The sequence below is a fragment of the Pseudothauera nasutitermitis genome, from assembly GCF_004801295.1.
GTDB lineage: Bacteria > Pseudomonadota > Gammaproteobacteria > Burkholderiales > Rhodocyclaceae > Pseudothauera > Pseudothauera nasutitermitis.
Genome location: NZ_SSOC01000010.1, coordinates 56,532 through 110,179, shown reverse-complemented (window position 1 = coordinate 110,179; position 53,648 = coordinate 56,532). Strand labels below are relative to the sequence as shown.

Genomic DNA, 53,648 nt, shown 5'->3' with positions numbered 1-53,648 from the left:
CGCATCGCTGATCTCGAAGCTCACCCCGACGGTCGGCAGCAGGTCGTAGCCCGCGGTGTCCGTATCCGTCGCGGTGTTGCTCGCGTTGTCCGTGGCCGTGGCCGTCGCCGTGTAGGTGACTTCCTCGGGGAAGGTGATGCCGGAGAGGTCCACACTCCAGGTGCCATCCGGGTTCAGTGTCGCCGGGAACGGACCGTAGCTGCTGCCGTCGCTGCCGCTGATGCTCACCGACACGCTGGTCGCGTGCTCACTGGTACCGGTCAGGGTGCCCACGCCCGCATCACTGATGTCGAAGCTCACCCCGACGGTCGGCAGCAGGTCGTAGCTGGACGAGTCGGTCGCCACGTCGGTCCTGCCCGCCGCATCCCTGGCGGTGGCGGTGGCGGTATACGTGACTTCTTCGTCGAAGTGCTGGCCGCTGAGATCGACGCTCCAGGTGCCATCCGGATTCAGCGTGGCCGGGAACGGACCGTAGTTGCTGCCGTCACTGCCGCTGATGGTCACGGTGACGCTGGTCGCGTTCTGGACCGTACCGACGATGGTGCCGATCCCCGCGTCACTGATGTCGAAGCTCAGCGTGACGTCGGGCGTAGTCTGGGGGCCGGACGAGGACGACCCCGTACCGTCGCCTTCCTCCGCGAAACCATTCTGAAACTCTTCGACATTGACAATGGTTGCCGGATTGAACTCGAACGCCAGCGGGTCCACTCCTTCGCTGATGCGCAGCAGACGCACGAAGTTGCTGCCGTCGCCGCCGGCACCGCCGGACAGGCCGGCCGCCGGGGCTTCGAGGAGGTCGTCGAGGCTGGCGCCGCTGTCGAGCGCCTGGAGGATCTGTTCGACCGTGCCGTCGGCCAGCGCGGCATCCGCAGCCTGAGGACGGGTTTCTTCGGAAAGATCGGCGGTGACCGCGATGGATTGATGCTCGCCGAAGGCCAGCAACTCGCCTTCCAGGGTAGCCAGTTCGACCCGTCCGCCGGACGAGGTGATGACGACCTCGCCTTCATGCAGGACATCGCCCGCCTTGAGGGCGCGCAGATTTCCTTCCGCGTCGCGGGCAAAGGCCTGCCCGGTGACGGTGACGACGGTGGCGATGGCTTGGCTGGTGGCCATGGTGATCTCCTGTGCGGTCTTGGCACCCGGAGCACTGCGTCCGGGCGACGGAATACATGATGGTCGCTAGCCTAGCGACACCGTCCGCGCAGACACATTGGACCAGTGGACAAGCTGTGGGAAATTTAACAATCCGTGCCTCCCGGACACACGGGCCCAGCGCCTGCCCGTGATCCTTTCATGGAGTCCACAGCCGCTTGCAGAACATTCCACCGAAGGCGCGGCGGCGCAGGCAAGGACAGGGGCGTTCAGGCGCCGACGCGCAGGGCGAGCTGCAGGCGGTCGCGCACGCCGAGCTTTTCGAACACGGCGCCCAGATGGGCCTTCACCGTGCGCTCGGTGATGCCGAGCAGGCGGGCGACTTCCTTGTTGCTGTGCCCGGCGGAGACGGCTTCCGCGACTTCGCGCTCGCGCGGCGACAACAGATCGAGCACGCCGGCGGCCTGGCGCTGCGCCGGTGCCTGGCGCAGTGCGCCGATGACCCGCGCCATCAGTTCCGGACCGATCCACAGCCCGCCATGCCCGACCACGACCGCCACTTCGCGCAGCAGGGTCGCGGTCGACAGCACATGGCAATAGCCCAGCGCACCGCCGTCGAGGGCGAGCAGTGCCTCTTGCTGTGCGGGCTGCGCCGACAGCACGACGATGCGCGCGCCGCCGCCGTCAAGGCTCAGGTCGTGCAGGCGCGCGCTCCAGTCAGCCAGGGCACTGCTCAGCCAGACGACATCCGCCGGCCCCAGTGCGGGCAGCCGGGCGGGATCGGCAAGCAGGACGGCTTCCGGGAAGGCCTCGGTCCAGCGCGGGGAAACGACGCCGGCCGGCGCGATGAAGAAGTGTCGGCTCATCGTTCGGTCATCGCATTGGCCTTGGCCCGCAGCACGGGCTTCAGCAGATAGGAGAGGATGGTCTTCTTGCCGGTGAGGATGTCCACCTGGGCGACCATGCCCGGAATGATCGGCAAGCCTTCGCCCAGACTGGATTCGCGCGTGCGCACGCGCACCACGTAGAAGGCGTTGCCCTTGTCGTCGGTCACCGTGTCCGCGCCGATGTGTTCGACGGTGGCGGTGAGCCCGCCGTAGATGGCGAAATCGTAGGCGGTGAACTTGACCATGGCCTCCTGGCCGGGGCGCAGGAAGGCGATGTCCTTGGGCAGTACCTTGGCTTCGAGGATCAGCGCGTCGTCCAGCGGCACGATCTCCACCACTTCCTTGCCCGGCTGCACCACCGCACCCACGGTGTTGACCAGCAGGCGCGACACCGTGCCGCGCACCGGGGCGCGCACCTCGGCGTGGCGCACGCGGTCTTCCAGCGCACGGCTGCCTTGCGAGAGGCTGGAAAGCTTGCCCATGGTGTCGGAAAGCTCGCTGCGCAGCTGGTTGCGCATGCTCAGTTCGACTTCCTGGATCTTGCCGGTGGCCTCGGCGATGGCCGCCTGCACGCGGGAAATCTGCGCGCCGGCCTGGTCGCGCTCGCCACGCAGGCGGGCCACTTCGCGCTCCAGGCGCAGCAGCTCGACCTCGGAGACCGCGCCGGACTGGATCAGCGGGCGGGTCACCGCCAGTTCCTGGGTGACCAGTTCGAAGGCCTGCCCGGATTGCTCGCGGCGCGAGCGCGCTTCGTTGAGTTCCTGGCGGCGCTGGTTGAGCTGGTCGCGCGCGATGGACAGCTGCGCCGCCAGACCCTCGCGGCTGGACAGATACAGGCGGCGCTCGTGCTCGCCGATCTCCGGCGCGTCGCGCAGCACTTCCTCAGGCACGACGAATTCGGTGTCCTGGGTCAGCGCGTCCAGGCGCGCGCGCTTGGCCAGCAGGGCGAGGTACTGGGCGCGGTTCTCCAGCAGGGAGGACACGAAGCGGGTCGGATCGATGCGCAGCAGCAGTTCGCCGGCGGCCACCTGCTGGCCCTCGCGCACCAGCATTTCCTCCACCACGCCGCCATCCACCGACTGCACCACCTGCAGCTGCGAGGACGGAATCACCCGCCCGTCGCCGCGGGTCACCTCGTCCACCTGTGCCAGCGCGGCCCACACCACCAGCAGCGCGATCACCACCAGGGCCACGCGCAGCAGCGCGCGGGCGCGCAGCGGTTCCTGTTGCAGGCGCGCCCAGTCGGCATCGCCGGCCCAGTCCAGGCTGTCGCCGCGCGGCGGCAGGATGCGGCCGAAGATGCGTTCGATGAGCGGCCGGGCGGTACCCGACAGGCGTTCGCTGCCGTGCCCGATGCTTTCGAACAGACGCTGCTGGGACGATTCGCGCGTGGCGTTGCTCATGCGCCGGCCCTCCCGATGCGGCCCTGGCGCAGCGCCTCGACCACCTGCGCCTTGGGCCCGTCGGCCACCACGCGCCCGCCGTCGATGACCACGATGCGGTCGACCAGATCGAGCAGCGAGGTGCGGTGGGTCACCACGATCAGCGTGCGCCCGCGCGCGTACTCGCCCAGGCGGCGCTTGATGTCTTCCTCGGAAGAGTGGTCCATGGACGAGGTCGGCTCGTCGAGCACCAGCATCGGCGGATCGTTGATCAGCGCGCGGGCGATCGCCACGCCCTGGCGCTGGCCGCCGGAGAGCGATTCGCCGCGCTCGCCCACCAGCATGTCGAAGCCCTGCGGGTGGTTGTTCACGAAGTCGAGGATGCCTGCCGTTTCCGCCGCGCGCAGCACCGCCGCGTCGTCGGCCAGCGGCGCCGCCATGGCGATGTTCTCGCGCAGCGTGCCGTAGAACAGCGTCACGTCCTGCGCCACGTAGCCGATGCTGCGGCGCAGTTCGGCGGGGTCCAGCTGGCGCGCGTCGGCGCCGTCGATCAGCACCGAGCCGCCGGTGGGCTGGTACAGGCCCAGGATCAGCTTTTCCAGTGTGGTCTTGCCGGAACCCACGCGCCCCAGGATGGCCAGCCGCTCGCCCGGCTGGATGCGCAGCGAGACATTGCGCAGCGCCTGGGTTTCCTGCCCGGGGTAGGAGAAGCTCACGTCACGGAACTCGATGGCACCGCGGAAGCTGGGCCGGCTGATGAAGGTGCCGCCGTCGGGGCGCTCCACCGGCTGCTTCATCAGTTCGTCCAGCGAACTCAGCGCGGTCGCTGCGCCGTGGTACTGCACCAGCAGGCCGGCCACCTGGCCGATGGGCGCCATCGCGCGCGAGGACAGCATGTAGCAGGCGATCAGCCCGCCCATCGACAGTTCCCCCTCGCCGATCAGATACACGCCGATGACGATCACCACCACGCTCACCGTCTGCTGCACCCACATCGCCCCGTTGGTGGCGGATGCCGACAGCAGGCGCAACTGGGCGCCGACGCGGGCAAGCAGCGCGGCGCTGCGCTCCCACTTGCGCTGGATGGGCGCCTCGGCGCCGAGCGCCTTCACCGTTTCCATGCCCACCAGCCCCTCGATCAGCGTGGCGTTGCGCTGCGCGCCGGCGCGGTAGGTGGTTTCCGAGAGTTCGTGCATCTTGCCCTGCACCGCCATGGCATACAGCAGCAGGGCCGCCACGCCGACCAGGAAGGGCAGCACCAGCGGCCAGGCGATCCACGCGATGACCACCAGGAACAGCGCGGCGAAGGGCACGTCGATGAAGGCCACCACGGTGGCCGAACTGATGAAGTCGCGCACCGACTCGAAGGCACGCAGGTTGGCAGCGAACGAGCCGGCCGAGGCCGGACGCGCTTCCATGCGCAGGCCGAGCACGCGCGACATGATGTGCGCGGAGAGCTTCACATCCACCCGGCTGCCGGCCAGATCGACGAAATGCCCGCGCATCGTGCGCAGCACCAGATCGCCGGCCAGCAGCAGCAACACCCCGGCGGCCAGCACCCACAGCGTGTCGGTGGCGTTGTTGGGCACCACGCGGTCATACACGTTCATGACGAACAGCGGCATGGCCAGCGCGAACAGGTTGATCAGCAGCGCGGCGGTCAGCACGTCGCGGTAGAGCGCGCGGTTTTCCGCGATCACCCCCCAGAACCAGTGCTCGCCGCGCGGCGGGCGCACCAGCGGGCTGCGCGCATCGAAGCGGAAGCGCGGGCGCAGATAGATGGCGCGGCCGGTATAGCGCCCGGCCAGTTCGGCCTGCGGCAGTTCGACCTCGGCCTCGCCGAGTTCGGGGAACACCACGCGCAGCACGCCGCGTTCCGCGTCGCGGCCGGCGAGCACGCAGGCGCGTTCGCCCTGCAGCAGCAGGATGGCGGGGAACAAGGCATCGTTGAGCGCATCCAGCGGCTGCACCACCACCTGGCTGGTCATGCCGGCGCGCTGTGCGGCGCGGCCGAACAGCGAAGGTGTCAACCCGGCGGCATCCACCGGCAGGCCGGCCAGCGCGCTTTCCCGGGTCAGCACGCCGCCGTGCGCGCGCGTCACCAGAATCAGGCAGTCGAGCAGATCCTGCCGATGCGGCACGGAACCGCCTGGCGCGGCCTGACGGGCGGCAGGAGAGGGGCCAGCCGGGTTATTCGCTTCGGCCACGTTGTTTCAAATTGTCATCATGCGCATGGTTGGCCATTCTGCGCACGCGCTGGACATACGCCAAGAGAAACCCGACTCAGTTTGCGGATTTTTGCACGTGCATGGCTGCCTCCGGTGCTTGCGGTGGCCGCCCCGGGAGACCAGAATTCTTTTTTACCCCAACCACGGTCGCTGCCGCATTCACCGGTGGCGCGGCCAATCCAGCGGAGCCCCCCATGAACACGCCGGAACAGCGCCGCTTCTCCCGCATCCGTTTCCACAGCGGCGCCACGCTGTCGATCGGCAACCGCGAGACGGCCTGCGAGGTGCTCGACCTCTCCCTCAAGGGCGCCCTGCTGCGTCCGCTCGATGCCTTCGACGCCGCGCTGGGCGAGCGTTGCCTGCTCGAACTGCGCCTGGACGGCGAAGAGGCCGTGGTGCGCATGGAAGGCGAGGTGGCGCACCGGGAGGCCGGGCGCATCGGCCTGACCTCCCGCGAGATCGACCTGGACAGCATCACCCACCTGCGCCGCCTGCTCGAACTCAACCTCGGCGACGCCGCGTTGCTGCAACGCGAGTTTTCCGCGCTGATCTCGGACTGAACGCGCGCCCTTCACCCGCTCAGTGGCGGGCGAACACCGTGCTCTTGCCGGCGCGGTCGAAACTCACCACCTCGTAATTCTCGGCCGGGTACGGCCCTTCCATGCCCGGTGAGCCGAGCGGCATGCCGGGCGCGGAAATACCCACCATGCCAGCCGGCTTCTCGGCCAGCAGACGGCGCACGTCGGCAGCCGGCACGTGCCCTTCGACGATGTAGCCGCCCACCTTGGCGGTGTGGCAGGAACCCAGCGTACGCGGCACGCCGGCCTTCTGCTTCACCTCGGCCATCTCGCGGGTGGCGATTTCCTTCACGCTGAAGCCATGCTCGCGCATGTGCTCTGCCCAGGCGCCGCAACAGCCGCAGTTGGGGTCCTTGTACATCACCACGTCCTCCCCGGCGGCCAGCGCCGGAGCGGCCACGCACAGGGCCAGGGCCGCGCCGGCCAGCGTGGCGCGCAGGGTCGAAAAAGTGGATTTCATTGTGGATTGCCTCCTGTCGGGGATTCTTCGGAAGACCCGCCGCTGGCGGGCAGATGCAGGGTGAATGCGGTCTCGCCGGCGGCCGAGCGCACGCTGACGCGGCCGCCATGCGCCTCGGCGATGGAACGGGTGATCGCCAGCCCCAGGCCGGTGCCATCGCTCACGCCACGGCTGCGCGCCGGATCGGCGCGGTGGAAACGCTCGAAGATGCGTTCGAGTTGCTCCGGAGGAATCGGTTCTCCGGGATTGGTCACGGAAAGCGCCACTTCGCCAGGCGCGCCAGCGCGCACGGCGATGCGCAGCACGCCGCCGACGGGGGTGTGGCGCAGCGCGTTGGACAGCAGATTGGACAGCGCGCGGCGCAGCATCAGGCGGTCGCCGCGTACCGCCGCACGCCCGGCGCATTCGATACGCACGCCGCGCTCCTCGGCGAGTGCTTCGTAGAACTCGGCCAGCGCGGCGGCCTCGTCGGCCAGTTCCACGGTTTCCGCCGGACGCGGCAGCAGACCGTTGTCGGCCTGGGCAAGGAACAGCATGTCGCCCACCATGCGCGCCAGGCGGTCGAACTCTTCCAGGTTGGAGGCCAGCACCTCGCGGTAGGCCGCCGCGTCGCGCTCGCGCGCCAGCGCCACCTGGGTCTCGGTCATCAGGTTGGACACCGGCGTGCGCAGCTCGTGGGCCAGGTCGGCGGAGAACTCGGAAAGCCTGCGGAAGGAGGATTCCAGCCGGTCCAGCATACCGTTGAAGGCTTCGGCCAGTTCGCGCACCTCGGCCGGCGCATCCTGCGCCGCGATGCGTTCGCCCAGGCGCTCGGCGGACAGCCGACGCGCGGTGGCGGTCACCCGCGCCAGCGGCGCCAAACCCTGGCGCGCCGCCAGCCAGCCGAGCAGCGCTGCCAGCGCGGCGGCCAGCGAAATGCCCACCCACAGCCGCGCGCGCACCTCGGCGAGGAAATGCGCATGGTGGGTGATGTCCAGCGCCACCCGCGCGCTGAGCGGAAGCGGCTCGGCCAGCGGCGCCAGCAGGGTACGCTCGCGGCCGATGTAGTGCTGCCCGTCCGCCGTCCACAGCACGTCCCCCGCCAAGGGCGTGGCGGGCAGCGCGTCGAACACTTCGGCGCGCCCGGCGAACACCACTTCGCCATCGGCATCGCGCAACAGCACGGCGACGTTGTCGTGGCCGGTCAGCGCGTCGCGCAGGCGCCGCGGCAGAACGGCCAGCGCGCCTTCATTGCCGGTGCCGGCCACCAGGTTGCCGATCATCGCCAGCTTGGCGGACAGATCGTGGCGGTCCAGTTCGTCGAAGTGCGCCTCCACCGCGCGCCCCAGCACCACGCCGACGATCAGCAGCAGGCCGGCGGCCACCAGCGCGAACAGCCAGGCCAGGCGCGCGGTGAGCGACAGCGGCGCGCGCGTGCTCATCCCGCCTCCGGGGCATCGAGCACGTAGCCCATGCCGCGCAGCGTGCGGATCAGCTTGGGCTCGAAATCGTCGTCGATCTTCGCGCGCAGGCGGCGCACCGCCACTTCCACCACGTTGGTGTCGCTGTCGAAGTTCATGTCCCACACCTGCGAGGCGATCAGCGAACGCGGCAACACCTCGCCGGGGCGGCGCATGAACAGTTCCAGCAGGGCGAATTCCTTGGCGGTCAGGTCAATGCGCCGCCCGCCGCGCACGGCCCGGCGGCGCAGCGGGTCGAGTTCCAGATCCGCCACGCGCAGCAACCCCGGCTCCTTGGCGCGCCCGCGGCGCAGCAGCGTGCGCACACGCGCCAGCAGCTCGGCGAAGGCGAAGGGCTTCACCAGATAGTCGTCGGCGCCCAGTTCCAGCCCGCGCACGCGGTCTTCCACCTGGTCGCGTGCGGTCAGGAACAACACCGGCGTGTCGCGCCCGGCGGCGCGTAGCGCGCGCAGGATGTCCCAGCCATTGGTACCGGGCAGCATCACGTCGAGCACCAGCAGATCGTAGGACTCGGCGAGTGCCGCATGCAGGCCGTCGGTGCCGTCGCGCGCGAGATCGGTGACGAAGCCCGCCTCGCTGAGGCCCTGGTGCAGGTAATCGCCGGTCTTCGGTTCGTCTTCGACGATGAGGATCTTCATGGTTGGCGATTCTGCGCCAAAGCCGCCGCCGCGCGCCTGCCCGCCGTCAAGGATTACAGATTTGTAATCCACGCGTCAGGCTGCGGTCGGCGGGCAGGGACGAGGATGTGCGTCATTCCCGCTCATTCTCCAGGAGTCCGCCATGCAGCGTTTCGCCCCCGCCCTGCTCAGTCTCGCCCTGCTCGTCCCGCTCGCCGCCCACGCCCAGCACCACGGCCACGGCGGCCATGGCACCCCGGCGGCGGAACAGGCCGACAGCCTGGCCGAAGGCACGGTGCGCCGCGTCGATGCCGCCGCCGGCGCGGTGAGCATTGCCCACGGGCCGATCCCGCAGCTGGGCATGGGGCCGATGACCATGCGCTTCCAGGCCGCGCCCGGTGTGGACGTGTCCACGCTCAAGGCCGGCGACAAGATCCGCTTCGAGGCCGGAGCGCAAGGCGAGCAGTTGATCCTGCAGGGTTTCGAGCTGGCGAACTGAGCGCACCGCCATGACGCCCCGTGTTTTCGTGCCGTGGTGTGCGGCCCTCCTGTTCGCTGCCGGCTGGCCCGCGCTGGCGCGGGAAAGCGCGCCCGGCACCGACCTGGCCGGCGTGCTCGCCCACGCCCGCGCACACCACCCCGGCTTCGCCGCCGAACGGCTCGAAGCCGCCGCCGCGCAGGCCGGCGCGCAGGCGGCAGGCGCCCTGCCCGACCCGCGCTTCACCCTCGAACTGATGGACGTTAACAACGCCATGAACGGCCGCGAGCGTTTCTCCGCGCTGCCCGGCGAGGTTGGCGAAACGCGCTACCGCATCGAGCAGATGCTGCCCTGGCCCGGCAAGCGCGCGCTGGAAGCGCAAAGCGCCACGGCCCGCGCCGACGCGCGCGGCGCCACGGTGGAAGCCGAATGGCGCGAACTGGCCGGCACGCTGAAGAACGCCTGGCTGCGCTACTGGGCCGCGCACCGCGAACAGGCCCTGTACCGCGAGCAGCTCGACCTCGCCGAAGCGCTGGAAGACGCCGCGCTGGCGCGCTACCGCAGCGGCGCGGGCGACCAGCAGGCGGTGCTGCGCGCCCAGGGCGAACGTACCGAGCTGCGCATCGCCCTGACGCTGGCGGAGCAAAAGCTGGCCGGCGCCTCCGCCGCGCTCAACGGCCTGCTCGACCGCCCCGCCGACGCCGCACTCGCCGCCCCCGGCGAAGCACCGCCGCTGCCCGCGCGGGTGGACCACGCTGCGCTGTTCGAGCGCCTGAGCGCCACGCATCCCGCCCTGGCCGCGCAGGCCCGCCAGATCGACGCGGCCACCGCCGAGCGCGAACGCGCCCGGCTGGAACGCTATCCCGACTTCGGCGTGGGGCTGACCTACAACCGTCCGCGCGGCGGCACGGAAAGCTGGGATCTGATGCTGGAAGTGAACATCCCCCTGCAACGCGCGCCGCGCCAGGCGCGCGAACGCGAGGCCGCGTACCTGCGTGAAGCCGCCGAAGCCCGCCTGGGCGCCGAACAGGCCCGCCTGCGCGGCGCGCTGGGCGCCGCCGTGGCCACGCTGCGCGGCGCCGCCGAGCGCGAGACGCTCACCACGCGCACCCTGCTGCCGCAGCGCGACGCCGCCTTCGAGGCCACGCGCGCCGCCTACGCTGCCGGACGCGCCGATTTCGACGCCGTGCTGGAAGCCTGGCGGCGCGCGCGCGAAGGCCGCCTGGCCGCGCTGGAAGCCGGCGTGGAAGCGCGCATGGCCCTGTTCGAACTGCAAACCCTGGCTGGAGAAGAATTGTGACCCCGGGCCTCAAGTTTTCCCTGTTCGCCATCGCGCTGGCCCTGGCCGCCGCCGGCGGCTACCTGGCCGGCGGCCTGCGCGGCGACGGCCACGCCGGACACACCGCCGTTCCGGCCAGTACGGCGGACGCCACCCCAGGCGAACGCAAGATCCTCTATTACCGCAACCCCATGGGCCTGCCCGACACCTCGCCGGTGCCCAAGAAGGACTCCATGGGCATGGACTACCTCCCGGTATACGAAGGCGAGGACCAGGATGACGGCGCGGTGGCGGTCAACCCGGCGCGCATGCAGGCGCTCGGCGTGCGCGTGGCGCGCGCCGAACGGCGGGTGCTCGAACAGCCAGTGCGCGCTGTCGGCCGCGTGGAGGTGGATGAGCGCCGCATCCATGACGTGGCGCCGCGCTTCGAAGGCTGGATCGAGCAGTTGCACGTGTCTGCCGTGGGCGACCCGGTGCGCGCCGGGCAGCCGCTGTTCACCGTGTATGCGCCGGAACTGGCCTCGGCCGCCGAGGAACAGCGCATCGCCGATACCCTGGCCGGCCGTCTCGCCGGCGGCGACGACGAGGCGCGCGCGGCCGCCGAGCGCCTGGCCGGCGCCACCCGCGAGCGCCTGGCGAACTGGCAGATGCACGGCGGCGGCACGGCACGGCGCAGCTTCGCGGCGCCGGTCAGCGGCGTGGTGCTGGAGCGCGAGGCGGTGGCCGGCATGCGCTTCGAGGCCGGCCGCACGCTGCTGCGCATCGCCGACCTGAGTTCGGTGTGGGTGCTGGCCGAGGTGTATGAGCACGATCTGGCCCGCGTGCGCCCCGGCCAGCCGGCCACGGTGCGCCTGGACGCCTGGCCCGGCGAGGACTTCGCCGCCACCGTGGATTACCTCTACCCCACCGTCGATCCGGCCACGCGCAGCGCCCGCGTGCGCCTGCGCCTGCCCAATGCGGACGGCCGCCTGCGCCCCGGCCAATTTGCCCGGGTGCATCTGGCCACCGGCGAGGCCGCGCCGGTGCTGGCGGTGCCGGACTCCGCCGTGCTCGACGGCGGCGAACGCCAGAGCGTGCTGGTGGAAGAAGGCGAAGGCCGCTTCCGCCCGCAGGCGGTGCGCATCGGCCGGCGCGACCCGGAGTGGGTGGAAATCCTTGATGGTCTGGAAGACGGTGCGCGCGTGGTGGTGGCGGCCAACTTCCTGATCGACGCGGAAAGCAATCTGCGCGCGGCGCTGGCCGGGTTCACCGCGGGCGAACAGCGTGCGCCGGCCTACCGCGCCACCGGCACGCTGGACGAGCTCTACGACGACGGTTCGGTATCGCTGAGCCACGCGCCGATTGCCGAACTGGACTGGCCGGCGATGACCATGGAGTTCACCCTGGCCGCGCCGGGGCTGGCCGACGGCATCGCGCCGGGCAGCGCGGTGCGCTTCGAATTCGAGGCGCGCGGGCCGGGCGAGTACGTGGTGACGCACATCGAAGCCGGCCACGGCGCGGAGCACTGAGACCATGCTAGACCGCATCATCACCTGGTCCGCCCGCAACGCCTTCCTGGTCCTGCTGCTGACCGCCTTCACCGTGGCCGCTGGCGTATGGGCGGTGCTGCGCACGCCGCTGGACGCCCTGCCGGACCTCTCGGACGTGCAGGTCATCGTCTATGCCGACTACCCTGGCCAGGCCCCGCAGGTGGTCGAGGACCAGGTCACCTATCCGCTCTCCTCGGCGCTGCTGGCCGTGCCCAAGGCCAAGGTGGTGCGCGGCATCTCGATGTTCGGCGCATCCTACGTGTATGTGATCTTCGAGGACGGCACCGACATCTACTGGGCGCGCTCGCGCGTGCTGGAATACCTGTCGGCCGCCGCCGGGCGTATGCCGGCGGAGGTGAGCCCGCGCATCGGCCCGGACGCCACCGGCGTGGGCTGGGTGTACCAGTACACGCTGGACGGCCCCGGCCAGTCGCTGGCCGAGTTGCGCAGCCTGCAGGACTGGTACGTGCGCTATCCGCTCACCCAGGTGGCGGGCGTGGCCGAGGTGGCCAGCGTGGGCGGCTTCGTGCGCGAATACCAGATCACCGTGGACCCGTACCGGCTGGCGTCCTACGGCCTCGACCTGGAGGCGGTGAACCGCGCGGTGCGCGATTCCAACCGCGACGTGGGCGGGCGCGTGGTGGAGATGGCCGAGACCGAATACATGGTGCGCGGGCGCGGCTACCTGAACAGCGCGGCGGACATCGGCGACATCGTGCTGCGCGCCAGCGGCGGCACCCCGGTGCGCGTGCGCGACGTGGCCCGCGTGGAACTGGTGCCCGCCGAGCGGCGCGGTATCGCCGAACTCAACGGCACGGGGGAAGTGGCCTCGGGCATCGTCATGGCGCGCTTCGGCGAGAACGCGCTGGAGGTCATCCGCGGGATCAAGGACAAGATCGCTGAACTCGCCCCCGGCCTGCCCGCAGGCGTGGAGATCATTCCGGTGTACGACCGCTCCGCGCTCATCGAGCGCGCCATCGACACGCTGAAGACCACGCTGATCGAGGAAAGCCTGATCGTCGCCGCTGTATGCGTGGTGTTCCTGCTGCACGTGCGCAGCGCGCTGGTGGCCATCGTCTCGCTGCCGGTGGGCATGCTGATCGCCTTCCTGGCCATGCAGTGGCTGGGCATCGGCTCCAACATCATGAGCCTGGGCGGCATCGCCATCGCCATCGGCACCATGGTGGACGGCGCCATCGTGATGATCGAGAACGCCCACAAGCACCTGGAACGCCTCGGCGACAAGGCCGCCGACACCCGCGCGCGCGCCGCCGCGATGATAGACGCCTGCCGCGAGGTGGGCCCGGCGATCTTCTTCTCGCTGCTGATCATCACCGTCTCCTTCCTGCCGGTGTTCGCGCTGGAAGGGCAGGAGGGCCGGCTGTTCTCCCCGCTGGCGTTCACCAAGACCTTCGCCATGGCCGGCGCCGCGCTGCTGTCGGTGACGCTGATCCCGGTGCTGATGATGATCTTCATCCGCGGCAAGATCCTGCCGGAGGAAAAGAACCCGGTGAACCGCGTGCTGATCCGCCTGTACCGCCCGCTGATCGCCTGGGTGATGCGCCACAAGCTCGCCACCCTCGCCGTGGCGCTGGTGGTCAGCGCGGCCAGCCTGTGGCCGGCCGGGCGCATCGGCAGCGAGTTCATGCCCACGCTCAACGAAGGCGCCCTGTTCTACATGCCGGCGGCGCTGCCCGGCATGTCGGTGACCAAGGCGGGCGAACTGCTCGCCACCACCAACCGCATCATCAAGCGCTTCCCCGAAGTGGAATCGGTGTACGGCAAGGCCGGGCGCGCCAGCACCGCCACCGATCCGGCGCCGCTGGAGATGTTCGAGACGGTGATCAACCTCAAGCCGGAAGCCGAGTGGCGCCCCGGCATGACGGTGGACAAGCTGATCGCCGAAATGGACGCCGCGCTGCGCTTCCCCGGCGTGGCCAACTCGTGGACCATGCCCATCAAGGCGCGCATCGACATGCTGTCCACCGGCATCCGCACGCCGGTGGGGGTGAAGGTGTTCGGCCCCGACCTGGCGACCATCGAACAGGTCGCCCGCCAGGTGGAAACCGTGGTGCGCAACATCCCCGGCGCCGCCAGCGTGTACGCCGAGCGCGTCACCGGCGGCTACTACCTGGACATCGTGCCCGACCAGCACCAGCTCGCCCGCCTCGGCCTCACCGTGGGCATGCTGCAGGACACCGTGGCCACCGCGCTGGGCGGCGAGCCGCTGACCGCCACGGTGGAAGGCCCGGCGCGCTACAACGTCACCGTGCGCTACCCGCGCGCGCTGCGCGCCGACCCCGAGCGCATCGCCCGCGAGGTATTCATCGCCCTGCCCGAGGGCGGCATGGTGCCGCTCGGCCAGGTCGCCCAGGTACGCGTGGTGCGCGACGCCCCGGTGGTGCGCACCGAAAACGCCCTGCCGGTGGCCTACGTGTATGTGGACCTGCGCGAACGCGACATCGGCTCCTTCGTCGCCGAGGCCCGCCAGGTGGTGGCCGAGCAGGTCGCTTTCCCGCCCGGCGCCTATGCCACCTGGAGCGGCCAGTTCGAGTACATGGAACGCGCCCGGGCACGCCTGACCGTGGTCGTGCCGGTGACCCTGGCGCTCATCGTGCTGCTGCTCTACCTCAACTTCCGCCGCCTCACGGAAACCTTCATCGTGCTGCTCTCGGTGCCCTTCGCGCTGATCGGCGGGGTCTGGCTGATGTGGTGGCTGGGCTACGAGATGAGCGTGGCGGTGGCGGTGGGCTTCATCGCGCTGGCCGGCATCGCCGCCGAAACCGGCGTGGTCATGCTGATCTACCTGGACCACGCGTGGACCCGCCTGCTCGAACGCTGCCGCGCGCTGGGACGCGCGCCGGACGCGGCGGAATTCTACGGCGCGATCATGGAAGGCGCGGTGGAGCGCGTGCGCCCGAAGATGATGACCGCCATCTCGGTCATCCTCGGCCTCGCGCCCATCATGTGGAGCACCGGTACCGGCTCCGAGGTCATGCGCCGCATCGCCGCGCCGGTGCTGGGCGGCATGGTGTCTTCCACCGTGCTCACGCTGATCGTCATCCCCGCGCTGTACGCGCTGGTCAAGGAATGGCAACTGCGCCGCGACGGCGCGCGGGCGGACCTGGCCGCTGGCGAACCAGCCGCCTGACCGTACTTCGATCCAATTGACATGGTTTTTCCCGCCCACCTACAGTCGGAGGCTGCCCACCACCCCTGACCGCCCCATTCTCGAAGGAATCCGCGCGATGCACGACGCCACGGCCATCCATCCCGACGACCTCGACGAGTTCATCCGCGAAACCCTGGCCGACGACGGGCTGTACGTCATGGGCGACGAACACGGCGCGGCGGGCGTATGCCCCTACATCAGCTTCTACCTGCGCCACCCGCCGGAACGGCAGCGCGAGGTCGCCAGCCAGTTGCTCGCCGTGGCGCGGGAATTCGCTGGCCTGGCGGACGAACCCTTCCGCCTGCTGCGCGTGGGCGAGGACGGCGCATGGCACGCCTGCCGGGGCGGCCGCCTGCCCGCCAACCTGGGCACCACCCTGCGCCGCGCCTGTGCATCCAGCCTGCCCTTCATCGTCGAGGCCACCGACCGGCGCCAGCCGGCCGACAGCGCGCGCTGGGCGCTGGCCCTGCGCGCCGATACCGAACCGGACCACTACAGCTACCTCAAGCTCACCTTCCGCAAGCGCTGGTACGCTGCGCATGTGCAGCACTGGCACGCCTTCGCCCTGCGCGCAGTCAGCCTCCTGCGTCCGGAGCACTGCTACAGCGGACTGGAAATCGGCAACGGCGGCTTCGCCCTGCCGGCCACACCCTGGCGGCGCCTGCTCGAACAAGCCTGCGCCACCCGCCTGCCGGGGCTGGAACACGACGACCCCGCGCTACACACCCTGCACAGCACGCGCGCGGGGCGGCGCTGGCAGCCCACCGGGCTGGGCCGCGGACCGCGCACGCCGGGCTGGAGCTTCCTGCTCGCCCCGCGCTGGCTGCGCGCACTGGAAGACGGCGGCAGCGCCCTACGCGCGGCGCTCGCCCAACCCGGCACCGAAGTGCAGGCCATCGATTACCCTACCGACGGCATCGAGCCCGGCGGCGAGGCCCTGTGGATACGGCGCGGCACGCTCGACTCTGCGGCGCACAGCTATCCGCCGCTGCCCGGTCTGCCGGGCTAAGGGCCTGTCTACGATCCGTTCCCAGGGCAGCGATCAGCCGACCGCATCGTATTCCGGCATCGTCCAGCTTTCCGCCTGCGCGGCCGCTTCCCATTCGCGCATCGCCGGCAGGGCGTACACCGCCTCTGCCCAGCGCGCGAACGCGGGCGATACCGCCAGGCCGTAGCCGCGCACCCGCCACATCACCGGCGCGTACATCGCATCCACGTTGGAAAACGCCCCGCAAAGAAAATCCCCGGTGGGCTTGTCGGCAGCCTCGAAGCGCGCCCAGAGCTCCGCCAGCCGGCGCAGGTCCGCCTCCACGGCGGCGCTGGGCGTCATCTGCTTGCTGGCCCGGCAGTTCATCGGACAATTCGTGCGCAGGGCGGTGAAACCGCTGTGCATCTCCGCCGCCGCGCAGCGCGCCAGCGCGCGCAGCCCCGCATCGGCCGGCCACAGGCCGCGCTCCGGATAGCGCTCGGCCAGGTACTCCAGGATCGCCAGGCTTTCCCACAGCACCCGCCCGTCCACCTCCAGCATCGGCACCTTGGCCGGCACGCCCAGCCGCGCACCCAGTTTCGCCAGTTCGTCACCATGGGCGAAGGGCAGCAGGTTTTCCTCGAATTCGATGCCGGCCACCTTCATGGCGATCCACGGGCGCAGCGACCAGGACGAGTAGTTCTTGTAAGCGATATGCAGCCGCACGATGGCACTCCTTGAAAGAGGAATCACCCGCACACGATAAGCGCTCCGCGGGCGGCGCAAAAGCGGATTCCGCCGCCGCCCGCCAGCCGTTTCACGCCGCGCCCTCCCGCGCGCCCAGCAGCGCGCGCAAGCCGCGCAGGGCCAGCGATTCCTGCCCTTCATGCCACAGCAGGTGCGTGCGGTTGCGCGCCAGGTGCGCGGGCAGCGCGTGGGCACGCACGGCCTCGGCGGCACGCAGGCCGGCGAGCACCGAACGCGGCACGATCGCCACCCCGGTGCAGGCCGCCACGCAGGCGACGATGGCCGGGTAGGAGGCGAACTCCAGCACGCCCTCGGCGCTCCCGCCCTGTTCGCCCAGCCATTCCTCCAGCCGGCGGCGGTAGGAGCAGCCGCTGGCAAAGGCGATCAGCGTGACGCGCCCGGACTCGAGCACTTGACGCGGCGTGCGCACGTGCGCGGCGCTGATCAGCACCAGTTCCTCCTCGAACACCGGCTGGGCGGCCAGGCCGGGCGCGTGGAAAGGCTCGGAGACGAAGGCCGCCTCGATGTCGTGGCGGATCAGCCGGCCGACCAAGGCGCCGGTGGTACCGGTGACCAGTTCGATGCGCACCGCCGGGTGCGCCCGGTTGTAGCGCGCCAGCACCTCCGGCAGGCGGCTGCCCGAGGTGCTTTCCAGCGCGCCCAGGCGGAAGGTACCGAGCAGCCGTCCGGCGCGCAGCGCGGATTCGGCCTCGTCGGCCAGGCGCAGCAGGCGCTCGGCGTAGCCGGCCAGCAGGCGCCCTTCCTCGGTGGGCACCAGGCCGCGCCCGCGGCGGGCGAACAGCGCCACGCCCAGACGCGCCTCCAGCTGCTTGATGCGCGTGGTGACGTTGGACGGCACACGGTGCAGCGCCTGCGCGGCGCGCGCGACGCCGCCATAGGCCACCACCGCCTGGAGGATTTCGAGATCGTCGAGATCGATGTTTCTCATATAGAGAACAAATGTTCTTTTCTTTTCACTGGATCGGAAAATAGTAACCCACTACAGTGCCGCATGGCCTCGCAATCCACCTCCGCTCCCGCAGCGCTCGGCATCGCCCTGCGCGGACTCGTCGCGCTGGCCGTGGCGATGGGTATCGGCCGCTTCGCCTTCACCCCGCAACTGCCGCTGATGCAGGCCGACCTGGGGCTGACGCTGGCCGCCGGCGGCTGGCTGGCCGGCGCCAACTACCTGGGCTACCTGGTCGGCGCCGTGCTGGCCGGACGGCACGGGGCATCGGCCACTGGCCTGATGCGCATCGGCCTGTGCGCGGTGATTGCCAGCACCGCCGCCATGGCCCTGCCCGGCCCGCTCGCCTGGTGGCTGCTGGTGCGCTTCATCGCCGGTGTGGCCAGCGCCTGGGCGCTGGTGGGCACCGCCACGCTGACCCTAGCCCGCCTCGCCCAGCTTGGCCGCCCGCGACTGGACGTGGTGGTGTTCGCCGGCGTCGGCACCGGCATCGCGCTGGCCGGGCTGCTCTGTCATGCGGGCGCGCTGGCCGGCCTGGGCGCGGCCACCTTGTGGCTGGCCCTGGCCGGACTCGCGCTGGCCGGCACGTTCTGCGCGCTCGCCGGGGAACGCCGGACACCGGCGCAGGCCACGGAGGCCGCGGACGCCCGCCGGCTGGTGCTGTGCTACGGGCTGTTCGGCTTCGGCTACATCCTGCCCGCCACCTATCTGCCCGCGCAGGCCCGCCTGCTGCTCGACGACCCGGCGCTGTTCGGCTGGGTGTGGCCGCTGTTCGGTCTGGCGGCGGTGCTCTCGGTGCTGGGCACCAACCTGCTCACACGCTGGCCGCGTCGCCACGCCTGGGCCGCCGCGCAACTGGTGATGGCGCTGGGCCTCGTCCTGCCGACCCGCGCGCCCGGACTGGCCTCGCTGGCCGTGGCCGCGCTGTGCGTGGGCGGCACCTTCATGGTCATCACCCTGCTTGGTCTGCAGGAAGCACGCACCCAGGCTGGCGCCGACGCGCGGCGCTGGATGGCGGTGATGACCGCCGTGTTCGCCATCGGCCAGCTCGCCGGACCGCTCGCCGCGAATCTCCTGCAAACTATCGGCCTGACACTGGATGCCGCGCTGTGGCTGGGCGCCGCCGCCCTGCTGCTGAGCAGCCTCCTGCTGATCGTTCCCTTCCGCCCCGCTCCGGAGACGCCATGACCGCCACGATTCCCCAGGGCTTCGGCCCCACCACCGAGGAACGCCTGCCCCTGCCGGCCGCCGAACAGATGAGCGAAGCCCAGCGCGCCGCCGCCGAGGCGCTGATCGCCGGGCCGCGCAAGGGGGTGAAGGGCCCGTTCATCCCGCTGATGCACAGCCCGGTACTGCTCGAACGCCTGGCCGGCGTGGGCGAATACCTGCGCTTCGAATCCGTGCTGCCGACGCGCATCAACGAATTCGCCACGCTCATCGTCGCCCGCCACCTCGGCAGCCAGTTCGAATGGGCGGTGCATCGCCCCCTGGCGCTCAACGCCGGCGTCGCCGAGGCCACCCTGGCCGATCTGGCGCAGGGCGCCCGCCCCCGCACCATGGCCGAGGACGAAGCCGACGCCTGGGCCTTCGCCACCGAACTGCTGCACCACCACAGCGTCAGCGATCCCACCTACGCGGCCGCGCTGCGCCGCTGGGACGAACGCGGCGTGATCGAGCTGAGCGGCCTGATCGGCTATTTCACCTGCGTGTCCTGGATCATGAACATCGCGCGCACGCCGGCACCGGGCAGCGATGCGCCGCTGGGCGCCTTTCCGGCATGAAGCGCCGATAGGGGACGGGGTAGCCACGCAGCGGCCGTCTCCACCCACGTGGAAAGCGGGGAGACCTCCCGCATGGAGGTCGCCAACGCGCGTACTTGGGCGTACATTCCCGCTACACCGGCCCGGGCATTTCCACGGGCCGCTGCCTTTTTCCGCGCTCCACGGCATTCCACGCTCGAGGATCACCATGCAATCCGCCGCCCGACGGACCTCCCGCCCCCTTCTCGTCCAGACCCTGGCCGCCGCCCTCGTGCTCGCCGGCGGCCTGTCCGCTCCACTGGTCAGCAGCGCGCAGGGCACGCTGCCGGACAACCTGTCCGGCGAGCTCACCACGCGCAGCGGACTGAACGTCAAGGACGGCTCCCGCTACCAGACCTTCGAACTGGAACTGCGCGGCGGCGAGATGGTGCGCGCGGGCCTCGAAGGCGTGCTGTCCGGCGCGGTGCTCACCCTGTTCGATGAACGGCAGCGCGTGGTCAGCGGCCCGTTCGACAACACCGCCTACCTGCTGGCGCCGCGCGACGGACGCTACACCCTGGCGGTCAGCGGCGAGAACGACCGGGCCTACGGCCCGTTCACGCTCGTATTGGAAACGGTCGAGGTGAACAACGGCGGCCCCCTGACGCTCGGCGAGGAAGTGTTCGGCGTGCTGCCGGGGCGCACCGCAGGCAACGTCTACACCCTGGCGGTGGCCGAGGCCGGCCTGTACCGGCTGTCGCTGGATTCCGAAGAGTTCGACACCCTCCTGCGCCTGCAGGGCGAAGGCCTGGAGATGGAGGACGACGACGGGGCCGGCAACGGCGGAACCAACTCGCGCCTCATCGCCCATCTGCCCCAGGGCGCCTTCCAGATCACCGCCAGCGCCTTGAGCGACGACGACAACGGCGCCTACACCCTGCGCGCCGAGCGCCACGAACCGCCCGCCGGCCAGACGCTGCGCGACAGCGGAGAAATCGAGCTCGGCACGGAGATCGCGGGCTTCGTCACCGCTGGCGGCGAGGCCCCCGTCTACACGCTCACGGTGCCGGAGCGCGGCATGCTGAACGTACTGATGCGCTCGTCCGACGTGGACAGCATGCTGCAGTTGAACGGACCGGAGGTCGACCTCAGCGACGACGACGGCGCCGGCAACGGCTTCGACGCACGCATCCTGGCATTGGTGGAGGCAGGCGAGTACACCATCACGCCGTCGTCGATGGACAAGCGCAGCGGCCTGTTCACGCTGTCCACCGAACTGACCGCGGTGAGCGACATCGGCGCGTTCCTGCAGCCCGGAGAATCCGTCACCGGCGTGCTGGCCGACGGAGAAAGCGCCACGACAACCCTGCGCATCGCCACCGCCGGCCGCTACCGCATCGAGTTCATCTCCGCCGAATTCGACGCCTATCTGAAACTGCAGGGCAGCGGCGTGGACCAGGAAGACGACGACGGCGCGGGCGGCACCGACGCCCGCCTGGACCTGCATCTGCGCCCGGGCGACTACCGTCTGACCGGCAGCGCCTTCGAGAACGCGGGCGGCGGCCGCTACCTGATCAACGCACGGCCGCTGGGCAACTGATGCGGAAACTCCGGTGAATGGCGCGTCCAGGCTGCCCGGCCCCCGGCGCTACATCAGCACGGGTTTCGCCACCATCAGGTAGAACACCCCCAGCATCGCCACGAACGCCGGGTAGCCGAGCGCCTCCCAGATGCGCGCATAGCGCCAGTAGCGCGGCGGCAGGGGCCGGCCGCCCGCCCAGGCATCGCGGGCCATGTCGCGCAGGCGGATCTGCAGCCAGACCACGGGCAGCCAGCAGGCGCCGGTGAACACGAACAGGGCGATGGAAACGAGAATCCAGCCGGTCCCGAAGGTCCAGCCGGCCTGCTGCATCAGCCACAGCCCGGTCAACGGCTGGACGATGACGGCCGGCGTGGTGAACCAGGTGTCGGCGCGCACCACCAGCCGGCTGACTTCCACGATGGCCGGCAGATTGCCGCTGCGGTTGGCAAAGAACAGATAGAAGGCGGTACCGAATCCGGTTCCCACCAGTACCACCGACGAGATCACGTGCAGGGTCTTGACCAGCAGGTAGGCATTCATGATCGGGACTCCTCCGCCCACAGCAGCAGGATGACAGCGGCCACGGCAAGGTTCTTCAATACCGGGCCGAACGGATGGATCAGGAATTCCGGCAGACGCCAGGCGATCAACGCCGAGTAGGCGAGAATCAGGCCGAGCTGCGCCATCCACAGGCGCCGGCCGGGGCGCAGCACGGTCAGCACGGCCATGCCCAGATCGAGCGCCGCCGCGCCGAACAGCACCGCTAGGCCCGGCGCCCCGCCCAGCCCGAAGGCGGCCAGCAACGCCAGACTGGCACTCCACGGCCAGACGAAGATCGACAGCCAGGCGGTGAGTGCCCAGATGGACGCCAGCACGGCACGCAGCAGCGCTGCCCGCCAGACGGCCAGGGCCGCTTCGCGCAGCGCCGGCGCGGCCGCCGTATCGACGAAAGCGGCGGGCGCGCGCGGCGGGCGGCCGAGCAGACGGCCTGCGGGCGCGGGGTCGCCGGTATTGCCGGCCGCCAGCATCGCCCAGGTATCCGGCGTGAACAACGAGCCCGGCAGCCGGCCGGCGATGCGCGCCCCCAGCCCGAACAGAGCGCCCGGAACGGCCCACTGCAGCGCGGGCGCCAGCCCGAGGCTCTTGCGGTAGGCCGCCAGCAGCGCGGCGAACGGCAGCGCCTCGGGGCCCGGCACCTCCAGCACCAGCGGCGCGGCACGCTGCTGTTCGAGCACGCGCACCGCCAACAGGGCCAGATCCTCGGCATGCACCGGCTGCACGTCGCAAGCGCGCGGCACGGCGAGCACCGGCAGGCTGGCCAGCGCGAGAAAGAAGCGGGTCGACGCGCCCTCCGCCCCGAACACCAGCGCCGGGCGCAGTACCACGCCGCCGGGCAGGCAGCGGCACAATGCGGCATCGCCGCGCGCCTTGCTCGCCAGGTAGGCGGTGGTGCCGCGCTGCGCGCCGAGCGCGGAGATCTGCAGCGCACGACCCACGCCGGCCTGTGCGCAGGCCGCGAACAGCGCCGCCGGAGCAAGATGGTGCAGGCGCTCGAAATCGCCGGGTTGCCGTTCGCGCAGCACGCCCACCGCGTTGATCACCGCGTCCACACCAGCCAGGCGGGGCAGCCAGGCGGCCGGGTCGACATCGCGGCGGTAGTCGATGGCGACGTCGTCCGGCTGGCGCGGGTGGTGCACGGCGCGCAGCACGGTATGCCCATGGGCGAACAGCGCGGCGGCGAGCGCGCGGCCGAGGAAGCCGTCCGCGCCGCACAGCAGGACTTTCATGGCCGTCTCCCGCGATTCGTGCAGGCCGTGTCGTCGCAGGCCGGCGTCAGCCGCTCGAACAGCCCGCCAAAGCGCCGCGACAGCCACATGCGATGGCGTGCGAACAGCCGGTAGGCCCCTTCGGCCAGCCGAGCGGCGACGCCAGCCAGCCCAGACCGGTGCCCGCCAGCGCGATGCGGAACACCGCCACGCCTTCCACCACCTGCCCGTCCGCCCGGCGGCCGTGGATGCGCGCGAGCAGTTCCACCCGGCTGCGCCCGTAGGGTGCGGCATCGAAGGCCGGGGCGCTGACATCGATGAAACGCAGCCGGCCGGCCCGGTCGCGCCTGCGCAGGCGCGCCACGTCCGCGCGGCAGATCGCGCAATCGCCGTCGTAGAGGAATTCGAAAGGGTAGATCGCCGGGTCCATGCCACACCTCCACATTCGTTGTTTCCGTAATTTCTGTCAAAACAGAAATTTATTTACCAAAAAATCGGGGCGCAACAGGCCCCGCCCAAGGCGCCGCGACGGCTACTCGCCTTCGCGGCGAATCAACTTGCTGACCCCGGCACCGAGCTTGAGCAGCTTCATCAGCGTCTTGGGGTCCTGGCGCAGCATCTCATCGGCCCACACGGTGAGCAGGGCGATGAACTCGCGCGTCTCGCCGATGCGCCGGCGGACGCCGGCCGGTTCCCCGGCGAGATCCGGGCTGACCAACAGTTCGCCGAGCACCTCCAGCGTGGGGGCGATCTCGCGCTGGCGGCGGCCTTCGACGATGAGGCGGAACAGTTCCCAGACGTCCTTGGAGGTTTCGAAGTGGTCGCGCCGGTCGCCCAGCACATGAACCACTTTCACCAGCCGCCAGGCGAGCAGTTCCTTGATGCTGGTGCTGACGTTGGAACGCGCCACCGCGAGCGTCTCGGCGATCTCGTCGGCCGCCAGCGGGCGCTCGGCCAGATAGAGCAGCGCGTGGATCTGCGCCACAGTGCGATTGACGCCCCAGCGGGCGCCCATCTCGCCCCAGTGCAGGATGAATCGTTCGGAGACCGGCGTGAGCTTCATGCGCTCATGATAGGCGGAGCGAAATTTCTGTCAAGACAGAAATTTCAGAAAACATCTACTGCTTCAATCACCGCATTCAGCCGCGTCGCCGCACCGCAGCACCTTTCGCAGCCGGGCCGGACGGCCCGCGCTTTCCGCCCGGCGGGCGAGCCGGCGGAACCCGCCGCGCTTCGGGAGATTGCACACGCCTCTCGCCCTGTACCGCCGGCTGCTGCCACGGCACCAGCTGATCCGGCCGGTTGCCGATCAGCTCGCGCCGGCCCATGGCCTGCAGGGCCTCACGGATCAGCGGCCAGTTTTCCGGGTCGTGCCAGCGCAGCAGGGCCTTGTGCAGCTTGCGCGAGCGCCCGGCGCGCGCGGTTTCCACGCTTTCGGAATCCGCATCGACCTTTCTCAGTGGATTCTTGCGGCTGTGGTACATGGTGGTGGCCAGCGCCATGGGCGTGGGCAGGAAGGTCTGCACCTGGTCCGGGCGGAAGCCGTTCTTCTTCAGCCACAGGGCGAGGTTGACCATGTCCTCGTCGGTGGTGCCGGGGTGGGCGGCGATGAAGTAGGGCACCAGATGCTGCTTCTTGCCCGCCTCCTGCGAGTATTTGTCGAAAAGTTCGCGGAATTTCTCGTAGGTGGCTATGCCCGGCTTCATCATCTTGGAAAGCGGACCGGCCTCGGTGTGTTCCGGGGCGATCTTGAGCAGGCCGCTGACGTGGTGGGTGACCAGTTCCCTGACGTATTCCGGCGAGCGCACGGCAAGGTCGTAGCGCAGGCCGGAGCCCACGGTGACGCGCTTGACGCCGGGCAGCGCGCGCGCCTTGCGGTACAACGAGATCAGCGGACCGTGGTCGGTGCCCAGGTTCTCGCAGACGCCCGGATACACGCAGGACAGCCGGCGACAGGAGGATTCGATCTTCGGGTCCTTGCAGGCCAGCCGGTACATGTTGGCGGTGGGCCCGCCGAGGTCGGTGATGTGCCCGCGAAAATCCGGCATCTTGTCGCGAATTTCCTCGATCTCGCGCAGGATCGAGCCTTCCGAGCGGCTCTGGATGATGCGCCCCTCGTGCTCGGTGATCGAACAGAAGGTACAGCCGCCGAAGCAGCCGCGCATGATGTTGATGGAGAACTTGATCATGTCCCAGGCCGGGATGCGCGCATCGCCGTAGGCCGGATGCGGCGCGCGGGCATACGGCAGGCCATAGACGAAGTCCATCTCCGGCGTGGACAGCGGCACCGGCGGCGGGTTGATCCACACGTCGCGCCGGCCCGGCCCTTCGCCGTGGCCCTGGCGCAGCGCGCGCGCGTTGCCGGGGTTGGATTCCAGATGGAATACGCGTGAGGCGTGGGCATAGAGCACCGGATCGGCGCTCACCGCCTCGAAGGCCGGCAGGCGGATCACGGTATGGGCCCGCCGCGCGCGCCGCGCGGACACCCGCTCGGCGGCGGGCACGATGCGCACCGGCTGCGCGCCGTCCGCGGCGGGCGGTGCGGCGGATGCCGGCTCCATCGCATAGGGATCGGGATGCGGGTCGATGCGGCCCGGGCGGTCGAGGGCCAGCGAGTCGGTCTCCGCCCAGTCGTCGCCCGGCAGCCAGCCCGGGCGCACCATGAAGGCGGTGCCGCGCAGGTCGCGGATCTCGCCGATGGCCTCGCCCGCGTCCAGCCGGCGGGCCAGGTCCACCAGCGCGCGCTCGGCGTTGCCGAACAGCAGCAGGTCGGCCTTGGAATCGGTCAGCACCGAGCGGCGCACCTTGTCCGACCAGTAGTCGTAATGCGCGATGCGGCGCAGGCTGGCCTCGATGCTGCCGATCACCACCACGGCGTCGGGAAAGGCTTCGCGCGCACGCTGGGCATACACGGTGACCGCGCGGTCCGGTCGCTTGCCGGCTTCCGCGTTGGGCGTGTAGGCATCGTCGGAGCGGATCTTGCGATCGGAGGTATAGCGATTGACCAGCGAATCCATGTTTCCGGCGGTGACCCCGAAGAACAGGCGCGGCCGGCCGAGCGCGCGGAAGGCCGCGGCGCTGGTCCAGTCGGGCTGGCTGATGATGCCCACGCGCAGGCCGTGCGCCTCCAGCAGGCGGCCGACCAGCGCCATGCCGAAGCTGGGATGGTCGATGTAGGCGTCGCCGGTGACCAGCACCACGTCGCAGACGTCCCAACCCAGCGCATCCATCTCGACACGCGACATCGGCAGGAATGGCGCCCGGCGCGCCGGCGGACAGGCGCCGCGATCGATCGGCACGGGCAGGGAGGGTTCGGCGGGCACAGGGAGCGGGAAACGGAGGGAAGGGCGCGATTCTACTCGGATTGCCCGCTATGCCGGCGGTTCCCGCTCCGGCCGTGCGGCGCATGTCGCCGATGCCTCGCCCGCTGACGGCTATCGAACGGCGCGCTTTACGGATACCCGGAAAATGGGGAGCGGCCGGCAGACCCCGGCCGCTCCCGTTCGGTTCCGTCCAATTACAGCCTGCCCCTCAATCGTCCAGCTGCTCCAGTTCGTCCTCGGTCAGTTCCGGACGGCCGCGGGTCAGGGCGCGTGCGGCATGGGCGCGCGGCGTGTTGGAGACCTGCAGCGGCGAGCGGTAGCCACGCAGGGAAGCGCGGGTGCCGGTGGCGCCGATGTAGGTCAGGTCGTTGATGTTGTCGTAGAGATCGCCCGAGCCGAGCAGCCCGCCCAGGTTGCCCGGGCCGTTGACGGACAGGGTCAGCGTGGCGGCCGGCGTGGTGAACGAGCTGGCGTCATATACCCGGATGGCGTTGCCGCGGGCGAACCAGATGCGGTTGTTGTCGGCGGTGTATTGCGCCGACCAGAAATAGCCCGGCGTGGTCGAGAAGGTATCGATCACGGCATGGGTGCCCGGCGTCGCCAGGTTGGCGATCTTCAGCAGTTGGCCAACCAGGTTCCAACTGCTGTTGTAGGTGCCCATCAGCACGTAGGCGTTGCCGCCGGCGTCGAAGCTGATGTCGCGGTACTCGTAGGCGAAATCGCTTTGCGTCAGCACGTCCGTCACGCTGGCGGTATTCAGCGCGCCGGCGATGCTGATCTTCTGCACGCGGGAATTCGCATTGGGCGTGCCCGACGAACCCTGGGCGCCGCCAATCGCCGCCACATAGACCTCGCTGCCCTTGTCCGCCAGCGAGAAGGCGTTTTCCGCGAAATTGCCATTGGAGCTGTCAATCGAGATGGAAGACCCGCCGGTCACGTCGAAACGCACCAGCAGGCTCTTGCCGTAATTGGCCCATGCGCTATCGGTAAAAGTGAACAAGCCGTACAGCTTGCCGCCGATCACCGCCAACGCCTGGCCATGGGCGGTCAAACCGCTGGGCGTGGTGGGCACCAGGCTGCCGGGCAGCGTGAAGGTCACGCCGGTGGCGGCATAGCCCGTGGGGGTGCTGGCCGGGTTGATTTCGACGATGCGGGCATTGTCGAAGTCCAGGGCGTAGAGGTAGTTGCCGAGCCGGACCAGGGTGTACAGGTTCTGGACATTGGTCCAGGTCGGCGTCGCCAGATTGGCCGGCGTGACCGGATCGTAGATATACACGGGCTGCGCGCTGCCGGTCACGTAATCGGTGACGGCCAGGCGCAGGGCGTTGCCGGCGTCGGTGAAGCCTTCCACCTTGGGGTCGCCGTTCAGGCCGGATTGCAGACCGGGATAGGCGACAACAAAACTGGCGCCGGCATCGAGAATCCGCCCCGCCATGCCATGTCCGGCATAGGGCGGATCGCTTTCATAGTAATAAACGCTGTAGGCGGCATAGGACGTAGCCATTTCCTTCTCCTTGACTGGATGGGTTCGGCACCTTTTCGCCCGGCTCGCGCCCGGCCCGGAAGATGCCAGTCCGGTATTCGGGTCGAGCCTCAGAAGCTGTAATTGAGCGTCGCCCAGAGCGTGCGCCCTTGCTGCGGCCACGCCACGTTGCGTTTCACGACCACGGAATCGTGGACTGCAGTCCACTCGGCGAAACCGAATGTGCAGTCCAGTTCGTTATTGAAGGGGCCGCCGCCAGGGCATGTCATCTTGTCGTAAGACAGACGGCGCGCCGCCCCCGGACCGCCGACGGTCTGTTTCGGCCCCTTGTCGAACACGTCGTCCGCGCCCAGCGAGAGTTTCCAGCCCTTGGCTACGCGGTAGTGGGCACCCAGGTTGAAGGTGGTCAGCGGGTTTTCCCAGACGGTCACGTCCATGTAATTGCGCCCGATGTAGGTGCCCTCGATGAAGGTGGTCAGGTCGCCGCCGAGGAAGTGCAGATTCAGCCGCGCATTGGCGACCAGCAGGGGCGTGTTGAGCGTGCGCACCTTCTGGCCCGGCCAGCGCCTTTCCGGCGTATTGCCGCCGAAGTAGTAATAACTGTCGTTGCCGACGTATTTGCCTTCCTGGCGGGTGACGGCCAGTTGCAGGTCGGCGCGCCGGCCCCAGGCCAGCTTGCCTTCCAGTTCCAGCCCCCTGGTGCGGGTGTTGCCGGAGTTGATGTACTTGGCGGCGATCGGCACGCTGTACAGCGTGATCGCGTCCTTGGCGTCGCGCTGGAACCAGGTCAGCCGGAAGCCGCCGCGCCAGTCCTCGCCGAACCGGCCGTTCCAGCCGAAGCCGAGGTCGCCGTTGCGCCCGGTTTCCGGCACGAGCTGGATGGCGCGGCCGGTCGAATCGACATTGGGCACCGTGCCCAGGCCGTTGCCGTAGATTTCATAGAAGTTGGGATAGCGGATGTAGCTGCCGTAGTTGCCGAAAGCCTGCCAGCCGGAAGCAAAGTCTTTCTTGACGCTGAGGCTGCCGGTGCGATGCCAGTCGTATTTGCCGCCTGGTCCGGCGAGCGGCGACCAGCGGCTGCCGATGACCGGGCCGGCAAGCTTCTCGACGCGGAAGATCGGCGTGACCTGCAGGTCGCCGAGGGCGGCGATGGTCATGGTGTCCTGGATTTGCAGGCTGGTCCTGATGCGCTTGAACTCCTCGATGAAGTCCGATTTGCCGTTGTTTCCGCTCATGTCGGAATCGAGCACTTCCCAGTAGCGCTCGGCGTACACCTCGAAACGGTGGGCCAGCGGCCCGCTGTCGAAGCGCCAGGCCGCATCGCCGGCGATGCCCTTGCGCGTGGTCCGGTACTCGGTCCAGTCACGCCCCATCCAGCCGGTGGCGGGCGGCGCGATGTCGAGGTTGCGGTACTGTTGATCCTTGTCCAGCCACGACAGGTTGAGGCCGAGATCGAGCTGGCCGAAGCTGTCGCGCCAGCCGGCCAGCACTTCCTGCTGCTCGATTCGCTGGCGCTTGCGGTGGTTGGACTCAGGAAACCAGGGCAAGTCTTGCACGTGGCCCCTTATGCCGGACAGTGGAGCATTGATGCCTGCAGGCAGATAGCGTTCCATCTCGGTGCGGGCGTACTTGAGCAGGAAATTCCGGCTCTCCCACTTGAGCAGCACGTTTTCCTTGTCCGAACCGTTGTTCATGCGCGTGCGCCGGGGGGGAACATTCCAGCCCTGGATGACTGCCGCATCGACACTTGGCGAGGCGGTCCCGTAGGGCGTGCCGTCCTTCCACACCAGATTGCGCAGGCGGTCGACGGTGTAGTCGGTGTATTTGAAATCCCCGGTGCTGCGGTCCTTGTCCAGCCCCACCAGCAGGTGGCCGCCCAGCACCGGCACGTTCAGGCTGGCGCCGTACTGCTCGCCGCCGAAGGAACGCCGCCCGCCGGAGATGCTGCCGCTGAAGCTCGTGGGTTTCCTGGTGACGATGTTGATCGCCCCGCCGATCGGCGCGCCGGAGAAGCGCGCCGGCGTGGTGCCGCGGTAGACCTCGATGCGTTCGACGTTGGCGATGGGCAGCGTGGACAGGTCGGCGGCGGTTTCGCTGGCGGTATTGAGCGGCACGCCGTCGATGTAGATGTTGACCTGGCTGGGCGCCGCGCCGCGGATGCTGGCGGTGGTGTAGTGGGCACTGCCGCCCAGACGGCGCACGTAGACGCCGGGAATCTGGTCGAGCAGGTCGGGAATGGTCTTGTGCTCGCCCTTCACGTCGTCCGGGTAGGCGACGGAGACGATGCCGGGCGAGAGCACCTCGCGCAATGCGATGCGGCCTTCTTCGCCGCTGCCGGTAACGACGGTTTCCGGCAGGACGCTTTCCTGTTCCTCCCCCCACGCGTTCTGTGCCAGTGCGGACGCGCTCAACCACAGCAGCGCCATGGCGACGGGCAGTGTTTTCTTGTTCATGCATGACCCCAAGCCGGCGCCGAATGGCGAGGCCGGGGCGTGCCGTCACGAACGGTCGGAGCGGGTGAAAAGCGGACGCCGGCGCCTGTCACACGAACCGATGCGGCCCCAGCCGCTTCGTTCGTCGCCCAGACGGACCAGGTCCGCGCCCCGGCCAATCCCTGGGCCCGGGCAAGAGCGACAGACGCCGGCAGGTCTCCTGGCTCGCGGGTCATGGCGCCCCTGCACGGCCTTCCCGGAAAGGTCTTTCCAGTGGCTGGCGGCCCGGAGGATTCCGGCCGCGGGGGCAGGGCGCTCGCCGCTTACAGTTGCAGGGACAGCCTCGGTTTTGGGCGCTTTCCGGAAGATCGCACCCGTACCGCGTTCCCTTTTAAGCCCCTTGCGGGGCACCGGCGCAGTCTGCCGGCATGCACCGTAACGGTGCATGCCGGCGCCTTAATTATGCATTACGCCGTCCGGTTTGGATGTGATGATTTTCCGCCGCCGATGCCGGCTCCGGCCGTACAGCCGGAAACCAACACGCTACGCCCGCGACGACAGGCTGCCCGCGGCCGGAGGTGGCCCGGACGCCATTTCACTGCATGCGGGCCGCCCGCCTGCGATACCGGTGCCAGGCCCACAGGTAGAGCGCCAGGTTGAGCACCACCACGAACAGCCCCAGGCCGATCTGGATTTCGCGGGTCAGGCCGGCCGGGTAGATCAGCGGCAGCAGGTAGTGCTCGATGAAACCACCGTCGATGCCGGCCTGCCCGGCCAGCCGGCGGTAGCGGTCTTCCAGCGGGGTGAGCGGGCAGATGAAGCCGCCCAGCTCCACCACCGCGCCCCAGGCCGCGGCCGGCAGATGCGCCCAGGCGGCGCGCGGCCAGCGCAGCGCCAGCAGACCGCCGCACACCACGAAGACGATGAAGGCCAGGTGCAGCATCAGCAGCAGGTCGGCGATCAGGCGCGCTTGCATCCCGGATACCGTGGCTTGCGGCTAGCCGAGGACGCGGAAACTCAGCGTGGGAACGGTGAAATCGTCCGGCGGCGCACCCAGGGCGAGTTCGCCCTCGCCGTGCAGGATGATGCCGTCGCGGCGCAGCAGCAGGGCCTGCGCGGAACCGGCCGGGCGCACCCAGGTGCCGTTGCTGCTGAAATCGGTGAGCATGCACTGCCCGCCCGACCATTCGATGCGCGCATGGCGGCGCGACACGCGCGGATCGTTGATGACGAAGCCGGCTTCCTCGCCCCGGCCGATCACCAGCGGTTCCTCGGCGGCGCCGAGCACGCGCTGTTCGTCGAGCCAGCTCAGTTCCAGGCGACATTGCTCGCGCGGCGCATCGGCATCGCCGTCCCCCAGCCCCACCGGGAAGATCAGCGTGGTTTCGGCGGTGCGCCCCCAATCCACGCGCCACACCTTCACCGCCTCGCTCTTGCCCTTGATGGAAATGCGGTCCAGGCTGTGACAGCCGGCGCGCTGCTCGTCGCGCAGACGCTGATGCACCGCGCCGCTCAGCAGGATCTCGTTGGCCTGGGCCAGATCGGAAAGACGGGAGGCGACGTTGACCGCGTCGCCGTAGCAATCGCCGTCGTGTTCGACGATGGCGCCGCAGTCGATGCCCACCTTGACCGCCAGCGGCACCGGCAGGGGGCCCCGGTCCGCCAGATTGCGCAACACGCCGGGCAGGCCGACGCACACATCGATGGCCACCTCGACATCGTCGAACATCACCATCACGCCGTCGCCGAGGTACTTCACCACCCGCCCGCCCGCCTGGGCGAGATGACCGCCGACGCACTGGATGGCGCGCGTGATCAGCTGGGTGGCCATGACGTTGCCGACCGACTCGAACAGCCCGGTGCTGCCGGTCAGATCGGCGAACACCACGGTTCTCAGGGACTGGAGCATCGCACCCCTCCCCTGTCCGCGCAACACCCCGAACACCATGCCCTCGGCATGCCGAGGAGGCATGCCGGGCGGTGCGGGAAGGGGGTGGCGGGGCGAATCATCGTCTCTCTCTGGTCGGTACCGTCAGCCTTGGCGCCTTGCGCGCACGCGGGGAGCGCTGGCTGGCAATCCTATCATCGGCGGGTAAACGCGTCACGGTAGCAAAAACAATCCACCGTATGGTCGTTCACCATGCCAACGGCCTGCATGAAGGCCTGGCAGATGGTCGGGCCGACGAACTTGAAACCACGCTTGAGCAGGGCGCGGCTCATCGCCTCGGACTGCGGCGTGCGCGCCGCCACTTCGGCCAGCGTGCGCGGCGCATTGATCTGTGGCTGGCCGCCCACGAAGGACCACAGCCAGGCCACCGGATCGATGCCTTCCGCGCGCAACGTCAGCCAGGCACGCGCGTTGAGCACCGCCGCCGCCACCTTGGCGCGGTTGCGCACGATGCCCGGATCGGTCAGCAGTGCGGCACGGCGCGCTTCATCATAGCGCGCGATGCGCTCGGGATCGAAGCCGTCGAACAGTTCCCGGTAGCGTTCGCGTTTGCGCAGCACGGTGATCCACGACAGGCCGGCCTGGGCGCCTTCGAGCAGCAGGAATTCGAACAGCCGGCGCTCGTCATGCACCGGCACACCCCATTCGTGATCGTGATAGGCCTGATACAGCGGGTCGTCGCTCACCCACGCACAACGCACGATCTCCATGCGGAACTCTCCCATTCGGCGCCCGAAGGCGCAGTGCGCCCGGATCGGCAGACCACTCCCGCGCGGCCCGGATGCCTCAACGGCGCACGAAGGTACGCCGCCGGCGCCAGGCTCAGGCCGGCACCTTGTCCTTGGGGCGTGGGGGCTTCTTGCGGAACTTGCGCACCGGCTTGCGCGCGCCGCCGGCTTCGCCACCCGGTACGCCCTGCACGGCCGGCTGGCCGCCAGGAAGGGCGGATTGCGCATGCGCGGGCTTGCCGCCGCCCTGCTTGCGCCGGCCGCCACCGCCATTGTTGTTGCCGCCGTGGTTGGCGGAACCGGGCAGACGATCCGGCCCGCCGGCGCGGTTGCCCGGCGCGAACATGATTTCCAGCTCGTTCAACTCGTCCCACTCGGCATCGGTGCGCTGGCTGTCCGGAATCGCCTGCAGGGCCTGCATGCGTGCGCGGGGGGAAACAGGTTTCGGTGCGTTCATGGCGCCATTATCCCATTGTTCGCGCCGGGGTGAGCGATGGCGACCGCAGCCGTTCGCCTCCCGGGTAAACATCGACAGGCGCAAAGTATAGAGGAAGCCGCCCACCGGCGCCCGCGCGGCGCCCACGGAAGGTGCCGGACACGCCGGCTTGTGGCAGAGTATCGCCCTTCCCCGTGCCGCCTCCTGCCCAAGATGAGACCCGCCCGCGCCCTGATCGACCTCGACGCCCTGCGCCACAACTACCTGCTCGCCCGCGAGCGCCATGGCGGACGGGCGCTGGCGGTGGTCAAGGCCAACGCCTACGGGCACGGCGCGGTGCGCTGCGCGCTGGAACTGGCGGACGTCGCCGACGGCTACGCGGTGGCCTGCCTGGAAGAAGCGCTGGAACTGCGCGCCGCCGGGATCCGTCTGCCGATCCTGTTGCTCGAAGGGGTTTTCGAGGCCGCCGAACTGGCCGACGTGGAGCGCGAAAACCTGTGGATGGTGGTGCACCATGCCGAACAGGCACGCATGATCGAGCAGGCCTCGCCGGCCCGGCCCTACACCGTGTGGCTCAAGGTGAACAGCGGGATGAACCGCGCCGGCTTCCGCCCGGAAGAGGTCGTGGCCGCCTGGAACCGCCTGCAAGGGACCGGCAAGGTCGGCGAAATCGCGCTGATGACCCACTTTGCCCGCGCCGACGAGCCGGACGTACCCGGCACCGCCGAACAGATCGCCACCTTCGACATGGCCACGGCCACCCTGCCCGGTCCGCGCAGCGTGGCCAACTCGGCCGGCGTGCTGCACTGGCGCGCGGCGCGGCGCGACTGGGCACGCCCCGGCATCCTGCTCTACGGCGCCGATCCGCTGCCGGGCGAACCGGGCGGACTGCGCCCGGTGATGACCCTGGAAAGCCGCATCATGGCGGTGCGCGAAATCGCGCCTGGCGCGCCGCTGGGTTATGGCGCGCGCTTCCAGGCGGAACGGCCGACGCGCGTCGGCCTGGTGGCCATGGGCTACGCCGACGGCTACCCGCGCACCGCGCCGGACGGCACGCCGGTGAGCGTGGACGGCCGGCCGACACGGCTGATCGGCCGCGTGTCGATGGACATGCTGACGGTGGATCTGACCGACCTGCCGGCAGCCGGCATCGGCAGCCGGGTGGAACTGTGGGGCCGCGAGGTGGGCATCAACCGCGTGGCTGCAAGCGCCGGCACGATTTCCTACGAACTGCTGTGCAACGTCAAGCGCGTGCGCCTGGAGTACCTCGGCGGGCGGTGATTCCGGCCAGCAGCCGACGGGGCGCGGTGCGGCGACGACCAATCCGCTGAACGCCCCGTCGCCGGCCTGTCTTACTCGCGCACGGTGTCGATGAGCAGTTCGACGCCGGCGGCATCCGCCGCCACGCCGCTGCGCTGGCCTTCCAGATCGCCCGGACGGGCGCCGACGTCGCCGGACTTGGACACCCGTGCCACCACGTGCAGCTGCGCCGGAATCGGCGCATCGCCGGTCATCAGCGGTGCACCGGCGAAATCGAACTCCCGCGGCAGTTCGCCGGCGGTGAAGCGCAGGGCGGCCAGCGGCATGCCGCCGCCGGCAGGACGCACGAAGACGAACACCACGTCTTCCGGCGCCACCCGCTCGCGCAGCCCTTCGGCCAACGCCAGACGGCCGCGCAATGCCAGCCCGCCGGCAGACGCCGCCGGCGGCGCCGCGACGGCGGATTCGCTCAGCGCCGGCAGGCCGCCACGGGCGCGCGCCTCGTTGATGCTGGCGCGGATGGTCGCCGCGGTTTCGCTGTCCTCGGCGGGCACCTGCGCCAGCACGCGCTCCCAGTGTGCCGAAGCCTTGGCATAGTCGCCGTGCTGATAGGCGGCGGTACCGACCAGCGCGTTGGCCTTCAGGTGGTCGGGATCGAGTTCCAGCGCGCGCGCCAGCAGCATTTCCGGTTCGCCGGTCACGTCGCCCTCGCGCGTGGCGGCCAGCACGTCCGCCCAGTCGGCGAACACCGAAGGATCCTGCGGGCGCATTTCCGCCAGGCGGGCATAGACGCCCAGCGCCTTGGGGAAATCCTGCAGCACGAGGTAGGAACGCGCCAGCATGGTCCAGCCTTCGACATTGTCCGGCTCGTTTTCCAGGCGCGCGGCCAGACCGCCGACCATCTGTTCGATCTCGGCGGCGGTGAAACCCGCCTCGCCGGCCCGCTTGGCGGGGTCCAGCGCGTCCGGCTCGCCCACCGCCAGATACACCACGCCGGCCAGCAGCGGCACCGCCAGCAGCAGCCCGAGACCCCAGGCACGCGCGGGGCCGCCGTGCGCCTCGCCTTCGCCGCCCTGGCCCTCGTCCAGCGCGCGGCGTTCGAGCTCCTCGCGGTTGCGCGCGTAGGCCGCGTCATCCAGCCGCCCGGCGGCACGCTCGGCATCCAGTTCGGCAAGCTGCTCGCGCAGCACCGCCAGCGCGGTCTCGGTCTGGCGCTGGCGTTCCTCGCCGGCGGTGACCTGCCGGCGGGTGCTGAACAGCGGGAAAAGCACCCACAGCAGGGCGCCGGCCAACATCAGGCCGGCCAACAGGGCAAACGGGATCACTTGCGGGACTCCTCGGGGGGCGGATCACCGGCCAGCAGTGCGCGGGCACGGGCGCGCTCGGCATCGTCGAGCGGCGCGGGGGTTTCCTGGGCGCGGCGGCGCAGGCGCAGCGCAAGCCCGCTCACGCCGAGCACCAGCAGCAGGCCGGGGCCGAACCAGAGCAGCGCGGTGGAAACGCGGAACGGCGGGGTGAACACGACGAAATCGCCGAAACGCGCAACCAGGAAATCCACCACCTCGCGCTCGCTCTTGCCGGCGGCCAGTTGCTCGCGCACCTGATTGCGCATGTCCACCGCCAGCGGCGCGCGCGACTCGGCCACCGATTCGTTCTGGCAGACCAGGCAGCGCAGTTTGTGCGACAGCGCGAGCACGCGCGCTTCCAGCTCCGGATCGTCGGCCACCAGCGAGGCCTGGCCGGCGGCCTGCGCACCGCCGCCCAGCAGCAGGGCGCCGGCGAGCGTGGCGCAGCGCGCCCAGCGCGACAGGGAAAGATCAACCCACACGGGACAACTCCTCGATCCGTGGTTTCAGTTCGCGCTCGTAGATCTCGCGCGTGAGCGGGCCGATGTGCTTGTAGCGGATCACCCCTTCGCGGTCGATCAGGAAGGTTTCCGGCGCGCCATACACCCCGTATTCGAAGCCCACCTTGCCATCCGCGTCCACGCCGATGTGCTGGTAGGGGTCGCCCTTGCTGTTCAGGAACTGGATCGCGTCGGCGCGCTCGTCCTTGTAGTTCAGGCCGATCAGCGGCACCGGGGCGGAACGCGCCAGTTCCATCAGGTACGGGTGCTCCTGATGGCAGCCCACGCACCACGACGCCCATACGTTGAGCAGCCAGACCTGGCCGCGCAGGTCGTCGGTGCCGAACTGGCTGTCCGGCTGATGCAGCTGCGCGAGGCGGAAGGCGGGCGCGGGCTTGTCGATCAGCGCCGACGGCACTTCGCGCGGGTTGAGCCGCAGGCCGTAGGCGAGAAAGCCGACCAGCAGCAGGAAGAGGAACAGCGGAACCAGGAATTTCGCTTTCATTTCATGTGGCTCAAGCGGTCTGCACGACGGCCGGCGAGGAGGCCCGGCGTTCTGCCAGCCGGCGGTAGCGGCGGTCGGCGGCGGCGAGGATGCCGCCCAGGCCCATCAGCGTGCAGCCCAGCCAGATCCAGCTGATGAAGGGGCGGTAGTACAGGCTGACGATCCAGCTGCCGTCCTCGAGCTGGTCGCCCAGCGAGACATACACGTCGCGGAACAGGCCCAGGTCGATGGACGCCTCGGTCATCGGCATCTGCTGCGCCAGATAGACGCGCTTTTCCGGCGTCAGCGTGGCGATGCGGCGCCCCTCCCGGGTCACGTCCAGGGTGGCGCGCGCGGCGGCGTAGTTGGCCCCCGGCGCATCCACCACGCCACGGAAGGTGAAGGTGTAGCCTGCCAGTTCAGCGGTCTGGCCCTCGCGCATCTTCACGTCGAGTTCGGCATCCAGGCTGCCCACCATGGTCACGCCAATGATGAACAGGCCGACCCCCAGGTGGGCCAGCCACATCCCCCACCACGCCGCCGGAATGCCGCGCAGACGGGCCATGGCGGCCGCGCCGGCGCGCTCGGCGACGCGCGCGTAGAGCAGTTGCACGCTGCCGATCAGCACCCAGGCGGCCAGCACCAGGCCGAGCATGGTGCGCCAGGTCGGATGGCCGATCACCACCGCCAGCCCCACGCCCAGCACCACGCTGGCCAGCGCGCCGGGCGCCAGGCGGCGCGCGATGCGCGCGCCGTCGTCGTCCTTCCAGCGCACGAACGGGCCGATCACCATCAGCACCACCACCGGCACCATCAGCGGCACGAACACCGCTTCGAAGTACGGCGGGCCGACGGAAATCTTGCCCAGGTTCAGCGCATCCATGAACAGCGGATACATGGTGCCCAGCAGCACCGCGGCGGTGACCACCGGCAGCAGCACGTTGTTGCCCAGCAGCGAGGATTCGCGCGACACCATGCCGAAGCTGCCGCCGCCGGTCAGGCGCGGCGCGCGCCAGGCGAACAGCGACAGCGAGATGCCGATCACCAGCACCAGCAGGGCCAGGATGAACAGGCCGCGCGCCGGATCGGTGGCGAAGGCGTGCACCGAGGTGATCACCCCGGAGCGCACCAGGAAGGTGCCCAGCAGCGACAGCGAGAACGCGCTGATGGCCAGCAACACCGTCCAGTTGCGGAACGCGCCGCGCTTCTCGGTGACCGCCAGCGAGTGGATCAGCGCGGTACCCACCAGCCAGGGCATGAAGGAAGCGTTTTCCACCGGGTCCCAGAACCACCAGCCGCCCCAGCCCAGTTCATAGTAGGCCCAGCCGGAACCCACCGCGATGCCGGCGGTGAGGAACACCCAGGCCACCGTGGTCCACGGCCGCGACCAGCGCGCCCAGGCGGCGTCCAGCCGGCCGCTGAGCAAGGCGGCGATGGCGAAGGCGAAGGCCACCGAGAACCCCACGTAGCCCATGTAGAGCAGCGGCGGGTGGATGATCATGCCCGGGTCCTGCAGCAGCGGATTCAGGTCGCGGCCCTGCTCGGCGCCCGGCAGCAGGCGCAGGAAGGGGTTGGAGGTGAACAGGGTGAAGGACACGAAGCCCGCGCTGATCGCCCCCAGCACGCCCAGCACGCGGGCCATGAAGGCCTCCGGCAGGTTGCGGCTGAAGATGGTCACCGCCACCGTCCACAGCGACAGCGAGGTGGCCCACAGCAGCAGCGAGCCCTCGTGGTTGCCCCACACGCCGGTGATCTTGTAGATCAGCGGGGTGTCGGTGTGCGAGTTGACCGCGGCCAGGCGCACCGAGAAGTCGCTGGTGATGAAGGCCCAGGTCAGACAGGCGTAGGCGAACAGCAGGAAGAACAACTGCGCCTGCGCCGCCGGGCGGCCCACCGCCATCAGCGCGTAGCGGTTGCGCCAGGCGCCCACCAGGGGCACCACGGCCTGCACACAGGCCAGGATCAGCGCCAGGACCAGCGCGAAATGTCCGAGTTCGGCGATCATTGCTGCACCGTCATGCCGGCTTTGTGGGCCTGGTCGATGGCGTACTGGGCCTCGACCGGCATGTAGTTCTCGTCGTGCTTGGCGAGCACCTCGGTGGCGGTGAAGCGGCCATCCGCACCCAGCGTGCCCTGCACCACCGCACCCTTGCCCTCCTGGAAGAGGTCGGGCAGCGTGCCCCGGTAGCTCACCGGGATGATGCGCGCGGTATCGGTGATGGCGAAGCTCACCGTCAGCCCGTCGGCCTCGCGGCGGATCGAGCCTTCCTCGACCATGCCGCCGATGCGGAACGCGCGTCCGGCGGGGGCCTTGCCTTCGTACACTTCGCTGGGGGTGTGGAAGAACACCAGATTCTGCTGGAAGGCGGACAGCACCAGGGCCACCGCCGCGCCCAGCAGGACGATTCCGCCGGCCACCAGGGCGAGGCGCTTGTTACGGGCTTTCATTCGACCGACTCCACGCGGGCACCCTGCCCGCCAACATCCTTGCCAACCGCCCGCCGCCAGCGCAGCAGGCGGGTCACGGTGTCCTTCCGACGGCGGATCACCAGCACGAGTTCCGCCACGATCAGCGCCAGCGTGAGGCCGTAGCAGGCCCACACGTAGACGCCCGCGCCGCCCATCTGCCAGAACGCGCTCCACGATTCCCACTGCATCAGCGCGCCCTCCCTTCGGCTTCCAGCACCTCGCCCACCCACTCGGTGTGGCGCTCGCGCTCCAGAATCAGCGCACGCACCCGCCACAGCGCCACGGCGATGGAATACATCCACGCGGCGATGGACATCAGCAGCATGCCGGCGAGCATGGTGGAGGCCATCGACGGCGCCTTGGTCAGGCTCACCGAAGCGCCCTGGTGCAGGGTGTTCCACCACTGCACGGAGAAGTAGATGATCGGCACGTTGACCGCCCCCACCAGCGCGATGATCGCGCCTGCGCGGTCGGCGCGGCGCGGGTCCTCGATGGCGCGGGTGAGCGCGATGAAGCCGAAGTAGAGGAAGAGCAGCAGCAGTTGCGAGGTCAGGCGCGCGTCCCACACCCAGTAGGTGCCCCAGGTGGGCTTGCCCCACAGGGCGCCGGTCCATAGCGCGACGAAACAGAACATCGCCCCGGTGGGTGCCAGCGCCTGACTCATGATGAACGACAGGCGGGTGTTCATCACCAGCCCGACGGCGGCCCAGAAGGCCATCACCAGGTAGATGAACATCGACATCCAGGCCGCCGGCACGTGGATGAAGATCACCCGGTATACCTCGCCCTGCTGGAAGTCGGTGGGTGCCACGAAGAAGCCGATGTACAGGCCCACCACGGTCAGCACGGCCGCCGTACAGGCGAACCACGGGGCCAGGCGGCCGGCGAGCGGATAGAACTGCTGGGGGGCGGCGAAACGCAACCAGCTTGTGGGACTGCGCCCCGGGGGGTTGTCAGGATTCGTCATGCGCTCGTTCGTCATTCCATCGCGATTCTCAAGGCCGCGGCGCAGGCCCACGGTGCCAGCGCCAGAGCGCCGGCCAGTCCGCCACCCAGCAACAGGAGGTGGGCCGTGGCGCCGGTACCGCCCAGCCAGGCCTCCACCGCGCCCGCGCCGAAGATCAGCACCGGCACGTAGAGCGGCAGGATCAGCAGGGCCAGCAACATACCGCCGCCACGCACCCCGAGGGTCAGCGCCGCGCCCACTGCGCCGAGCAGGGCGAGGATGGGCGTGCCGAGCGCCAGACTAAAGGTGAGTACCGGTAAAGCGCCTTGCTCCACGTCAAACAACAGTGCGAGACCCGGCGCGGCGACCACCAGCGGCAGGCCGGTGGTCAGCCAGTAGGCCACGACCTTGCCGGCCACCCACGACACCGCCGGCTCGCTAGACAGAAGAAGCTGCTCCAGAGTTCCGTCGGCGTGATCCTGGGCGAACAGCCGGTGCAGCGAGAGCAGGCTGGCAAGCAGCGCGGCCACCCACAGCACGCCGGGGGCGATGGCGCGCAGCTGGTTGGTTTCCGCGCCCACGCCGAAAGGGAACAGGCACACCACGATGACGAAGAAGGCCAGCGTGACCAGCAGGTCGGCACGCCCGCGCCAGGACAGCAGCAGATCGCGGCGCAGCACGGCGAGAAAGACGGTCAGCATGCGCGCCCCCCCAGGTCGAGCACACGCGGCGCGCGGGCGAATGGCGCTTCCTGGTGGGTGGTGAGCATCACCGCGCCGCCGGCCTCGCAATGCGCCGACAGGGTGGCGGCCAGATCGGCCACCGCGTTCACGTCGAGCGCGGTGAACGGTTCGTCGAGAATCCACAACGGACGCGCCGCGGACAGGAACAGGCGCGCCAGCCCGACGCGGCGGCGCTGCCCCTGGGACAGCACGCGCGCCGGCAGGTCGAGCTGCGCGGCCAGGCCGATGCGTTCCAGCGCCCGCACACAGGCGGTCTCCTCGGCCTCGTCGCCGGCCGCCGCGCAGGCGAAACGCAGGTTCTCCAGCGGCGTCAGCAGGTCGTTGAGCGCGGCGGCGTGGCCGAGATAGAGCAGACCACGGTGGAAATCCTCGCGCGCGCGCGCCAGCGGGGTGCCGTGCCAGCGCACTTCGCCGGCTTCCGGCTGGGTCAGCCCGGCGAGCAGACGCAGCAGGCTGGTCTTGCCGACTCCGTTGGGGCCGGCCACGCGCAACAATTCACCGGGTTCGAGGGAAAACGAGAGGCCACGGAACAACAGGCGGTCGCCTTTCAGGCAGGCGAGTTCTGAGACGGCGAGCATGGGGGTGGATTCAATCACAACCCGAAGGGTTTTGCACGGCGAATCCACGTGTCCGCGGTGCGCCGCCCGGCCACGCGCACGCGCCCCGAGAACGCGCCCGCCGCGCAGCACGAGCTGCGGCACGGCGGGCGGCTGCGGGCAGTTCAGCGGATGGCCGGCGGATGGAACACGTCGGGCGCGACCGACGGGCGCTCCAGACCGATTTCCTGCTCGACCGGCGGCAGCGAGTGGGCAATGCCCTTGTGGCAGTCGATGCAGGTCTGCCCCTGGGCCAGCCCGGACTGGTGGGCCTGGTTGGAGCGCCGGCCCTGCACCGAGTAGTCGAAGTACTCGAAGCTGTGGCAGTTGCGGCATTCCTTCGAGTCGTTCTTCTTCATCCGCCGCCATTCGTTCTGCGCCAGGCGCAAACGCTCGGCCTGGAACTTCTCCGGCGTATTGATGGTGCCCATGATCTTGCCGTATACCTCGCGCGAGGCCTGGATCTTGCGGATCATCTTCGGCACCCACTCCTTGGGCACGTGGCAGTCCGAGCAGATCGCGCGCACGCCGGTACGGTTCTGGTAGTGGATGGTGTTGCGGTATTCCTGATAGACGTTGACCTCCATCTCATGGCAGGAAATGCAGAACTTCTCGGTATTGGTCCATTCCATGACGGTGTTGAAACCGCCCCAGAACACGATGCCCGCCGCAAAGGCGACCACGATGGTGCCGAGCCCCAGTGCCCGCAGACGCTGCCACAGGCTTTTCTTCTTCTCCTCAGTCATGGCATTCCCCGTGTCGTTGGCTCAGCGCAGGCCGGCGGCCGGGCGGAAGGTGTTTTCCACCAGCGGCCGGGCGTCGGTCTGCGGCACATGGCATTGCAGGCAGAAATAGCGGCGCGGCGAGACGTTGGACAGTTCGCCGCCGTCACGATCCTTGAAGTGGGTCAGGCTGACCTTGGTGGCGCCGGCCTCCTGATAGCGCGACCAGGCATGGCAGTCCATGCATTTGTTGAAGTTCAGCGAGACTTCGTAGCCGTCCACCTTGTGCGGCACCAGCGGCGGCTGCTGCACGTAGTCGCGCGGAATCGGCGGGCTGTCCGGCAGTTGGCGGAAGTTGCCCGGCGCAAGCTCGGGGGCGGAGACGTCGGCGCCGCGCACGCTCGACACGGTCTGGGCCAGCGGGACGGTGGCGGCGCCCAGGCCGACGGCGGCCACCAGGGCCATCACGAGATTACGGGTCTTACGGTTCATGACTCGCTCCTGTCAAATCGGGTCGTAATACGAAACACGTCCTTGCTGCACACGTCGACGCAACGGCCGCAGGTGGTGCAGTTCCGGTCGAGGATGAGGGGATGGTCCTGCCCGGCGGCCTTGAGCGCCGGACGGATGACCTGGGGTTCTGGGCACACCGCGAAGCAGTCCATGCAGTCGTCGCAACGCGCCCGTCCGCCGGCGGACACACGCGCCAGCGCGGTACGGCCGAGCAGGCCGTAGGCCGCGCCCATCGGGCAGACGTGGCCGCACCAGCCGCGCGGGGCGATCAGCAGGTCGTAGAGGAAGATGCCGAGCACGACGCCCCACGACAGGCCGAAGCCGAAGATCAGCCCGCGGTGGAACATCGACACGGGATTCACCCACTCCCACGCCAGGCTGCCGGTGAGCGCCGCGGCCACCAGCACGAAGGCCAGCAGCCAGTGGCGCGTGTGCGCGTGGGGCACCTTTCCGCCCTTCAGGCCGAGGCGGCGGCGCAGCCAGGCGGCAGCGTCGGTGACCATGTTCACCGGGCACACCCAGGAGCAGAACACCCGCCCGCCGACCAGCAGGTAGAAGGCCAGCACGATGCCGCCGCCGAGCAGCGCCTCGCGGTACGGCGGATGGCCGGCGGCCAGCGACTGGGCAAGCAGGAACGGGTCGGTGAGCGGCAGCACGTCCAGGGTCAGGCTGGAGGACAGGTTGCCCTGCACGATCCACAACCCGAACCACGGCCCGGCGAGGAACAGCGCGAGGATGCCGAGCTGCGACAGACGGCGCGCGAGCAGCCACTTGTGCGCGCGCAGCCAGCCTTTTTCCTCCACCGCCTCGGCACCGGGACGGGCGGCGGCGCGCCGGGCGGCGCGGGCGGAGGGCGACATGTTGGCCTGGGCGCTCATTCGACTACCCTCCTGTCGCTACGCGACGCAGGGCCGGCTTTGCACAGCCAGCCCGCTGCGCAGGCGCGCAGCAGTGCTGCGCGAAACCCCTGCTCCGCCCTCCCCAGGGGAGGATGAGCGCCCCCTTCGGGCGGCCGGGCGGGGGCGCTCATGGCTTCCACCCCGAATCGAGGCCACCGGGCGCGTAGGGCGCGGTTTCCGCGCCCTGCGGGGCGGCATCCGGACGCAGGCGGGTATCGCCGTAGGCTTGGCCTTCCATGCCGCGCACCGGCAGTTCCACCTGCTCGCCGATCAGCGAGCGGCCATGCGCCTCGCGTTCCACCCAGCCCTTGCGGTAGTGCTCGGCGGTGGAGCCCTTGGCAAGCTGGATGGGCAGCACCTTGATGGCCGCCTCGCCCGGCAGCACACAGGCCTGCTCGCACTTGCCGCAGCCCGTGCAGTGGTCCGAATGCACCGTGGGCAGGAACATGGCGTGCCGGTCGGAACGCGGATTGTGGCTCATCTCCAGGGTGATCGCCTTGTCGATCACCGGGCACACGCGGTAGCACACGTCGCAACGCAGGCCGAGGAAGTTGAGGCAGGTTTCCTGGTCGATGAGCACGGCCAGGCCCATGCGCGCCTGTTCGATGTCGGTCAGCGCGCGGTCCAGCGCGCCGGTGGGACAGGCGGGCACGCAGGGGATGTCCTCGCACATCTCGCAGGGCACCGAGCGCGCGTTGAAGTAGGGCGTGCCGGTGGCGATGCCGTCGCCCAGTTCGGCGAGCTTGAGCGTGCCGTACGGGCAGTCGCGCACGCACAGTCCGCAGCGCACGCAGGCAGCGAGGAAGTCGGCTTCCGGCAGCGCACCCGGCGGACGCAGCGCGCTGGCCGGCAGCGCCGAGGCCTGGCGGGCATACAGCCCCACGCCCAGGGCGAGCAGCCCCGCGCCGCCGGCCACCCCGGCCGCTTCGCGAAGGAAGCGGCGGCGGGCGGGCCGGGGGGCGTTGCGGTCATCGGCGGGCGTGGTGTTTTCCATGATCGTCGGGCCCGGCGGGCGGCCTCACGGCCGCCGCGCGCGGGCGTCTCTGGTTGCGGGTCAGGCCTTCAGCACCTTCACCGCGCACTTCTTGAAGTCGGTTTCCTTCGACAGCGGGCAGGTGGCGTCGAGCACGAGCTTGTTCACCAGCCGGCCTTCGTCGAAGAAGGGCACGAAGATCAGCCCCTTGGGCGGCTTGTTGCGCCCGCGCGTTTCCAGCTTGGCGACGATCTCGCCGCGCCGCGAGGCCACCTTCACCGCCATGCCGCGCTGCAGGCCGCGCTTGGTGGCGTCGTCCGGGTGCATGAAGACCTGCGCCTCGGGCACCGAACGGTGCAGTTCCGGCACGCGGCGGGTCATCGAGCCGGTGTGCCAGTGTTCCAGCACGCGGCCGGTGCACAACCACAGGTCGTACTCCTTGTCCGGCATTTCCGGGGGGTCCTGGTAGGGCAGCGCGAAGATCACCGCCTTGCCGTCCTTGTGGCCGTAGAACTTCACGCCCTCGCCGGCCTTCACGTACGGGTCGTAGCCCTCGCGGAAGCGCCACAGGGTTTCCTTGCCTTCCACCACCGGCCAGCGCAGGCCGCGCGCCTTGTGATAGACGTCGAAGTCCGCCAGGTCGTGGGCGTGGCCGCGGCCGAATTCGGCGTACTCCTCGAACAGGCCCTTGTGCAGGTAGAAACCGAGCTCCTTGGACTCATCGTTCATATAGCCCTTCCAGGCATGCCCGTTGGCCTTTTCCAGCTCGGCCAGCGGGAACTTGTCCACCTGGCCGTTCTTGTAGAGCACGTCGAACAGGGTCTTGCCCTTGAGCTCCGGCGCCTTGGCGAGCAGCTCGGCCGGCCACACCTCTTCCACCTTGAAGCGCTTGGAGAATTCGACGTACTGCCACAGGTCGCTCTTGGCCTCGCCCGGCGGGCTGACCTGCTGGCGCCAGAACTGCGTGCGCCGCTCGGCGTTGCCGAAGGCGCCTTCCTTCTCCATCCACATCGCAGAGGGCAGGATCAGGTCGGCCGACAGCGCGGAGACCGTCGGATACACGTCGGAGACCACCACGAAGGCATCCGGATTGCGCCAGCCCGGGTAGATTTCCTCGTTGATGTTGGGCCCGGCCTGCATGTTGTTGGTGGTCGTGGTCCAGTAGCACTTGAGCTTGCCGTCCTTCAACGCGCGGCTCTGCGCCACGGCGTGCAGGCCCACCCAGTCGGGGATGGTGCCGTCCGGCAGTTTCCAGATCTTTTCGCTGATGGCGCGGTGCATGGGGTTGGTGACCACCATGTCCGCCGGCAGACGGTGGGCGAAGGTGCCCACCTCGCGCGCGGTGCCGCAGGCCGAGGGCTGGCCGGTGAGCGAGAACGGGCTGTTGCCCGGCTCGCTGATCTTGCCCACCAGCAGGTGGACGTTGTAGATCATGTTGTTCACCCAGGTGCCACGGGTGTGCTGGTTGAAGCCCATGGTCCAGAAGGAGGTGACCTTCTTGTTCGGGTCGGCGTACAGCTCGGCCATGCGCTTCAGACGATCCGCCGGCACGCCGGAGAGCTTGGCGACCTTCTCCAGGGTGTATTCGGAGACGAACTTGGCGAATTCCTCGAAGCTGATGTCCTTGGCCGCGCCGGGATTGCCCTTGGGCTTGCCGTCGGCGCCGGGGTAGCCGTTGTTGGTGGCATTGGCTTCCAGCGCGTGGTTGGGACGCAGGCCGAAGCCGATGTCGGTCTCGCCCAGCTTGAAGTTGACGTTCTTGGCGACGAAGTCCTTGTGGACCTTGCCGGTGCTGATGATGTGGTGGCAGATGTAGTTGAGGATCGCCAGGTCCGTGTTGGGCACGAAAATCATCGGGTTGTCGGCCAGCTCATACGAGCGGTGCTCGAAGGTCGACAGCACGTGCACCTCGCAGCCGTCGTGGGTCAGGCGGCGGTCGGTGATGCGGCTCCACAGGATGGGGTGCATCTCCGCCATGTTGCTGCCCCACAGCACGAAGGCGTCGGCATTCTCGATGTCGTCGTAACAGCCCATCGGCTCGTCGATGCCGAAGGTGCGCATGAAGCCCACCACGGCCGAGGCCATGCAGTGGCGCGCGTTGGGGTCGATGTTGTTGCTGCGGAAGCCGGCCTTGTACAGCTTGGCGGCGGCGTAGCCTTCCCAGATGGTCCACTGGCCGGAGCCGAACATGCCGATGGCGCGCGGGCCTTCGGCCTTCAGCGCAGCCTTCCACTTCTCTTCCATGACGTCGAAGGCCTGCTTCCAGCTCACCGGGGTGAACTCGCCGTTCTTGTCGTACTTGCCGTTCTTCATGCGCAGCAGCGGCTGGGTAAGCCGGTCGTTGCCGTACATGATCTTGGACAGGAAATAGCCCTTGATGCAGTTCAGTCCGCGGTTGACCGGTGAATCCGGGTCGCCCTGGGTGGCCACCACGCGGCCGTTCTGCACGCCCACCAGCACCGCGCAGCCCACGCCACAGAAGCGGCACACGCCCTTGTCCCAGCGCACCCGGGTGTTCGGGGCGCCGTTGGCCTGCTGTGCCTGGGCCACCACCGGAATCCCGCCGATGCCCGCCGTTGCCGCCGCGGCCGCAACCGCGTTGGACTTGATGAATGCGCGTCGATCCATGTTCGTCATGCCTCCTGTAATTCAAGACCTTCGTCGGTGTACTCGTAGGCGAGCGTCACGCTGAGGACGTGCTCGGCCGTGCTCACCGCCAGAATCGAATCCGACGTCGCGTAGCCTTCGCCGTCCTCCACGGTGACCACCATGTGGCCGCCGCGCTCGCAGCGCGCGTGCACCTCGACGCCGGGAATGTCCCGGTACTGCGTTTCCAGCCGCGCGAAGTTCTCGGGCTTGGCGCGGACCACCAGACTTGCGATGTTCATCCCATCTTCTCCATGGTCAGGGCGTGCGCCGGACAGGGCGCCACGCAGGCGCCGCAGCCGGTGCACGACACGGCATCCAGTTCGGGCAGGGCCACCCCGCCGATTCGCGGACGGAAACGGATCGCCGAACGCTCGCAGATCTCTCCGCACACCCGGCACTCCACTCCATGCATGGCCAGGCAGGCGCCACCGACCGTGGCAAGCAGCGCCCACGGCGCCGCGTCTTCCTGGCGAAACAGCGCGCCGCTCTTGCACTGCGTGACACAGTCGCCGCAGAACACGCACTCGCCGCGCTCGAAATCCACTTTCGGAAAACCGCCGTCGCCACGCGTCAGGATCGAACCCGGACAGGCGTCCAGGCAGGCATCGCAACGCATGCAGCGCGCCAGGAACGCCACCTCGTCCAGCGCCCAGGGCGGGCGCTGCGCGGGCTCCACCCGGTTCGGGCGGCCGCGCAGGAAACCTCGGCGGGTCAGGGATACGGCGTCCAAGATTGGCTCTCCGTCTTGCTTACGGAGGCCATTTCAATCCCTACCAGCGATAAGGTCATTGACAGCTGTCAAGCTGAGAATTGCTCTCAACTCTTCGGAGAAGGCTCCGACCCTACGCTTCCCATGGACCCCATGAGAAGATCTTGGACAGGCTCCAGGCTCAATTGCCGCGCATGTGCTCCACCGCCCACACCGCGGCCTCGACCCGCGAGCGCAGGCTGAGCTTGCGCAGGATGTGCTTCACATGGACTTTCACCGTGCCCTCGGCGATGTCCAGTTCGCGGCCGATCAGCTTGTTCGACAGGCCGCCGGCGATGCGCTCCAGGATGCGCAGTTCCTGCTCGGTCAGGCCGGCCTCGCCGACGGTCTCCGGACGGCGCTCGGAACGCAGCGCGGCGGCCAGCAGGTGGGTGAGCTTGTCGGTGACCATCACCCGCCCGGCCGCCACGTTGCGCAGCGACTCGAGCATTTCCTCGGGCTCCATGTCCTTCAGCAGGTAACCATCGGCGCCGCCGCGCAGCGCGGCGACCAGATCCTCGCCGTGGTCGGAGACGGTGATCAGCACCACCCGGGTATCGAGCTGGGCCTCGCGCACGCCGCGCAGCACGTCGATGCCGGTGAGATCCTTCATGTTCAGATCGAGCAGCAGCAGGTCGGGACGCAGTTCGCAGGCCAGCACCAGCCCCTCGGTGCCGCTGGCCGCCTCGCCGACCAGGGTGAATTCCGGAATGGTCTGCAGCAGCTGGGCGAGACCCTTGCGGAACAGGGGGTGGTCATCGACGATGACGACGCGTTGGGTGATCACATTCATGCGGTACTCGTGCTTTCTCCGGAATCGGCCTGCATGGACGCCAGCGGATCGCTCGCACCCGCCGGAAAACGCAGCGACACGCGGGTGCCGCCGCCTTCGCGCGGGCCGATGTGGATCTCACCGTGCAGGCCGCGCGCGCGTTCGCGCATGATGGTCAGCCCGTGATGATGGCGGCCGTCGGCAAGCCTGTCGCCCACGCCGATGCCATCATCCTCGATATCCACTTCCAGCTCGCGCCCTTCCACGCAGACGATGCGCACGCTGGCACGGCCGGCCTCGGCGTGGCGCAGCATGTTCGACAGGGCTTCGCGCACGATGTGCAGGACGTGGATCTCCTGGTTCGGGGTGAGATGGCAACCGTACAGGCGCGCATCCAGGCCGATCGGCACATCGCCGCGCTCGGCGTATTCTTGCACGGTGCGGCGCAGCTGGGTCATGAAGTCGCCTTCCATCTTCAGGCGGAACGAGGTGAGCAGTTCGCGCAGCTGGCGGTAGGCAGAATTGATGCCCTCACGCAGATCGGCCAGGATGATTCCGGCCCGCACGGCACGCGCCGGGTCGGCGAGTTCGCGCTGCAGCAGGCTGACCTGGATCTTCATGTACGACAGCGACTGGGCGAGCGAGTCGTGCAGTTCGCGCGCGATGATCGAGCGCTCTTCCTGCAGCGCCAGCAGGCGCTCCTGCTCGGTGCGCCGGGCCATGCCAAGCGCCATGCCGATATGGCGCGAGAGCGCTTCGAGCAGATTGCGCTGCCAGTCCTCCAGCCGCCGGCCGGCCGGCAGCGCCAGGCGCAGCATGCCGTACTGACGCTCGGCGTCGCGCAGCGGCACCATCAGCAGATCGAAGTTCCCCTCGCTCTGATAGGTCCACGGCGCCGCCGTGCCCCGGCACATGCCGCAGCCACCGCCCTCGCCGCCCCCCTGGCGTTCCGGACAGGGCCCCATGCTGCTGGCCAGCACCACCGCCGGGCCGTCGTGCTTGGGCTGCAGGCAGGCGAAACTGCCGTCCAGTTCGAGCAATTGCTCGATGTCCTGCAGCGTGGCGTCATAGGTCTCTGGCGCGGCCGGCGCGTGGTAGAGCCGCGAGATGGCGTGGTAGAGCAGTTCCAGCGAACGGTTGGTGCGCTGCAGTTCGGCGGTCTTCTCCTGCACGCGGCGTTCGAGGTCGCGGTACAGCTTGGAGAGTTCGTCGGCCATCTGGTTGAAGGCCGCCCCGGCGCGCCCCAGTTCATTGCGCCCGGTATGCCCCACGCGCGCGCTGAAGTCCCCGCGGGCAAAGCGGCTGGCAGTGGCCAGCAGATCGGCGAGCGGGCGATGCAGCGCGCGGTGCAGCATGAACAGCGCCGCGCCGCCGACCAGCATGGTGAGCGCGATGGCGGCCGCGAGGATGTGGCGCAACTGGCGGATGCTGGCCTCGGTGTCGTGCTCCAGCACCGCCACCAGGGTATTGAGCTGGTCGACGAAGGCATCCACCTCCACCAGCATGCGCTCGTGATAATCGGCCGAGCGCGCCGCCGGACCGCCATCGAAGGCTTCGGTGAACACCGGTTTCAGACGCAGCCGCCAGCTCGCCTCCACGCCCCGGTAGGTGGCGGCGAACACGCCTTCGGGCACGCGCTGCATCACCCGCATCAGCGCCGGATGCGCCAGATTGCCTTCGAAATGGGCGATCGCCGCGGCCACGCGCGGACGCGCCTCCTCGCCGCGCAACGCGTCGGCGACCACCAGGCTGGCGATGCGGTGGGTCAGCCGGCGCAGGCTGCCGGCCACGTTGATCGCGCTGCCACTGCCCTGCACCGTTTCGGCCACCATCACCGAGGCACTCATGCCGGCCACGCCGATCAGCGTGAGCGCCAGCATCGCCAGGCCCACCAGCAGCAGGATGGAGCGCTTGGCGAGCGCATCGCGCACTGCGTACATCATCGTTCTCCGTATTGACCCCGCCGCGGACGGAAACATGGGGGTATCCCCAAGCATCCACAAGGCAATCCCCGGCAACCGGGGCGGGCATGGGCTTCCATGATAATCAATGTGTTAGCCATTCCGTGCGATACCTCCTTGGAGGTATCCCGAGAAAAACACTCGGGCTTTGGGGTGCTATGGCGCGTCACGCGCGATGTCTAGACTCGGTTCTGCATCGGCCAGCCAAGGCCGTGGAGGAAAGCGGATCATGAGCACGGAGCCCTGTACATCCCTCGTCGAAACCCTTGCCCGGTTGTCGCCGTTCGATGCGCTGCCGCGCACCGAACTGGAACGCCTGGCGGCCGGCGCGCGCGTGCTCAGGGTACGCCGCCAGGAGATTCTCAGCCATTTCGGCGGCCAGCCGGACGGCCTGTATCTGGTACTGGACGGCGAAGTGAAGCGTTTCCTGCTGTCTGCCGGCGGCATCGAGAAGGTCATCCAGCTGGTCGGCGCCGGCGAAACCTTCGGTGAAGAAGCCGCATTGCTCGGCCGCGCCCAGCCGGCCACCTGCCAGGCCACGCGTGACAGCACCGTGGTGCTCATCGGCCTGGCGCCGCTGCGCGCCGCGATGGCCTCCTGCGCCCAGTTCGACGCGGCCCTGCTGGCCACCTTGTCAGCGCGCATGTACGCCCTGCTGGAGAATCTGCAGGTCTGCATGCAACGCACCAGCACCCAGCGCGTGGCGCACTATCTGGCACAACTCGCGCCGCACGAGGCGGAACGCTGCGACATCCATCTGGATACCGACAAGCAGACCATTGCCGCGCAACTCAATCTGACGCCGGAAACCCTGTCGCGCGCCCTGAGCCGGCTGACCCGCGACGGCGTGATCCGCCCACGCGGCCGGCGCGGCCTCACCCTCACCGACGTGGGCATGCTGCGCGCCTGCGCGGCCAACTGAACCGAACCGCCTGACGCACCCCAGAGGCGGCTAGCGCGCCGCCACCGGCACCACCGCCGCGGCGCGCACCGGATCGGCCAGCCAGCGTTGCAGGATGCGCTGCAGATCGGCGTCGAAGGACGGCGCGGGCGGGCTTTCCAACAGGCTTTCCAGTTGCTCCGACGTCTGCGCGCTGCCCAGCAGACACCAGCGGTCGATCAGATGGCTGGCCGCGCGCCCGGACTCCTCGCAATGCTCGCGGACCACCACCGCGCCCGGCCACGGCCAGACGCGCGGCTTGAGCACCTCCAGCGCGCGTGCCAGCCGTTCATCGTGCGCCTCGGGTGTCTCCCGCCCGGTGCATACCCCGGCGCAGCGTCCGACGTGCACCGCCTGGCATGCCCCGCCGCCGCTTTCCAGGCCAAGCCGGCGCAGGCACAGCCCATACAGCTGGGCGAACTCGCGCAGCAGGCGGTCGGCCTCGCGGCGCTGGCGGAACACCCCGTACAAATCTTCCCAGGTGGTCGGGTCCGTGCCCGCCAGACGCACGCGCTGCACCACCGGCGGCCGCTTCCGCCCGGCCAGCAGGCGTAGCGCGAAGGCCTCCCCGCCTTCGGACTGGCGGTTGTGCAAGGGGCGCAGACGGCCGATGAGTTCGTGTTCGAGCAGGGTCGCGCTGAGTTCTCCGGCGGTCTCGCGCCATTCGATACGGCGTGCATCGCGGGCCAGCGCAGCATCCTTGCCGCCACGCTCGGCGCCGCCCAGATGGTCCATGACCCGCGCGCGCAGCGAGGCCGCGCGGCCGACGTAGAGCAGGCGATCCTCCTCGCCGTACAGCAGGTACACCCCCGGCGAGGTGGGCATGCCCTCCAGCGCGCCGTCGGGCAGGCCGGACGGCCGCGGCGGCGCCTTCATCGCCTTGGCAGCGGCCTTGCCCAGGGTTTCGGCGGGGAAGGCATCGACCACCAGGCCAATGAAGCGCCACAAGGCCTCACTGTCGCCCAGCGCGCGGTGGCGGGCGTCGCATTGCAGGCCGTGGCGGACGATCAGCGCGTCCAGGCCGTGGCGGTGGTGTTCCGGGTAGAGCGCGCGCGACAGCTTCACGGTACACAGCACCGGTGCCTCGAAGGACTGCCCGAGGCGGGCGAATTCATTGCGCAGGAAGCCATAGTCGAAACGCGCGTTGTGGGCGACGAACACGCAGCCATCGAGCAGCGTGCGCACCTGGTCGGCCAGTTCGGCGAAGGACGGCGCATCGGCCACCATGTCGTCGGTGATGCCGATCAGATCCTGGATCATGCGCGGGATGTGCATGCCCGGATTGACCAGGGCAGCCCAGCGCGCCACCACTTCGCCGCGCTCGACGCGCAGGATGGCGATCTCGGTGACGCGGTCGCGCGCCGGATTGGCGCCGGTGGTCTCGACGTCGAGGATGGCGAGGCGCTCGGGCAGCGACATGCGGGCTCTCACGGGCGCCCGCGAGGGGCGGATGAAACACGGCGCGCCGGGACGCGCCGCCGGGCAATCAATGGTTGGCGTCGTAGTAGTAGGGCTTGACCGGCACACGGGCCTCGGCCTTGCGCGCGCTTTCCTCCAGGTCCTGCGGCTTGTCCCACCACAGGGCGCGGCCCTTCTTCTGCTCTTCCAGTTCCTGGGGGTTGCGCGCGAGCCATTCGCGCATGAACTTGGTGTGCTCGGATTCGTACATCGCCATGCGATTCTCCCTGGGTGTGGATGCGCTGCGCGCCGGATTCTAACTCAGCTCGCCCGTCCGTCGCTGCGCAGGCGGCCGATGCGCACCACCTCGGGCACCCGGCGCACCGCGCGCATGACCTGTGCCAGGTGCATGCGGTCGCGCACCTGCAGGGTCAGGTTGAGCGCGGTGT

At 69.4% G+C, this 53,648-nt stretch carries 52 protein-coding genes and 1 riboswitch (1 of these 53 only partly in view); of the genes, 11 read left to right on the top strand and 41 right to left on the bottom strand.

Annotated features, from left to right (window positions below; all coding sequences use genetic code 11):
* The 4 genes from E6C76_RS21410 to E6C76_RS21395 form a co-directional block, all read right to left on the bottom strand.
* The coding region (locus tag E6C76_RS21410) for a retention module-containing protein (RefSeq protein WP_136350301.1) at positions 1-1,113 on the bottom strand (1,113 nt) is incomplete at its 3' end.
* A 248-nt stretch (positions 1,114-1,361) separates the two neighbouring features.
* Entirely contained in the window at positions 1,362-1,958 is a 597-nt protein-coding gene (locus E6C76_RS21405; protein WP_136350300.1) for a response regulator transcription factor, read from the bottom strand.
* Positions 1,955-3,382 carry an HlyD family type I secretion periplasmic adaptor subunit gene (locus E6C76_RS21400; RefSeq protein ID WP_136350299.1) on the bottom strand — a complete coding sequence of 476 codons (1,428 nt, stop codon included), beginning with the start codon at positions 3,380-3,382 and terminating at the stop codon, positions 1,955-1,957. The genes E6C76_RS21405 and E6C76_RS21400 overlap by 4 nt, the downstream gene beginning before the upstream one ends.
* Positions 3,379-5,502, bottom strand: coding sequence for a type I secretion system permease/ATPase (locus E6C76_RS21395; RefSeq protein WP_136350298.1), 2,124 nt, complete (start codon positions 5,500-5,502; stop codon positions 3,379-3,381). Before E6C76_RS21395 ends, E6C76_RS21400 begins: the two co-directional genes overlap by 4 nt.
* A gap of 281 nt (positions 5,503-5,783) precedes the next feature.
* Between E6C76_RS21395 and E6C76_RS21390 the strand changes: the two genes are divergently transcribed.
* Positions 5,784-6,149, top strand: coding sequence for a PilZ domain-containing protein (locus tag E6C76_RS21390; RefSeq protein ID WP_136350297.1), 366 nt, complete (start codon positions 5,784-5,786; stop codon positions 6,147-6,149).
* 19 nt (positions 6,150-6,168) lie between these two features.
* On the opposite strand, the gene E6C76_RS21385 is transcribed toward E6C76_RS21390, so the two are convergent.
* From E6C76_RS21385 to E6C76_RS21375, 3 genes are read right to left on the bottom strand one after another with little or no spacing between them, the layout of a single operon-like run.
* Positions 6,169-6,627 (bottom strand): DUF411 domain-containing protein, encoded by a 459-nt coding sequence (locus E6C76_RS21385; protein WP_136350296.1) that lies wholly within the window; start codon positions 6,625-6,627, stop codon positions 6,169-6,171.
* A complete protein-coding gene (locus tag E6C76_RS21380; protein ID WP_136350295.1) occupies positions 6,624-8,048 on the bottom strand; it encodes a heavy metal sensor histidine kinase in 1,425 nt (474 codons plus the stop codon). The genes E6C76_RS21385 and E6C76_RS21380 overlap by 4 nt, the downstream gene beginning before the upstream one ends.
* Positions 8,045-8,725: a heavy metal response regulator transcription factor gene (locus tag E6C76_RS21375; RefSeq protein WP_136350294.1), complete on the bottom strand. Its 681-nt coding sequence runs from the start codon at positions 8,723-8,725 to the stop codon at positions 8,045-8,047. Before E6C76_RS21375 ends, E6C76_RS21380 begins: the two co-directional genes overlap by 4 nt.
* Before the next feature lie 142 nt (positions 8,726-8,867).
* On the opposite strand from E6C76_RS21375, the gene E6C76_RS21370 reads away from it, so the two are divergent.
* The 5 genes from E6C76_RS21370 to E6C76_RS21350 all read left to right on the top strand — a co-directional run bounded on the left by E6C76_RS21370 (position 8,868) and on the right by E6C76_RS21350 (position 16,171).
* Complete coding sequence (locus E6C76_RS21370) at positions 8,868-9,203, top strand: copper-binding protein (protein WP_136350293.1); 336 nt, start codon at positions 8,868-8,870, stop codon at positions 9,201-9,203.
* A 10-nt stretch (positions 9,204-9,213) separates the two neighbouring features.
* Positions 9,214-10,482: a TolC family protein gene (locus E6C76_RS21365; RefSeq protein ID WP_136350292.1), complete on the top strand. Its 1,269-nt coding sequence runs from the start codon at positions 9,214-9,216 to the stop codon at positions 10,480-10,482.
* A complete protein-coding gene (locus E6C76_RS21360; protein WP_136350291.1) occupies positions 10,479-11,969 on the top strand; it encodes an efflux RND transporter periplasmic adaptor subunit in 1,491 nt (496 codons plus the stop codon). The genes E6C76_RS21365 and E6C76_RS21360 overlap by 4 nt, the downstream gene beginning before the upstream one ends.
* Before the next feature lie 4 nt (positions 11,970-11,973).
* Positions 11,974-15,141: an efflux RND transporter permease subunit gene (locus tag E6C76_RS21355; RefSeq protein WP_136350290.1), complete on the top strand. Its 3,168-nt coding sequence runs from the start codon at positions 11,974-11,976 to the stop codon at positions 15,139-15,141.
* Positions 15,142-15,238: 97 nt separating this feature from the next.
* Positions 15,239-16,171, top strand: a complete 933-nt coding sequence (locus tag E6C76_RS21350; protein ID WP_136350289.1) for a DUF3396 domain-containing protein — start codon at positions 15,239-15,241, stop codon at positions 16,169-16,171.
* Between the two features lie 33 nt (positions 16,172-16,204).
* Here E6C76_RS21350 and E6C76_RS21345 read toward each other — a convergent pair whose 3' ends face one another.
* Entirely contained in the window at positions 16,205-16,855 is a 651-nt protein-coding gene (locus tag E6C76_RS21345) for a glutathione S-transferase N-terminal domain-containing protein (protein ID WP_136350288.1), read from the bottom strand.
* Positions 16,856-16,946: 91 nt separating this feature from the next.
* Positions 16,947-17,825 (bottom strand): LysR family transcriptional regulator, encoded by an 879-nt coding sequence (locus E6C76_RS21340; protein ID WP_136350287.1) that lies wholly within the window; start codon positions 17,823-17,825, stop codon positions 16,947-16,949.
* Positions 17,826-17,888: 63 nt separating this feature from the next.
* Here E6C76_RS21340 and E6C76_RS21335 point away from each other — a divergent pair, with 63 nt between their 5' ends.
* The 3 genes from E6C76_RS21335 to E6C76_RS21325 all read left to right on the top strand — a co-directional run bounded on the left by E6C76_RS21335 (position 17,889) and on the right by E6C76_RS21325 (position 21,182).
* Complete coding sequence (locus E6C76_RS21335; protein WP_136350286.1) at positions 17,889-19,031, top strand: YbfB/YjiJ family MFS transporter; 1,143 nt, start codon at positions 17,889-17,891, stop codon at positions 19,029-19,031.
* Positions 19,028-19,624, top strand: coding sequence for a carboxymuconolactone decarboxylase family protein (locus tag E6C76_RS21330; protein WP_136350285.1), 597 nt, complete (start codon positions 19,028-19,030; stop codon positions 19,622-19,624). The genes E6C76_RS21335 and E6C76_RS21330 overlap by 4 nt, the downstream gene beginning before the upstream one ends.
* Positions 19,625-19,811: 187 nt before the next feature.
* Positions 19,812-21,182 carry a hypothetical protein gene (locus E6C76_RS21325; protein ID WP_136350284.1) on the top strand — a complete coding sequence of 457 codons (1,371 nt, stop codon included), beginning with the start codon at positions 19,812-19,814 and terminating at the stop codon, positions 21,180-21,182.
* A 48-nt stretch (positions 21,183-21,230) separates the two neighbouring features.
* On the opposite strand, the gene E6C76_RS21320 is transcribed toward E6C76_RS21325, so the two are convergent.
* The 11 genes from E6C76_RS21320 to E6C76_RS21270 all read right to left on the bottom strand — a co-directional run bounded on the left by E6C76_RS21320 (position 21,231) and on the right by E6C76_RS21270 (position 33,301).
* A complete protein-coding gene (locus E6C76_RS21320; protein ID WP_136350283.1) occupies positions 21,231-21,704 on the bottom strand; it encodes a DUF2269 family protein in 474 nt (157 codons plus the stop codon).
* Positions 21,701-22,951 carry an SDR family oxidoreductase gene (locus tag E6C76_RS21315; protein ID WP_136350282.1) on the bottom strand — a complete coding sequence of 417 codons (1,251 nt, stop codon included), beginning with the start codon at positions 22,949-22,951 and terminating at the stop codon, positions 21,701-21,703. The genes E6C76_RS21320 and E6C76_RS21315 overlap by 4 nt, the downstream gene beginning before the upstream one ends.
* A gap of 46 nt (positions 22,952-22,997) precedes the next feature.
* On the bottom strand, positions 22,998-23,360 hold the full coding sequence (locus E6C76_RS21310) for a DCC1-like thiol-disulfide oxidoreductase family protein (protein ID WP_211090309.1): 363 nt from the start codon (positions 23,358-23,360) through the stop codon (positions 22,998-23,000).
* Positions 23,361-23,462: 102 nt separating this feature from the next.
* Positions 23,463-23,993 (bottom strand): GbsR/MarR family transcriptional regulator, encoded by a 531-nt coding sequence (locus tag E6C76_RS21305; RefSeq protein ID WP_136350281.1) that lies wholly within the window; start codon positions 23,991-23,993, stop codon positions 23,463-23,465.
* A 76-nt stretch (positions 23,994-24,069) separates the two neighbouring features.
* Complete coding sequence (locus tag E6C76_RS21300) at positions 24,070-26,175, bottom strand: YgiQ family radical SAM protein (protein WP_136350305.1); 2,106 nt, start codon at positions 26,173-26,175, stop codon at positions 24,070-24,072.
* Between the two features lie 286 nt (positions 26,176-26,461).
* On the bottom strand, positions 26,462-27,757 hold the full coding sequence (locus E6C76_RS21295) for a hypothetical protein (protein WP_136350280.1): 1,296 nt from the start codon (positions 27,755-27,757) through the stop codon (positions 26,462-26,464).
* An 89-nt stretch (positions 27,758-27,846) separates the two neighbouring features.
* Positions 27,847-30,189 (bottom strand): TonB-dependent receptor, encoded by a 2,343-nt coding sequence (locus E6C76_RS21290; protein ID WP_136350279.1) that lies wholly within the window; start codon positions 30,187-30,189, stop codon positions 27,847-27,849.
* Positions 30,190-30,361: 172 nt separating this feature from the next.
* Positions 30,362-30,597: riboswitch (cobalamin riboswitch) on the bottom strand.
* Between the two features lie 166 nt (positions 30,598-30,763).
* Positions 30,764-31,144: a DUF2784 domain-containing protein gene (locus E6C76_RS21285; protein WP_136350278.1), complete on the bottom strand. Its 381-nt coding sequence runs from the start codon at positions 31,142-31,144 to the stop codon at positions 30,764-30,766.
* A 21-nt stretch (positions 31,145-31,165) separates the two neighbouring features.
* Positions 31,166-32,077 (bottom strand): adenylate/guanylate cyclase domain-containing protein, encoded by a 912-nt coding sequence (locus tag E6C76_RS21280; protein ID WP_136350277.1) that lies wholly within the window; start codon positions 32,075-32,077, stop codon positions 31,166-31,168.
* A gap of 173 nt (positions 32,078-32,250) precedes the next feature.
* A complete protein-coding gene (locus tag E6C76_RS21275; RefSeq protein ID WP_136350276.1) occupies positions 32,251-32,826 on the bottom strand; it encodes a DNA-3-methyladenine glycosylase I in 576 nt (191 codons plus the stop codon).
* A 112-nt stretch (positions 32,827-32,938) separates the two neighbouring features.
* Positions 32,939-33,301 (bottom strand): hypothetical protein, encoded by a 363-nt coding sequence (locus E6C76_RS21270; protein WP_136350275.1) that lies wholly within the window; start codon positions 33,299-33,301, stop codon positions 32,939-32,941.
* A 192-nt stretch (positions 33,302-33,493) separates the two neighbouring features.
* Here E6C76_RS21270 and alr point away from each other — a divergent pair, with 192 nt between their 5' ends.
* Positions 33,494-34,561 carry an alanine racemase gene (alr, locus tag E6C76_RS21265; protein WP_136350274.1) on the top strand — a complete coding sequence of 356 codons (1,068 nt, stop codon included), beginning with the start codon at positions 33,494-33,496 and terminating at the stop codon, positions 34,559-34,561.
* A 71-nt stretch (positions 34,562-34,632) separates the two neighbouring features.
* On the opposite strand, the gene ccmI is transcribed toward alr, so the two are convergent.
* The 18 genes from ccmI to E6C76_RS21175 form a co-directional block, all read right to left on the bottom strand.
* Positions 34,633-35,865, bottom strand: a complete 1,233-nt coding sequence (ccmI, locus tag E6C76_RS21260; protein WP_136350273.1) for a c-type cytochrome biogenesis protein CcmI — start codon at positions 35,863-35,865, stop codon at positions 34,633-34,635.
* Positions 35,862-36,368 (bottom strand): cytochrome c-type biogenesis protein, encoded by a 507-nt coding sequence (locus tag E6C76_RS21255; RefSeq protein WP_136350272.1) that lies wholly within the window; start codon positions 36,366-36,368, stop codon positions 35,862-35,864. The genes ccmI and E6C76_RS21255 overlap by 4 nt, the downstream gene beginning before the upstream one ends.
* Positions 36,358-36,891, bottom strand: a complete 534-nt coding sequence (locus tag E6C76_RS21250; protein WP_136350271.1) for a DsbE family thiol:disulfide interchange protein — start codon at positions 36,889-36,891, stop codon at positions 36,358-36,360. Before E6C76_RS21250 ends, E6C76_RS21255 begins: the two co-directional genes overlap by 11 nt.
* A 10-nt stretch (positions 36,892-36,901) precedes the next feature.
* A complete protein-coding gene (locus tag E6C76_RS21245; RefSeq protein ID WP_136350270.1) occupies positions 36,902-38,875 on the bottom strand; it encodes a heme lyase CcmF/NrfE family subunit in 1,974 nt (657 codons plus the stop codon).
* Positions 38,872-39,318: a cytochrome c maturation protein CcmE gene (ccmE, locus tag E6C76_RS21240; protein ID WP_136350269.1), complete on the bottom strand. Its 447-nt coding sequence runs from the start codon at positions 39,316-39,318 to the stop codon at positions 38,872-38,874. The genes E6C76_RS21245 and ccmE overlap by 4 nt, the downstream gene beginning before the upstream one ends.
* The gene (gene ccmD, locus E6C76_RS21235) at positions 39,315-39,527 is read right to left on the bottom strand and encodes a heme exporter protein CcmD (RefSeq protein ID WP_168734405.1); all 213 of its coding nucleotides are present in this window, start codon (positions 39,525-39,527) and stop codon (positions 39,315-39,317) included. Before ccmD ends, ccmE begins: the two co-directional genes overlap by 4 nt.
* Positions 39,527-40,306 carry a heme ABC transporter permease CcmC gene (ccmC, locus tag E6C76_RS21230; protein ID WP_136350268.1) on the bottom strand — a complete coding sequence of 260 codons (780 nt, stop codon included), beginning with the start codon at positions 40,304-40,306 and terminating at the stop codon, positions 39,527-39,529. The genes ccmD and ccmC overlap by 1 nt, the downstream gene beginning before the upstream one ends.
* A gap of 11 nt (positions 40,307-40,317) precedes the next feature.
* Positions 40,318-40,986: a heme exporter protein CcmB gene (ccmB, locus tag E6C76_RS21225; protein ID WP_136350267.1), complete on the bottom strand. Its 669-nt coding sequence runs from the start codon at positions 40,984-40,986 to the stop codon at positions 40,318-40,320.
* Positions 40,980-41,606, bottom strand: a complete 627-nt coding sequence (gene ccmA, locus E6C76_RS21220) for a cytochrome c biogenesis heme-transporting ATPase CcmA (protein WP_136350266.1) — start codon at positions 41,604-41,606, stop codon at positions 40,980-40,982. Before ccmA ends, ccmB begins: the two co-directional genes overlap by 7 nt.
* 143 nt (positions 41,607-41,749) lie before the next feature.
* Positions 41,750-42,370 (bottom strand): NapC/NirT family cytochrome c, encoded by a 621-nt coding sequence (locus tag E6C76_RS21215; protein ID WP_136350265.1) that lies wholly within the window; start codon positions 42,368-42,370, stop codon positions 41,750-41,752.
* A gap of 21 nt (positions 42,371-42,391) precedes the next feature.
* On the bottom strand, positions 42,392-42,838 hold the full coding sequence (locus E6C76_RS21210) for a nitrate reductase cytochrome c-type subunit (RefSeq protein ID WP_136350264.1): 447 nt from the start codon (positions 42,836-42,838) through the stop codon (positions 42,392-42,394).
* A complete protein-coding gene (gene napH / locus E6C76_RS21205) occupies positions 42,835-43,737 on the bottom strand; it encodes a quinol dehydrogenase ferredoxin subunit NapH (RefSeq protein ID WP_136350263.1) in 903 nt (300 codons plus the stop codon). Before napH ends, E6C76_RS21210 begins: the two co-directional genes overlap by 4 nt.
* 148 nt (positions 43,738-43,885) lie before the next feature.
* Complete coding sequence (gene napG, locus E6C76_RS21200; RefSeq protein WP_136350262.1) at positions 43,886-44,752, bottom strand: ferredoxin-type protein NapG; 867 nt, start codon at positions 44,750-44,752, stop codon at positions 43,886-43,888.
* Between the two features lie 60 nt (positions 44,753-44,812).
* Positions 44,813-47,359 carry a nitrate reductase catalytic subunit NapA gene (gene napA, locus E6C76_RS21195; RefSeq protein ID WP_211090308.1) on the bottom strand — a complete coding sequence of 849 codons (2,547 nt, stop codon included), beginning with the start codon at positions 47,357-47,359 and terminating at the stop codon, positions 44,813-44,815.
* 5 nt (positions 47,360-47,364) lie between these two features.
* A complete protein-coding gene (locus E6C76_RS21190) occupies positions 47,365-47,619 on the bottom strand; it encodes a chaperone NapD (RefSeq protein WP_136350260.1) in 255 nt (84 codons plus the stop codon).
* A complete protein-coding gene (gene napF, locus E6C76_RS21185) occupies positions 47,616-48,110 on the bottom strand; it encodes a ferredoxin-type protein NapF (RefSeq protein ID WP_136350259.1) in 495 nt (164 codons plus the stop codon). The genes E6C76_RS21190 and napF overlap by 4 nt, the downstream gene beginning before the upstream one ends.
* Before the next feature lie 160 nt (positions 48,111-48,270).
* Positions 48,271-48,921: a two-component system response regulator NarL gene (gene narL / locus E6C76_RS21180; protein ID WP_136350258.1), complete on the bottom strand. Its 651-nt coding sequence runs from the start codon at positions 48,919-48,921 to the stop codon at positions 48,271-48,273.
* Positions 48,918-50,840, bottom strand: coding sequence for an ATP-binding protein (locus E6C76_RS21175; RefSeq protein ID WP_331000042.1), 1,923 nt, complete (start codon positions 50,838-50,840; stop codon positions 48,918-48,920). Before E6C76_RS21175 ends, narL begins: the two co-directional genes overlap by 4 nt.
* 250 nt (positions 50,841-51,090) lie before the next feature.
* Between E6C76_RS21175 and E6C76_RS21170 the strand changes: the two genes are divergently transcribed.
* Positions 51,091-51,783 carry a Crp/Fnr family transcriptional regulator gene (locus tag E6C76_RS21170; protein WP_136350256.1) on the top strand — a complete coding sequence of 231 codons (693 nt, stop codon included), beginning with the start codon at positions 51,091-51,093 and terminating at the stop codon, positions 51,781-51,783.
* A 30-nt stretch (positions 51,784-51,813) separates the two neighbouring features.
* Here the strand turns inward: E6C76_RS21170 and E6C76_RS21165 are convergent, their stop codons facing one another.
* The 3 genes from E6C76_RS21165 to E6C76_RS21155 all read right to left on the bottom strand — a co-directional run.
* The gene (locus E6C76_RS21165) at positions 51,814-53,220 is read right to left on the bottom strand and encodes an exonuclease domain-containing protein (RefSeq protein ID WP_136350255.1); all 1,407 of its coding nucleotides are present in this window, start codon (positions 53,218-53,220) and stop codon (positions 51,814-51,816) included.
* A 67-nt stretch (positions 53,221-53,287) separates the two neighbouring features.
* Entirely contained in the window at positions 53,288-53,476 is a 189-nt protein-coding gene (locus E6C76_RS21160; protein WP_136350254.1) for a DUF3460 family protein, read from the bottom strand.
* A gap of 44 nt (positions 53,477-53,520) precedes the next feature.
* Positions 53,521-53,648, bottom strand: partial view of a RelA/SpoT family protein gene (locus E6C76_RS21155; RefSeq protein WP_136350253.1) — the final stretch only. The gene runs 2,077 nt beyond the window's last position; only the last 128 of its 2,205 coding nucleotides appear in the window; the start codon falls outside the window, past its right edge; the stop codon is at positions 53,521-53,523.

Bases quoted from the DNA above. Each gene is read 5' to 3' on its own strand.
- E6C76_RS21355 (WP_136350290.1), top strand. From the start codon at position 11,974: ATGCTAGACCGCATCATCACCTGGTCCGCCCGCAACGCCTTCCTGGTC.
- E6C76_RS21170 (WP_136350256.1), top strand. From the start codon at position 51,091: ATGAGCACGGAGCCCTGTACATCCCTCGTCGAAACCCTTGCCCGGTTG.
- E6C76_RS21270 (WP_136350275.1), bottom strand. From the start codon at position 33,301: ATGAACGCACCGAAACCTGTTTCCCCCCGCGCACGCATGCAGGCCCTG.
- E6C76_RS21250 (WP_136350271.1), bottom strand. From the start codon at position 36,891: ATGAAAGCGAAATTCCTGGTTCCGCTGTTCCTCTTCCTGCTGCTGGTC.
- E6C76_RS21275 (WP_136350276.1), bottom strand. From the start codon at position 32,826: ATGGAGATCGTGCGTTGTGCGTGGGTGAGCGACGACCCGCTGTATCAG.
- E6C76_RS21390 (WP_136350297.1), top strand. From the start codon at position 5,784: ATGAACACGCCGGAACAGCGCCGCTTCTCCCGCATCCGTTTCCACAGC.
- E6C76_RS21285 (WP_136350278.1), bottom strand. From the start codon at position 31,144: ATGCAAGCGCGCCTGATCGCCGACCTGCTGCTGATGCTGCACCTGGCC.
- ccmA (WP_136350266.1), bottom strand. From the start codon at position 41,606: ATGCTCGCCGTCTCAGAACTCGCCTGCCTGAAAGGCGACCGCCTGTTG.
- E6C76_RS21385 (WP_136350296.1), bottom strand. From the start codon at position 6,627: ATGAAATCCACTTTTTCGACCCTGCGCGCCACGCTGGCCGGCGCGGCC.
- E6C76_RS21365 (WP_136350292.1), top strand. From the start codon at position 9,214: ATGACGCCCCGTGTTTTCGTGCCGTGGTGTGCGGCCCTCCTGTTCGCT.
- E6C76_RS21215 (WP_136350265.1), bottom strand. From the start codon at position 42,370: ATGACTGAGGAGAAGAAGAAAAGCCTGTGGCAGCGTCTGCGGGCACTG.
- napA (WP_211090308.1), bottom strand. From the start codon at position 47,359: ATGGATCGACGCGCATTCATCAAGTCCAACGCGGTTGCGGCCGCGGCG.
- E6C76_RS21405 (WP_136350300.1), bottom strand. From the start codon at position 1,958: ATGAGCCGACACTTCTTCATCGCGCCGGCCGGCGTCGTTTCCCCGCGC.
- E6C76_RS21400 (WP_136350299.1), bottom strand. From the start codon at position 3,382: ATGAGCAACGCCACGCGCGAATCGTCCCAGCAGCGTCTGTTCGAAAGC.
- napG (WP_136350262.1), bottom strand. From the start codon at position 44,752: ATGGAAAACACCACGCCCGCCGATGACCGCAACGCCCCCCGGCCCGCC.
- E6C76_RS21350 (WP_136350289.1), top strand. From the start codon at position 15,239: ATGCACGACGCCACGGCCATCCATCCCGACGACCTCGACGAGTTCATC.
- E6C76_RS21295 (WP_136350280.1), bottom strand. From the start codon at position 27,757: ATGGCTACGTCCTATGCCGCCTACAGCGTTTATTACTATGAAAGCGAT.
- E6C76_RS21280 (WP_136350277.1), bottom strand. From the start codon at position 32,077: ATGCTCCAGTCCCTGAGAACCGTGGTGTTCGCCGATCTGACCGGCAGC.
- E6C76_RS21330 (WP_136350285.1), top strand. From the start codon at position 19,028: ATGACCGCCACGATTCCCCAGGGCTTCGGCCCCACCACCGAGGAACGC.
- E6C76_RS21300 (WP_136350305.1), bottom strand. From the start codon at position 26,175: ATGTCGCGTGTCGAGATGGATGCGCTGGGTTGGGACGTCTGCGACGTG.
- E6C76_RS21315 (WP_136350282.1), bottom strand. From the start codon at position 22,951: ATGAAAGTCCTGCTGTGCGGCGCGGACGGCTTCCTCGGCCGCGCGCTC.
- E6C76_RS21245 (WP_136350270.1), bottom strand. From the start codon at position 38,875: ATGATCGCCGAACTCGGACATTTCGCGCTGGTCCTGGCGCTGATCCTG.
- E6C76_RS21380 (WP_136350295.1), bottom strand. From the start codon at position 8,048: ATGAGCACGCGCGCGCCGCTGTCGCTCACCGCGCGCCTGGCCTGGCTG.
- E6C76_RS21175 (WP_331000042.1), bottom strand. From the start codon at position 50,840: ATGTACGCAGTGCGCGATGCGCTCGCCAAGCGCTCCATCCTGCTGCTG.
- ccmD (WP_168734405.1), bottom strand. From the start codon at position 39,527: ATGCAGTGGGAATCGTGGAGCGCGTTCTGGCAGATGGGCGGCGCGGGC.
- ccmB (WP_136350267.1), bottom strand. From the start codon at position 40,986: ATGCTGACCGTCTTTCTCGCCGTGCTGCGCCGCGATCTGCTGCTGTCC.
- E6C76_RS21290 (WP_136350279.1), bottom strand. From the start codon at position 30,189: ATGAACAAGAAAACACTGCCCGTCGCCATGGCGCTGCTGTGGTTGAGC.
- E6C76_RS21370 (WP_136350293.1), top strand. From the start codon at position 8,868: ATGCAGCGTTTCGCCCCCGCCCTGCTCAGTCTCGCCCTGCTCGTCCCG.
- E6C76_RS21160 (WP_136350254.1), bottom strand. From the start codon at position 53,476: ATGGCGATGTACGAATCCGAGCACACCAAGTTCATGCGCGAATGGCTC.
- E6C76_RS21335 (WP_136350286.1), top strand. From the start codon at position 17,889: ATGGCCTCGCAATCCACCTCCGCTCCCGCAGCGCTCGGCATCGCCCTG.
- E6C76_RS21305 (WP_136350281.1), bottom strand. From the start codon at position 23,993: ATGAAGCTCACGCCGGTCTCCGAACGATTCATCCTGCACTGGGGCGAG.
- alr (WP_136350274.1), top strand. From the start codon at position 33,494: ATGAGACCCGCCCGCGCCCTGATCGACCTCGACGCCCTGCGCCACAAC.
- E6C76_RS21320 (WP_136350283.1), bottom strand. From the start codon at position 21,704: ATGAATGCCTACCTGCTGGTCAAGACCCTGCACGTGATCTCGTCGGTG.
- E6C76_RS21210 (WP_136350264.1), bottom strand. From the start codon at position 42,838: ATGAACCGTAAGACCCGTAATCTCGTGATGGCCCTGGTGGCCGCCGTC.
- E6C76_RS21325 (WP_136350284.1), top strand. From the start codon at position 19,812: ATGCAATCCGCCGCCCGACGGACCTCCCGCCCCCTTCTCGTCCAGACC.
- E6C76_RS21165 (WP_136350255.1), bottom strand. From the start codon at position 53,220: ATGTCGCTGCCCGAGCGCCTCGCCATCCTCGACGTCGAGACCACCGGC.
- E6C76_RS21190 (WP_136350260.1), bottom strand. From the start codon at position 47,619: ATGAACATCGCAAGTCTGGTGGTCCGCGCCAAGCCCGAGAACTTCGCG.
- E6C76_RS21375 (WP_136350294.1), bottom strand. From the start codon at position 8,725: ATGAAGATCCTCATCGTCGAAGACGAACCGAAGACCGGCGATTACCTG.
- ccmC (WP_136350268.1), bottom strand. From the start codon at position 40,306: ATGACGAATCCTGACAACCCCCCGGGGCGCAGTCCCACAAGCTGGTTG.
- ccmE (WP_136350269.1), bottom strand. From the start codon at position 39,318: ATGAAAGCCCGTAACAAGCGCCTCGCCCTGGTGGCCGGCGGAATCGTC.
- napH (WP_136350263.1), bottom strand. From the start codon at position 43,737: ATGAGCGCCCAGGCCAACATGTCGCCCTCCGCCCGCGCCGCCCGGCGC.
- narL (WP_136350258.1), bottom strand. From the start codon at position 48,921: ATGAATGTGATCACCCAACGCGTCGTCATCGTCGATGACCACCCCCTG.
- E6C76_RS21340 (WP_136350287.1), bottom strand. From the start codon at position 17,825: ATGAGAAACATCGATCTCGACGATCTCGAAATCCTCCAGGCGGTGGTG.
- E6C76_RS21310 (WP_211090309.1), bottom strand. From the start codon at position 23,360: ATGGACCCGGCGATCTACCCTTTCGAATTCCTCTACGACGGCGATTGC.